The organism is Ochrobactrum sp. BTU2 (genome assembly GCF_024539785.1).
GTDB lineage: Bacteria > Pseudomonadota > Alphaproteobacteria > Rhizobiales > Rhizobiaceae > Brucella > Brucella anthropi.
The window spans coordinates 919,977-976,718 of sequence record NZ_JAHWRG010000001.1 but is presented as its reverse complement, the minus strand read 5'-3'; the positions used below and the strand labels follow the sequence as shown (position 1 = coordinate 976,718).

Here is a 56,742-nt window from a genome sequence, read left to right as displayed (position 1 = left end):
ACGAGGCGGGCCATCAGTACGTCAAGCACCGGCTGTTCGTAGACGTAGGACCAGCCGAAATCGAACTGCGCCAGCTTGGTCATGTAAATCCAGAGCTGTGTCCAGACCGGCTGGTCAAGGCCGTATTCGGTGCGCAGATTGGCGACGAATTGCGGATCTGCGCCGCCCATGTCACCGACAAGTGCGTCCACGGTATCGCCGGGCGCGAGCTTGATCAGCAGGAATGACCCGATCATGATGAGAAGAATGACGGGGATCGCCTGCAAGATGCGCCGCAGCGCAAAAGTCAGGATCGGGGGCAGGGGCATTGCGGGTTATCCTGCAAGATATTCATTTCAGCATTCATGAAATTGGGGAACCGCTGCCGGATGACCGGCAGCGGCTGGTATTGCTTATTGATCGATCCACAGATCGTACCAACTGGAAGAATCCCAGCGCGGCGTGTTGTGGTGGTTCTTCAAGACCTTGTTGGTCACGCCGACGAACGGATGTTCGATGGCGAAGATGACCGGCAGGTCTTTCATCTCAAGCTGCTGGATCTGGTGATAAAGATCGGCGCGCTTGGTCGGGTCGAGCTCGCTCGCGGCCTTGTCGATCAGGCTGTCCATTTCGTCCGATTTGTAGTCGAACTGGTTGGACCATGCGGTGCCGACCGGAGCGCCGGAGCGCAGCCAGACGGTGGTGGAAACAGCCGGATCGGAGCGGAATTGGTGCCAGCCGCTTGCCGTGTCGAAGTCATGGTCACGATAGACACCGTTCAGAAAGCCCGGCGCATCGTTGGTCAGGATCTGGACGTCGATACCGACTTCCTTCATCGCCTGAGCATAATATTCGGCCCAGAGCTGCGTATATTCACCCCATGGTGCCGGGCGATGACGCAGCTTGAAGCGGATGCCGTCGGGGCCAGCCGGATAACCGGCTTCGTCGAGCAGTTTCTTCGCCTTTTCAACATCATACGGGTAGGTTTGGACCTGATCCGTGTAATTGGCGCCGCCGGCGCTTGGGATCGGGCCACGGCCCGGCTTGGCATAGCCGCGCATGATTGTCTTGATCGCAAAGTCGATATCGAGCGCGTGATAGATCGCCTGACGAACTTTCAGATTGGCAAGGATCGGATTGCGCAGATTGAACTCGATGGTCGAGTGGGCAACGTTGTTTTCGAAACCCTTGGTGCCGGTGTCGAAGCGGCCATCCTTCTGGAGGCGCTCGGTATCCGACATGGAAATGCCGTTGAAGGCGGTTTCCATCATTTCACCGGCTTCAAGCGCTGCGGCAGCAGCGGCCTTGTCCGGCATGAAACGCCAGACGATGCGGTCGAGATAAGGATATTCCTTGCCACGCCAGTAATCGTCGTTGCGCTCGGCAATGATGTGCTGGCCACGCTCATATTCGACGAACTTGAACGGTCCCGTGCCGACCGGTGCGGCGTTGTACTTGTTCTTGAGAATATCCGTGCCTTCATAAAGATGCTTCGGCACCGGATGACCGAGATCAGGCATGGCGGCGACGAGCAGCTCCAGCGGCATCGGCTTGGAATAGCGGAACACTGCCGTGTGCGGATCGGTGCAATCGACGGCTTCGAGATTGGCCTGAAGCGTGGTCGAATAGTTGAGCAGCTTCTTCCAGAGGTTCATCGCGCTGTACGAAACGTCATCGCAGGTGAAGGGCTGGCCGTCGTGCCAGCGCACATTCTCGCGCAGCTTGAAGGTGATAGCCTTGCCGTCTTCCGAGGAAGACCAGCTTGTCGCCAGAACCGGCACATAGCCCTCGTAGGTGCGATCGATCAGCGGCTCCATGATGCGGCCGGTGATCTGATAGACACCGGTGGAGGCGCGCAGCGCAGGGTTAAGCACACCCTGCTCGGTGTTCATATGGACGATGACAGTGCCGCCGCGCTTCACTTCTTCGGCGTGCGAAGACGCCGTCGCAAGCGAAAACGCCGCTAGAAACAGGCCAAGGCCAGCTTTTCTGATATGCATTCTCTGTTCCCCTGAAGGACGTTGAGGGAGGGCTTTCCAGCCTCTTTTCCCGCACGTCCCAATATTGTTCAAGCCCCTGAAATCGCAACGAAATGCCACCTCAGAGGGTCTTTATTGTATGCAAGCATTGATATGCTAGAATCCGTGGCGATAATGTCAAGATAAACTAATATCGCGGGCAAAATTGGTAAAATTTCTCGACCAGCCTGCGTTAATAAATGTCGATTTTCTACGACGGAGTTTGTTGATGAGCCAGAATTCCCCCGAGCAGAACGCAAACTCGGGCAAAAACGAGCGCGGCGCGGTCTGGATCACCGGCGCCGGGTCGGGCATCGGCGCTGCCATGGCGCGAAGGTTCGCACGCGAGGGCTGGCGGGTGGCGCTGACGGGCCGCAAGGCGGATGCACTTGCAGCGATTGCCGAGGCGATCGTCTCCAATGGTGGCGAGGCGCAGATATTTCCGGCGGATGTTCTCGACCGGGAGGCAGTTGCCGCTACTGCCGGAGCTATCGTCGAATGGGCAGGTCGTCTTGATGTGCTCTGCAACAATGCCGGTCTCAATATTCCGCGCCGTAGCTGGGCGGATATTGATTTCGATTCATGGGACGATGTCATCGACATCAACATCAAGGGTGCAATCAATGTGATTGCCGCTGCTCTGACGCCTATGCGTGCGCAGGGTGGTGGGTTGATGATCCACACATCGTCCTGGGCAGGGCGGTTTTCATCGCCCGGCGGCGGTGTTCCTTATGGTGCGTCCAAACATGCGCTCAACGATCTGAGCGCCAGCCTGAATGCGCAGGAAGGGCCGAACGGCATCCGGTCGACCGTGCTATGCCCCGGTGAGGTGGCGACGCCGCTTCTGGCGCGTCGTCCGGGCTTCGATCTCTCTCGCATGGATGATGTCATCCAGCCCGAGGATATGGCTGAAACCGCCCTCTATGTTGCCAATATGAATCCCAAGGTTACGATCCACGAGATTGTTCTGGCTCCGACCAAGAAATAGAAAAGGAAGTTTTGTATGTCTCATCCGGTCAAAGGCGTCGATCATATTTTCCTGCTGGTCGGCGATCTGGAGAAAAGTGCCGAACAATATCGCCGTTTCGGATTTACGCTGAGCCCGCGCGGCCTCCACAGCAAGGAAAAGGGCACCGGCAACTACACCATCATGTTTCCGGAGGATTATTTCGAGCTGCTCGGCATCGTCGCCGAGACGCCGGGCAATCTGCATCAGCGCGAGAAGCTGGCAGCGCAGGGCGAAGGTCTCCATGCCATTGCCTGCCGCATCGACAATGCGCGCGATGCCAAGGCGGAACTGGGCGTGCTGGGCATCAAGACCGGCGAGGTTGGCGCGTTTCAGCGTCCGGTAGAACTGCCGGGCGGTGGCGAGGGTGTTGCGGCTTTTGAAACGGTGTCTTTCGCGGAAAGTGAAGTGCCGCAAGGTATGGTCTTCATGTGCCAGCACAAGACCCGCGAAACAGTCTGGCTGCCGGAACTGATCGAACATGCAAATGGTGCAAATGGCCTTTCCGCCATTGTTGCCATCTCATCCGATCCGGAAGCCGCCGCCAAAGGTTTTGCCCGCCTGTACGCCAATGGCAAGGCAGAGGCACAGGATGGTGGCTGGAAGGTTTCGACAGGCTCACGTTCGGCAGACATATGGGTTGTGAGTGAGGAGAAAGCCGCTGCAATCTATCCCGGTGTGGATTTTGCCCGGACACCGGGCAAGGCTTTCGCCGTTCTGCGCATCCGGGTCGCATCGCTGGATAAGGCGCGCGGCGTTCTCGATGCCAACGGAATTTCCCACGTGAAGACATCTGCGGGCATCGCCGTGCTGCCGGAAAATGCCAGCGGCACGGTTCTGGAGTTCTCGGAACAGTAAGGGTTTGAGCAAGCGGGGCTGTGAGGCCCCGCTTTGCTAATCAGCGCGGAAAGCGCTGGTTTTCTTCCAGTACGTTCAGGTCCATGTGGTTGCGCATATAGCGCTCGGACGCCTTTTGCAGCGGCTGGTAGTCCCATGGATAATAGGCGCCGTTGCGCAACGCCGGATAGACGACGTGGCGACGAGCCTGACTGGCCCGGACGTCGGCATCGTAGCGTTCCAGATTCCAGCGTTTTTCAGCTTTGGCCAGAAGGTCGTCCAGAACGGTTTTGAATTCCGGCAGTTCCGCCAGATTGCGCAGCTCGTCGGGATCGTCGGCAAGGTTGAGCAATTGTGGCGGGTCGGCGCGGCACAGGTTGAGCTTCCAGTCGCCATCCCGCAGCGAGATCATTGGCGCAATGGTGCCTTCGGCTGCATATTCGACCGGAACCGCACCGCGTTCGGCTGTACCGGAGGCAACATCTGTCAGTGAAACGCCGTCGGCCCACGGCATGATGCCCTTGAGGTCGATCCCGGCAAGGTCGGCCAGTGTCGGCAGAACGTCGAGCGTCGAGACGGGCGCATCCACGCGGCCAGCCCGCAATTGCGGGGCCGCAATCATCAACGGGACGCGAGCGGAGCCATCGAAGAAGCTCATCTTGAACCACAGGCCGCGTTCGCCAAGCATATCGCCGTGATCGGAAGTGAAGACGACAATCGTGTCATCCGCCATGCCGCAGCGTTCGACGACATCGAGCAGGACGCCGATCTTGTCATCCACATAGGAGATATTGGCGAAATAGGCCTGACGTGCCGTGCGAACCTGTTCGCGGGTCAGATCGTAGTCCTCGGCCTTGCAGGCCCGTAACAGGCGTTCGGTGTGCGGGTCGATCTCGCTTTCAGCCAGCGGTCCGATTTTCGGATCAAGTTCGGGAATGCCCGCATAGAGATCGAAGAAGTGCTTGCGCGCTACGTAAGGGTCATGCGGATGTGTGAAACTGACCGTCAGACACCATGGCCGCTCGTCGTGGCCGCGCGCCAGATCATAGAGCTTTGCTTCGGCCTGATAGGCAACTTCATCGTCATATTCGAGCTGGTTGGTGATTTCGGCGGAACCCGCTCCGGTGATCGAACCGAGATTGTGATACCACCAGTCGATACGTTCACCGGGCTTGCGATAATCTGGCGTCCAGCCGAAATCCGCCGGGTAGATGTCGGTGGTGAGCCGCTGCTCGAAACCGTGCAGCTGATCCGGACCGACGAAATGCATCTTGCCGGAAAGCGCCGTCTGGTAGCCAGCGTTGCGGAGATGATGCGCATAGGTCGGGATTTCAGACGAAAACTCCGCAGCATTGTCATAGACGCCAGTTCGAAACGGCAACTGGCCCGACATGAACGATGCACGCGCCGGGGCACAGAGGGGGCTCGCGGTGTAGCAGTTGGCAAAACGGGCGGAATGTTCGGCAAGCTTTCTCAGATTGGGAACATGCAGGAATTCGGCCGGGCCGTCCGGAAAGAACGTGCCGTTCAGCTGATCGACCATGAGGATGAGGATATTCGGCTTTTTCATTGTGCGGGACCGTTGGCAAGTGTGGGAACGCGAAACGGCGGGCGCTGAAACGCCCGCCTGCAAACTGCGTGTTGTTCTCGGTTAAAGACCGAGGTTTGCCTTGACGGCTTCCGCGCCCGGTTCGCCCTTGAATGTGGTGACACCCGCAAGCCATTTGTCGATCTGGTCCGGATGCGCCTTCAGCCATTCCTTGGCGGCTGCAGGACCTTCCGCACCTTCATCGAGAATCTTGCCCATCAGCTCATTCTCGATATCGACAGTGAAAGTGAGGCTCTTGAAGAACGTTGCGGCATTCGGGCACTGCGCGGCCCAGCCGGTGCGGCCAAGCGTGTAGACTTCCGCGCCGCCGAAATTCGGGCCGAAATAGTCATCGCCACCCGCCAGATATTCTATCTTGAGCTTGTTGTTCATCGGGTGCGGCGCCCAGGCCAGAAACACGACCCATGCCTTATCCTTGTTCTTGCGATCCACCTGCGCGAGCATGGCCTGCTCGCTCGATTCCACCAGCTTCCAGCCATCGAGCTTGAACTTCTGGTCCTCGATGATTTTCTGGATGTTCTGGTTGGCAGGCGCACCCGGCTCGATGCCGTAGATTTCCTTGCCAAATTTGTCCGCATGGGCGGCAAGATCGGCAAAGTCCTTCACGCCTTCGCTTGCCACATAATCCGGCACGGCCAGAGTGAACTTCGCCCCTTCGAGATTCTTGACGATGACTTCGGCGGCTTTCGCCTTGTCGAGATCGTCGCGGAACTTCTGCTGTGCGGGCATCCAGTTGCCGAGGAAAACGTCAAGATTACCGGTCTTGAGCGCCTCATAGCCGATCGGCACGGACATGGTCTTTACATCGGGCTTATAGCCGAGACCTTCCAGCAGCACGCTTGCGACGGAGTTGGTGGAGGTGATGTCGGTCCAGCCCGGATCGGACAGCCGGATGGTTTCGCAAGCTGCGGGATCGGCAGCAGAAGCCGCTCCTGAAAGCCCCGCCAGTGCCGTGAACGTCAGTGCCGCAATCTTCAAGTAGCGCATTTTGTGACCCCTCCTATAGATTAAGACCAGTTATGTCTTATGTTCCTACTTTAAGGAGAACATCATTTAGGCTAAGGAAAAACCCATTCATTTTTTATCGAAGCTATAGAAAGTATTTATGGTTTCTCCATCCTGGGACCTTGGCAGCCTTGGCGTTTTCGAAGCGGTGGGACGATTGGAAAATCTGACCCTTGCAGCGCGTGAACTCGGCATGACGCAACCGGCCGTCAGCTATCAGATAAAACGCATCGAGGAGCGTCTGGGCGTCGCATTGTTCGCTCGACGGGCCCGTGGTGTCGAGATATTGCCCGAGGGCCGCATTCTTTATGAAGCAGTGCGCTCCGGTCTCGATGGAATCGATGAGGCTGTGCAGCAGATCAAACGCCGTCAGCGGGCGCCGGGACTGCGGATCGCGACCGACTATGGCTTCGCGACATTCTGGCTGATGCCGCGTGTCGCGCAGTTTCGCCCGAAACATCCGGAGGTGGATGTGCGCATCACGGCATCTTCCATGCTCCAGCCGCTCGACCGGCGTGACGCGGATATTTCGGTCCTTTTCGGCGGTCGCGAGGATTTCCCCAAGGACGCTATCGCCTTCATCGGTGAAAAAGTCGTGCCGGTCTGTTCGCCAACCTATCTTGCCGAGCATGGCCCGTTTCCGGATGGGAAACGGCTGGGTACCGCTTCACTGCTGCATCTTGATACGCTGCAGGGTGATCGCTGGTTCACATGGCAGTCATGGCTCGATGCTATCGGTGAGGACATCGAGGACGGCAATTACGGGCTGGTCTTCAACACCTATAATCTGGTGATCGAGGCAGCCATTGCCGATCAGGGGGTGGCGCTTGGCTGGGCGGGGCTGATCGACGGGGCCGTGCAGCGCGGGCAGCTTGTCCATGCTTGCGAGGTGTCGCAGACGAGCGACAAAGGTTATTGGCTGGTCTTCAATCCGGACATTTCTGCGGGCGCGCGCAAGCTCGCACTGGAATTGCTGCAAGCAGCAGACGAAAGCTGATATTGTAAGAAAGCAGTCGCGATCCTACTTTTGCACATCATTCAATATCTGACGCGCTTGCCAAAAGCGCGCGGTTTTTTAAGAGGTGTCGATATGATTACCTGGAACCGGATCGATGAAACGAATTGAACTTCTGATCGAAAATATCATTCTGGCGTCACGCTGGCTGCTGGTTGTCTTCTATCTCGGTCTCGCCGTTGCGCTGGCGATCTATGCTGTATCCTTCGTGGGCAAGCTGTTCGATTTTGCAACGAAAGTTACCGCGCTGAATGATACCGACACGATCCTGAAAGTCCTCGGGCTCATCGACGCGGCGTTGATTGCGAGCCTCGTGGTGATGGTCATCATTTCGGGCTATGAGAATTTCGTCAGCCGCTTCGATCAGGCTGGCGACGAGGTGCATTGGCTTGGCACCATCGATGCGGGCTCGCTCAAGATCAAGGTTGCCTCGACCATCGTGGCGATCTCGTCGATTCATCTGCTGCAGATATTCCTCAACGCCACCACCTACACGTCAAACCAGTTGCTGTGGTTCACCATCATCCATCTGGCATTCGTGTTTTCGGCGCTGTTCCTCGCCTATATCGACAAGCTCACGGCCAAGGATAAAGGCGGGGCTAGAGGCAAGGGCAAGATCGAGCCGAATATCTGATGCTCTCGGATATAATTCATTGAAAAGACCCGGCTTTTGCCGGGCCTTTTGTTTTGAAAGACGAATGCAGTAAAGTTGGTTTCAATCAATGTGAAGAAGCTGCCGATATGCATTGCTGGCAGCGGTGTGGCTCCATTTCAACCTTGTGCTAGACTGACCTTCTTTGAGAGGAAGGGCTGACCATGACACGTCTGACGGCGAAGGATTTCCCGCAAGAACTTCTCGAACTCTACGATTTCTATGCCCATGGCCGGATAACCAAACGAGAGTTTCTGGACAAGGCTGCAAAGTTTGCGGTCGGCACTATGACGGCCACAACCATACTCGCCTCGCTCAGTCCCGATTATGCGATGGCGCAACAGGTCGAATTCACCGATCCCGATATCCATCCCGAATACATCACCTATCCGTCACCTGAAGGAAACGGCGAGGTTCGAGCCTATCTGGTGCGACCGGCCAAGCTGCAGGGCAAGCTGCCCGCCGTCGTGGTAGTGCACGAAAATCGCGGACTGAACCCGTATATCGAAGACGTCGCCCGCCGTGTCGCAAAGGCCGGTTTCATCGCACTCGCGCCCGACGGTCTCACCTCGGTTGGTGGCTATCCCGGCAATGACGATAAGGGCCGTGAATTACAGCAGCAGGTCGACCCGACCAAGCTGATGAACGACTTCTTTGCGGCGGTCGATTTCATGATGAAAAGCGATCTGACGACCGGAAAGGTCGGCATTACCGGCTTTTGCTATGGCGGTGGTGTTGCCAATGCGGCGGCGGTCGCCTTTCCGGAACTCGCAGCCGCTGTGCCTTTCTATGGCAGGCAGGCTCCGGCGGATGAAGTGTCGCGCATCAAGGCGCCTATCCTGTTGCACTATGCCGAACTGGACACCCGCATCAATGAGGGCTGGCCCGCTTATGAGGAAGCGTTGAAAAAGAACGGCAAGACCTACGAGGCTTACATCTATCCGGGCGTCAATCATGGCTTCCACAACGATTCCACACCGCGCTACGACGAAGCGGCGGCGAAGCTTGCATGGGACCGGACAATCGAATGGTTCAAGCGCTATCTGGCCTGAAGTTAGAGCATGTCTCCCGAAAGTGGCGACCGGTTTCGGGATGAAGACATGCGTGAAAACAAACAGATAGGGTGCCGATCTGATGCAATCAGATCGAAACGCGCTCTAGGCCTTCGCTTTCAGGGCCTTGAAGACGTTGACGGCTATCACGACGACAATGCCGATTAGAACCGCAAGCACAGCCTGCAGGAAGGAGGTGGCGATCCATTCGAAGGCGGCTGAAAACCGGGTGCCCTCGGTCGGCAGGTGCGAGACGATGGAATGGATGAAGGCTTCAACGCTATGGATGCCGATGGAATCCAGCCCATGTACGATGATGCTGCCGCCGACCCAAAGCATGGCGATGGTGCCGACAGTGCTCAGAACCTTCAATATGATGGGCATGCCTGCGACCAGCCCCTTGCCGAGTTGCCTGCCGAAAGCAGTGTGACTGTTGCGCACGAGCGAAACACCCATATCGTCGAGCTTCACGATGATGCCGACCACGCCATAAACGGCGAAGGTGATCAATATGCCGACTGCGGCGAGGATGGCCGCCTGCGTATAAATGTTCGACGGAGCCAGGCCCGCCAGCGTCAGCGCCATGATTTCCGCCGACAGGATGAAGTCCGTGCGGATCGCACCGCTGACGGTTGTTTCCTCAATCTCCTTGGCAGTCGTGCCCTTGGTTTCCTCATGTTCCTCTTCCTTGTGCGGGATGAAGAACTCCACCAGCTTTTCCGTTCCTTCAAAGGCCAGATAGACACCGCCGATCATCAGAAGCGGCATGATGAAGGATGGTGCGAAATAGCCGAGGATGAGCGCCAGCGGCAGCAGGACGATGAGCTTGTTGCGCAGCGATCCCTTGGTGATTTTCCAGATGACCGGCAATTCACGTTCCGGCTTTAGCCCCACAACATATTTCGGCGTAACGGCCGTATCATCAATCACGATGCCTGCAGCCTTGGCGCTGGCCTTTGCCGTCTGTCCTGCAACATCGTCGAGCGAAGCTGCCGCCATTTTCGCAATGGCTGCGACATCATCGAGAAGCGCGAACAAGCCGGACGCCATGGGGAACCTTTCTATATTGCTGTTGCAGGTAGCTAAACTTTGAATGGGCAGTACGTCTAGATGGAAATCATCATTGCCTGCAACTGTATCTGAAATCGATACAATCTGTGCATGATTGTCAATGTTTCAATGATCATACCGATGGCTATATTGGCGGTAACACAACAGGAGAGATAGCCATGCTTAATCAGATCAAGGGCCTCCACCACGTGACCTCGCTTGCCGCCGATGCGCGCTCCAATAACCGCTTTTTCACCGATACTCTGGGACTGCGCCGCGTCAAGAAGACCGTCAATTTCGACGATCCGAGTGTCTATCATCTCTATTATGGTGATGAACTAGGCACGCCCGGCACTGTCATGACCTATTTCCCGTTTCCCGGCATGCCGCGCGGTCGCGATGGTACGGGCGAGGTGGGGACGACGGTATTTGCCGTGCCGCAGGGTTCTCTTGGCTTCTGGAAGGATCGTTTCGAGCAATCCGCCGTCAAGATTGAATCCGAAGACGAAGCGTTCGGCGAAAAGCGTATCCATTTCCGTGGACCGGATGGCGACAGTTTTGCACTGGTTGAAGTGAAGGACGATCCGCGTGCGCCGTGGGCACATGAGGGGATTGATGCTGAGCACGCCATCCGTGGCTTTCATTCGGTCTCGATGCGGCTTCGCGACGAAGGCGCGACCTCGGAATTGCTGAAATATATGGGATACCAGAAGCTCGATGCGAAGGACGGTGTCACCCGGCTCATCATGCCGGAAGGCAATGGTGCGGGCGTCATCGATCTGGAAACCTTGCCAGCAGTTGGTCGCAACCAGCAGGGTGCCGGTTCCGTGCATCACGTGGCATTCGCCGTCGAAAACCGCGAGAAGCAGCTGGAGGTGCGCAAGGCGCTGATGGATACGGGCTATCACGTCACACCGGTCATCGACCGCGATTACTTCTGGGCGATCTATTTCCGCACGCCGGGCGGCGTGCTGTTCGAGGTGGCGACCAACGAGCCCGGTTTCGACCGCGACGAGGATACGGCCCATCTCGGTGAAGCGCTGAAGCTGCCGGAGCAGCACCAACATCTGCGTGGCTATCTCGAAGAGCATCTGGACAAGATCTGAAGACGTCGGGACAGGAGATTGAACATGACAATCCAAACCTATGAGCACCGGCTGAAGGCCGGTGCGAACGGAGCGCCGCTGTTCATCGTGTTTCACGGTACGGGCGGCGATGAAAACCAGTTTTTCGGTCTGGCGGAACAGCTTTTGCCGGAAGCGACCATCGTGTCGCCACGCGGTGATGTGTCGGAATATGGCGCTGCGCGCTTCTTCCGCCGCACAGGCGAGGGCGTCTACGATATGGAAGACCTCGCTCGCGCCACCGACAAGATGGCCGGTTTCATCGCTGGCCTTGTGGCGCAGCACAAGCCATCCGAAGTGATCGGGCTCGGCTATTCCAATGGCGCCAATATCATGGCGAACCTGCTGATCGAGAAAGGCAGGGTGTTCGACAAGGCGGCACTTCTGCATCCGCTGGTGCCATTCAGGCCGAAGGACAATCCGGCGCTCGAAGGCGCGAAAATTCTGATGACTGCCGGGCGGATGGACCCGATCTGTCCGCCGGATCTGACAGAAGCGCTTGCACATTATTTCGAGCGCCAGAAAGCTGATGTCGAGCTGGTCTGGCATCCGGGCGGGCACGAGTTGCGCCAGACGGAACTGGCCGCCGTTCAGTCACTGCTCCAGAATTAAGCTCAAAGCCACCGTTCAATTTTGTACGGCGGCATTATTGTTCTGGCTCTCTTGTAAAAAACAATATACATTATATTTAATTGTATATTGAAAATAGGGTGCCATGATGGATGCGATTTCGGGCCGAGCGCCAGCCCATGAAAACAAGATGACGCGCACGGAAATGGAGGGGCGGGCAACCGAGGTTGCCGAACTCCTCAAGACGCTGTCGCATCCGGCGCGGCTTATGCTGGCCTGCACGCTTGCAGAACGGGAATATTCGGTTGGAGAGCTGGAGGAAGCGCTTGGCATTCACCAGCCGACACTGTCGCAGCAGCTGGGCGTGCTGCGCGAAGCGGGCATTGTCGAAACCCGTCGCGAAGCGAAGCAGATTTTCTACCGGCTGACGGAAGCCAAGGCCGCACAACTCATCGAGGCGCTTTACGGCATTTTTTGTGCACCGGAGGAGCGGGCATGATCACAACCTATCTGCAATCATTGGCAGGCGGCATGTTGCTCGGTCTTTCCGCAGTCCTGCTGCTTGTCTTCAATGGGCGCATCGCCGGGATCAGCGGCATCGTCGGGCGGCTTCTGGGCGGCAAACAGGTTCCAGCCAATGCGGTCTTTGTCGTCGGCCTCGTTCTGGGGCCGATTATCTATGCGGCAATTTATGGTTCCTTTCCCCCGGTCACGATGGCTATGTCCTGGCCCGTCATCGTCGTGGCAGGACTTCTGGTCGGTATCGGAACGCGGATGGGATCGGGCTGCACATCCGGTCATGGCATCCTCGGCATGGCGCGGTTTTCCAGGCGTTCGATAGCCGCAACGCTCACCTTTCTTGTAACCGGCATCGTGGTGGCCAGCATTTCGGGAGCATTGCTATGAAACAGTCGGCATATGCGCGTCTGGCCATGACGCTGCTTGCGGGCGCGATCTTTGGTTTTGGCCTGTCGCTGTCGGGCATGATCGATCCGTCGCGGGTGACGGGTTTTCTGAATATTACCAGCGGTCACTGGGACCCGAGTCTTGCCTTCGTGCTGGGCGGTGCCCTCCTGGTGGCTATCCCCGGCGTGATGTTGCAGCGGCGTATGGCGCGGCCGGTGCTGGACCAGTCTTTCCATCTGCCGGAGAATACTGAGATCGACCGTCGGTTGATTACCGGTTCTGCCATTTTCGGTGCGGGTTGGGGGCTGGCAGGCTTTTGTCCAGGCCCTGTCGTGTCCGCACTGTCCATGGGGATGCCGCAGGTATGGCTCTTCGTTGCAATGATGGTTTTGGGAATGATTTTCCACGATCGTATTATGACGAAGTATTCATAGGAAAATCATTCCGGGCGGCGAAATTCCGGACAAAAGGCAGCAGAAGCATTCAAATCTTGAACTCTTTGGTCAAATTACCCTTTTAATAGGGAGATGAATGAGTTAGGCACCCTCTGAATGATCTTGAGGGAACCGTGCCATGGCTGGATTGCTGAAACGTTTTGCCGGATATTATCGTCCGCATCGTGGGCTGTTCGCGCTGGATTTTACCAGCGCCGTGGCGTCCGGCCTGCTTGAGCTTGCCTTTCCGGTTGCCGTTACGCTTTTCATCGACAAGCTGTTGCCGACCGGCCAGCTTGGCGTGATCGCCATTGCTGCGGTCGGCCTGCTGGCCATCTACGTCGTCAATGCCTTCCTGCAGGTTATCGTGACCTATTGGGGGCATATGCTCGGCATCAAGATCGAGACGGAGATGCGCCGCAAGGCCTTCGATCATCTGCAGAAACTCTCCTTCGGCTTCTTCGATAATCAGAAGACCGGCCATCTTGTGGCGCGACTGACCAAGGATCTGGAAGAGATCGGCGAAGTGGCGCATCACGGACCGGAAGATGTCTTCATCGCGATCATGACCCTGATCGGCGCCTTCATCCTGATGCTGTGGGTGCATCCGCAGCTTGCGCTGATTACCGCCGTCATCGTACCGCTGTCGGCCTATGTCACCGCCCGCTATGGCGGACGCATGACGCACACATGGCACGCGCTTTACCGGCGCGTCGGTGATTTCAACGCGCGTATCGAGGAGAATGTCGGCGGCATCCGTGTCGTTCAGGCCTTCACGAACGAAGATCATGAACGCCAGCTTTTCGCGGAGAGCAACGACAAGTATCTCGCCACCAAACTCGCCGCCTACAAGATCATGGCCGCGTCGATGTCTCTGTCCTATCTGTCGATGCGCTTTGTGCAGGTCGTGGTGATGCTGGCAGGCGCATGGTTCGTGGTGCGCGGCGAACTGACGGCTGGTGGATTTGTCGGCTTCCTGCTGCTGGTGAATGTGTTCTTCCGCCCGATTGAAAAGATCAATTCGGTCATCGAAACCTATCCGAAAGGCATTGCCGGTTTTCAGCGTTATACGGAGTTTCTCGACACGCGCCCGGATATTGCAGACCGCCCCGGTGCGCAGTCCGTTGCACGTCTGACCGGCGATATCGAATATCGCGATGTCAGTTTCGGCTATAGTACCGAGCGCCCCATTGTCGACGGTCTCGATATTTCCATTCGTGCTGGCGAAACGATTGCCTTTGTTGGTCCTTCCGGTGCAGGCAAGACGACGATCTGCTCGCTGCTGCCGCGTTTCTATGATGTGACGAAGGGCGCGATTCTTGCCGACGGCAGCGACATTCGCGATATGACCCTGAAGTCTCTGCGGTCGAATATCGGTATTGTCAGTCAGGATGTGTTCCTGTTCGCCGGAACGATCCGCGAAAACATCGCCTATGGCCGTCTTGATGCGACTGACGCGGAAATCGTCGAGGCCGCGCGCCGCGCGCGGCTTGATGGCGTGATTGCCAATCTGCCGGAAGGCTATGACACGGTTATTGGTGAGCGTGGCGTCAAGCTTTCCGGCGGGCAGAAGCAGCGCATGGCCATTGCGCGCATATTCCTGAAGAACCCGCCGATCCTGATCCTCGATGAGGCGACTTCCGCACTCGATACGGAAACCGAACGTGCCATCCAGCAATCGCTCGCCGAGCTTTCACAGGGGCGCACGACGCTGGTGATCGCACACCGCCTTGCAACCATCGTCAATGCCGACCGCATTCTGGTGGTGGAGGGCGGACGGATCGCCGAACAGGGCAGTCATGCCGAGCTTCTGGCCATGAAGGACGGACGCTACAAGCGCCTGCATATTGCGCAGGCCGGGCTGGATCAGGGGCATTATTCAGCGGCGGAATAGGCTGATCTGCACATCAGGATACGCTTAAGAAAGGCGGCCTTTGGCCGTCTTTTTTATTGTCTGACAACGAGCGGAAGAGTTTCCTTTGATATCTGATGTATCAGATATTGACATATCAGATTCGCTGTTTCAGGATCGGAGCGTGAATTCAGTGACAAACAGGTGTTGCCTTGGGTGATAACGTTTCCCCCCTTTCTCCGATCAAGGTGAAGAGCCTCAGAGACCATGTGCATGACAATCTGCGGGAGGCGATTATTTCCGGGCGGATCAAGTCCGGCGAAAAGCTGAATGAGAGGCAGCTGGCATCCGATCTGGGCATCAGCACGAGCCCTTTGAAAGAAGCGCTGCGCCAGCTGGAAGGAGAAGGGCTGGTGCGCACGGAGGCCCGTCGTGGAACGTTCGTCTCGTTCAATGCGCGGCAGGCCGAAGAGATGACGCTCGCTCGTGCCGCGCTTGAAAGCATCATTGCGCGGCAGGCGGCCAAGCATGGCGGCGAGGAGGCGTTCGGCTTTCTTCGCGCGGTGATTGAAGAAATGCGGGCGGCGGTCGAGGCAGGCAATGTCGATCAGCTGATCGAGCTGAACGAGAAGTTCCACGACGGCATCCATGAGGCATCGGGATGTGAATATCTGCGCCGGTTGCAAAATGCACAGCGCATGTACGACCACGCCGCAAGGGTGACTGTTCTGTCGCGCGAGGATGTGCGTCGGCAGTCCTTCAACGAGCATGAAGCAATCATGAAGGCAATTACGGCACGTAACGGCGATCTGGCTGAGCGTCTGATGCGCGAACACATCGTGAAAGCGGGAGACACGCATATCGAACTGGTCTTCTGACCAGTACATTGGGAGGAAATAATGGATCTAGCGGAATACCGCCGGGTGCTTCGGGGCATTTCGGGTGTGCACGCGACTGCCTATGATACAGATGGTGAAATCGATGACGCGCTGACGGCGAAAATTGTCGAGCGGATCGCCGGCGCCGGTGTGCATAATATTGTTACCGGCGGCAATACGGGCGAGTTCTACAGCATGACTGTGGATGAGGTCATCCGCTTGCAGGCTATCGCGGTGAAAGCGGCAAATGGCAAGGCTGCAGTGACAGCCGCAGCTGGCCGTTCCGTGCGTGATGCGATCAGGATTTCACAAGCAGCACAAGCCGAAGGTGCCGATGGCGTGATGATCCATCATCCGCTTGATCCCTTTGCGGCGCCGCATGCGCAGGTGGATTATTTCATTGCGATTGCCGAAGCCATAGACTTGCCAATCGTTGCCTATATCCGTTCGGATCTGATTCCGCTCGATGAAATGGTGCGCCTTGCGACCCATGCCAAGGTCGCAGGCGTCAAGTTTGCATCGCAAAACACGATGCTCTTCTTCGAATGCTGTCGGGCGACAAAAGGCATGGATGCGACCTGGATCTGCGGCTTGGCGGAAAGCTGGGCCTTGCCTTTCTATGCCCTTGGTGGCCGCGGCTTTACCTCTGGCCTCGTGAATGTTGCACCGAAGCGTTCGCTGGCGGTCTGGAATGCGCTGGAAGCGGGAGATTTCGCAAAAGCGCGGGCGGTAGTCGAAAGCATTGCCGATTTCGAGACCATGCGCACCAAGTACCGTAATGGCGCGAACGTGACTGTTGTGAAGGAAGCGTTGCAAATTCAGGGGTTTGAGGTCGGAAAAGTGCGACTACCCGGATTGCCACAGCTTGAAGCGAATGATCGCGAGGTGCTCCAGACAATCGTCTCGGGCTGGGAGACTGATGGCATTGTCTGACAAATGAAACCCGGCCGTCCTGACAGGGAGAAGAGGGGCGCACCGGAAACCAAAAAGTGGAGGAGAACATGAATAAGGGAATTTCACGTCGTACATTCATGGCGGGGGCCGGAATTGCAACTGGCATGGGTATCATGCTGCCGAAAGGCGTATGGGCACAGTCGGCGAAACTGCCGTCTTCGCCGGTGGCGCTCAACGTCATCGATGCTGCAGGCAATCTTGCTCTGACCCAGCCGATCTTCGACAATTTCGCTGCCGAGCAGAAAGCGCTGGTTTCGCGCTTTACCTTCAACAAGGCACCGGCGCCGGAACTACCGGGGAAAATCAAGGCGCAACAGCGCGCCAACCGCATCGATATCGACATGGTGATCGTCGGGCCGGATGCGCTTTCCGCCGGACTTGCCGATGACATATGGACCGACATCATCGCGTTGCCGGATAACGGCTTGCCGAATCTTCAGGATATCTATCTTGAACCCGCATGGCGTATGCAGGAAATGTCGAAGGGCAAGGGCGTTGTGGTTTCCTATTATCCATCTGGCCCCCTTCTTGAATATCACCCCGACAAGGTGAAGACACCGCCCAAGACCGCTGAAGAACTGCTGGCCTGGACGAAGGAAAACCCGAACAAGTTCATCTATGCTCGCCCGGCCAATTCCGGTCCGGGGCGCACCTTCCTGATGGGGCTTCCCTATCTTCTGGGTGATAGTGATCCGAAGGACCCGGTCAAGGGGTGGGACAAAACCTGGGCCTATCTGAAGGAGCTGCACAAGAATATTGAATACTACCCGGCAGGTACGGGCGCGCTCATGAAGGAACTGGGTGAAGGCACGCGCGATATGACGGTGACCACCACTGGCTGGGACATCAATCCGCGTGCGCTCGGTGTGGTGCCGAAGGAAATGGGCGTCAGCAAGCTGGAAGGCTTCCACTGGGTTTGCGATGCGCATTACTTCGCCATTCCCAAGGGCGTGTCCGAGGAAAAAATCGCAGTGCTGATGGAGTTCATCAAGTTCTCGCTCAAGCCCGACCAGCAGGCCTATTCCTACGATGCCGGTTATTTCTATCCGGGTCCTGCTGTGAAGGACGTCACCATCGAAATGGCGCCGAAGGAAAGCCAGAACATCATCGCGGAGTTTGGCCGTCCGGAGTATGCCGACTGGATTGCAAATAATCCGATCGAGCTGCCGCTCGAACCGGAGGCGCTGGTCGCTGCATTCCGCCGCTGGGACGAAGAGGTCGCCGCTGGTTGATTGACCGAAGGCTGGGTGGTGGGCCGTGAAGGGCTCGCCACTGGCCGCTGATAGTCGCCAATTCTAAATCATGGTGCTTGTGTCAATGTCCTTTCAAGAACTCCGGCTCGACCGGATGAGCCGATCATTCGGAACTTTCAATGCGCTGAGGGAAATCAACCTCACAATCCGGAAAGGCGAGTTCATCGCACTTCTGGGACCTTCCGGCTGCGGGAAATCGACGGCTCTCAATTGCATCGCCGGACTTCTCGGCACGACGAGCGGTGGCATCTATATCGATGAACGGCGCGTGGACCAGTTGAAGCCGGAGGATCGCGGTTTCGGCATGGTGTTCCAGAACTATGCGCTGTTTCCGCATATGAATGTCCTGCAAAATGTCGGGTTCGGTCTCAAGATGCGCGGTCTGGCAAAAAGCGAAATAGAAAAACGTGCACGCGCTGCATTGGCTTTGGTGCGCCTGCAAGGACAGGAAGAAAAACTGCCGGGACAGCTTTCCGGTGGCCAGCAGCAGCGCGTGGCAATTGCCCGCGCCATCGTCATCGAGCCGCCGGTGGTTCTCATGGATGAGCCGCTTTCCAATCTCGATGCGAAGTTGCGGCTTGAGATGCGAGCCGAAATCCGCCGCATCCATAACCAGCTCGGCTCAACGACGATCTATGTGACCCACGATCAAGACGAAGCCCTGTCGCTGGCCGACCGCATCGTGGTCTTGCGCGACGGTGAAATCCGTCAGGTCGGCAAACCGCACGAGCTTTATGAAGAGCCCCGCTATCGTGATGTCGCCGCCTTCATGGGTTTCCGCAACGCCTTGCCAGGCAAGGTCGTGCGCGTCGAGAACGGGCAGGCGATCATTTCCGTCGCGGGAAACGAACTCGTTGGCCGTGCGATGGATGGGCTTGAGCCGGGTGACGATGCCGTGCTGATGGCACGCGGCGATGATGTCGTGTCCGGTTCGGGTCATCGCAATGACCTGCAGGCGACCGTCGAGACCATCGAATATCGAGGGCGCGAATATGTCGGTACAGCCCGCACCGAAACCGGGATGGAGCTGATCTTTCATGGGCCGCAGGGCGTGGAGCCCGGCAGTGGTATCGTGTTGGGCGTCGATGCTGGTCATGCGCTGGTTTTCCCGGCGGAGGGCTGAGCGATGGTGGCTGAGACCTACGCGGATGCACCGCTTAAGCCCGGTTTGCGACAACGGCTTGCAAATCACGGCTTCGACGGCGTCACCTTTCTGATCCTGCCCGCGCTGCTCTTTGTGGTGGGTGTATTCATCTATCCGTTTCTTTACGGGCTAGTTCTGTCCTTCAATCCAATTGATGGCGGCGGTGCACTGGCCAATTACCACAAGTTCTTCTCCGATCCCTATCTTTACAAGACCATCGGCGCGACGCTTTGGCTTGCGGTTCCCGTCACCGTCATCAGTGTTCTTTTCGCGGTTCCAATTGCCATGCGCGTGCGTCTGATGCCGCGCCAGCGCCTGCTGACCACGATCCTCGTTCTGCCGGTGACGCTCGGCACGGTTCTGATTGCGGAAGGCCTTCTGAATTATCTGGGGCCGCAGGGCTGGTTCAGCCGCACGCTGATTTATATCGGCCTGATCGACAACCCGCTGAAGCTCACCAACAATTACTGGGGCGTCTTTGCATCTCTGGTCATCACGGTTTTTCCGTTCACCTTCCTGCTGACGCTTTCCTACATAACCGGCATCGACCCAGCGCTGGAGCGCGCCGCTGCCACGCATGGCGCCAATAGCTGGCAACGTTTCCGCTACGTCATGTTGCCCCTGCTGGTGCCAGGGCTGGTCGTGGCCGCCTGTCTCACCTTCGTGCAAGCCTTTGCCGTGTTTCCGTCCGCCGTCCTGCTGGGCGCGCCTTCGGGGCCTACGCGCGTGATCTCCATCGCCGCAGCCCAGGCAGCCTTCGAGCAATATGACGACTCCATGGCTTCATCCATCGCCATGATCATGGCGGCAGTGCAATTGCTCGTCGTCGGCGCGCTTCTCGGGGTGCGTTCGCTCTTCTATCGCGGTTCCACCGCAGGCGGAAAGGGATAGTCATGATCCGCGATACATCCATCCTTTCCAAGCTCTGGATCACCCTTGTCTGGCTTGTGACCGGCTTCTTCGTGCTGAATGTTCTGGCGGTTATCACGGCTGTGGTGGTTTCGAGTTTCGGCACGCGCTGGCTCGGCACATGGTTGCCCGATGCGTTTACCACACGCTGGTATGCGGCGGCCTGGGCCGAGTTCCAGCTCGATCAGGTGCTGCTGGTCACCTTTCAGGTCGTCTTTGCTGTGGTGATCCTGTCGGGCATTCTGGGCGTGACGGCGGCTTATGCCATGGCGCGCCGCGATTTTCCCGGCAAGAAGCTTGTGCTTCTGATCTTCCTGCTGCCGCTTCTGGTGCCGCCGATAACCTTCGGCATTCCGCTGGCAACCGTGCTTTACAAGTTCGGGGTGGGCGGCACGTTCTGGGGCGTCGTTCTCGCCAATCTCGTGCCGACTGTGCCCTTCGTCATTCTGGTGATGATCCCCTTCATCGAGCAGATCGACCCGAAGGTCGAGGCAGCAGCGCGCGTGTTCGGTGCGGGCACGTTCAAGCTCTTCATCCATGTGCTTCTGCCCATGCTGATGCCGGGTGTGCTCGCGGCCATGCTTCTGGTTCTGGTGCGCACGGTGGCAATGTTCGAGCTGACCTTCCTGACCGCAGGGCCGACATCGCAGACGCTCGTTGTGGCGCTCTATTATTCGGTGTTCGCTGCCGGGGTACGCTCCGTCCAGTCGATCGACGCCATGGCGGTCATTTACATGGTCACCTCTCTGGTGTGGCTGCTTCTGGCGCTGCGTTTCGTCAATCCGACGCAGATCGTTGCGCGCAACCGTCAACCGTCCGCGCATTGAGGCACAACAGGATGAAAATCACCGCTATTGAAACGGTGCAGCTTCCGCACCTCAACAACATAGTGTGGGTGCAGGTCCATACCGACGATGGCATTGTCGGCCTTGGCGAGACATTTCGCGGCGCAAATGCAGTTGCGGCTTATATCCATAGCGATATCGCGCCGCTGCTTGTCGGCCAGAACCCGCTGGAGATCGACCGCATCTCCAAACTGCTGCTGGAGTCCTATGTCGGCTTTCGCTCGTCGGGCGTGGAAATTCGGGCAGCCTCGGCAATCGACATCGCGCTCTGGGATATATTCGGCAAGGTGACTGGCCAGCCGATCCACCAGCTGCTCGGCGGCCTGTCTCGACAATCGATCCGCACCTACAATACCTGCGCGGGCTACACCTATAACAAAAGCGGCGCGCGCCGATATATCGGTGATGCCGACGAGGCGAAGGAAGGGCCCTACGAGGACCAGCTCGCATTCCATCGCGACGCAGGGGCCTTGGCTGAGAGCCTTCTGTCGGAAGGCATCACGGCCATGAAAATCTGGCCCTTCGACCCGTTCGCTGTCGCATCCGGCGGAAATTTCATCCATGCCGGCGATCTCGACAAGGCGCTGGCACCGTTTCGCCAGATACGCGATGCGGTCGGCGAGCGGATGGAAATCATGGTCGAGTTCCACTCCATGTGGGACTTGACGTCGGCTCTGGCCATTGCGCGCGAACTGAAAGCCTTCCGGCCATTCTGGTCGGAAGACCCGATCAAGATGATGAACCCGCAGGCGCTGGCCGTTTACGCACGCCAGTCCGGCATTCCGGTCTGTGCCAGCGAAACCATGGCGACGCGTGCGCAATTTCTCGATGTCCTACGCGCCGATGCCTCCGATTATGTCATGCTCGACATTTCATGGTGTGGCGGGCTTTCGGAAGCGAAGAAGATCGCCACCATGGCCGAGGCATTCCAGCGCCCCATTGCGCCGCATGACTGCACTGGTCCGGTGGTGTTCGCGGCCTCCGTCCATCTGTCGCTCAACGCGCCCAACGCGATCTTTCAGGAATCTGTGCGGGCCTATTACACCTCGTGGTATCGCGATCTGGTGACGGTGATGCCGCGCATAGAGAAGGGCATGATCTATCCGTTCGAAGGAGCGGGTCTTGGATTGGAGTTGTCTGATTTCGTATTCAGTCATCCCGATGTCATTCGGAAAAAGACGGGAGCTGAATGATGGGACCGTTTCGCTGCATAGCCGATCTGCGCGGGCAACTGATGGAAAGTCCGGTCTGGGATGACCGCAGGGGAACACTTTTTGCCTGCGATATCTATGGGCGCCGCATATATGAAATCGACATTGACGCCGATAGAGGTGTGCTTCGTGAATGGTCCTTTACAAGCGAGGTAGCAAGCTTCGGATTGACAGAAAGCGGACGTCTCGTGGTGGCGCTTTCACGTGAGGTTGTCCTGTTTGATCCTGAAACCGGCATCCGTGAACCGCTATGGGCGGGGTACGATGAGCCGGGAACATCCCGCCTCAATGACGGCAAGGTCGGTCCTGACGGTGCGTTCTGGATCGGCAGCATGGATGGCCGTCCTGAGCGGCAAGCCATCGCGCGGCTCTACCGAGTAACATGGGACGGCGAGGCTTCTGTCAAGGCCGAGGGTTTTGAGATTTCTAATGGTCTGGCGTGGACGGCGGACGGCAGAACCATGTTCCATACGGATTCCCGCGGGCCGTGGATCGACCGTTATGACTTCGACCCGGAGACCGGTGAGATTAGTGGGCGCAAGCGCATTTGTGACCTCGATGAGCAAAGCGGCAGGCCGGATGGCGGTGCCTGCGATGCTGAGGGTGCTTATTGGAGCGCGGGTGTATCCGCTGGCATTCTGAATCGCTTCGACCGCGAGGGCAATCTGCTTGAAAAGGTTCTGGTACCGGTTCCGGCTCCAACGATGCCCTGTTTTTGCGGACCAGACCTGACACTTCTGGCCATCACCTCGCATCGCCAGTTGCCGGAAGCGACCCTGGAGGCCGCACCTCGGTCGGGTGGCGTATTTCTGGCGCAGGCTTCGGTTGCAGGAGCCCCCCTGGCCCGGATGAACGGAGTGTAACGTGATCGCGCAGGCACTCCTGAATATTTGTTTTGAATATCATCTCGAAGCCGTTTTACGCCCTTCGGGATATTTTCTGATCGGGAAGGTAGGGAAATGACCAGAAAGACCTATGGAGATCTGCGTTCGGCGCGCTGGATGCTGCCCGATGATCAACGCTCGTTCGGCCATCGTTCGCGCACCATGCAGATGGGATATGATCCGGTCGACTGGGAAGGTCGTCCGATCATCGCCATCATAAACACCTGGTCCGAGGCCCAGCCTTGCCACATGCATTTCAAGGATCGGGTGGAATGGGTCAAGCGCGGCGTCCTGCAGGCCGGCGGATTCCCGATGGAGTTGCCAGCATTGTCGCTGTCGGAAAACTTCGTGAAACCGACCACCATGCTCTATCGCAATCTGCTTGCGATGGAGACCGAGGAACTTCTGCGCTCGCATCCTGTCGATGGCGCGGTGCTTTTGGGCGGTTGTGACAAGACAACGCCGGGTCTCGTCATGGGGGCCGTCAGTATGGGACTGCCGTTCATTTTCCTGCCCGCCGGACCAATGCTGCGCGGCAATTATGCCGGTAAATATCTGGGCTCCGGCACTGATGGCTTCAAATACTGGGACGAGCGCCGCGCAGGCACCATTTCCAAGGAGGAATGGCAGGGGATTGAAGGTGGCATCGCACGGTCCTACGGCCATTGCATGACCATGGGAACCGCATCTACCATGACCGCGATTGCCGAAGCCATGGGGCTGACGCTTCCCGGTGCATCATCGATCCCGGCTGCGGATGCCAATCATCAGCGCATGTCCACGCAATGCGGTCGCCGCATTGTGGAAATGGTCTGGGAAGACCTGACGCCGGAAAAGATTATGACGCCTGCTGCAATAACCAATGCGGTCACTGTTGCGATGGCAACGGGATGTTCGACAAATGCCATCATTCATCTGATCGCGATGGCGCGCCGGGCAGACGTGCCACTGGAACTGGACGATCTGGATCGCATCGGACGCACGACGCCTGTGATCGCGAATATCAGGCCTTCCGGCACGACCTATCTGATGGAAGATTTCTACTATGCGGGAGGGTTGCGAGCGCTCATGAAGCAGCTTGGCGACAAACTCGATCCTTCGGCCGTGACCGTGACCGGCAAGCCGCTGACCGACGGTCTGGATGAGGCTCACATCTGGAACGATGACGTGATCCGCCCGCTTTCCAATCCGGTCTATCATGAAGGTTCGCTTGCGGTGCTGAAAGGCAATCTCTGCCCCGATGGCGCGGTGATAAAACCTGCTGCCTGCGACCCCCGCTTTCACCGCCATAGTGGCCCGGCGCTTGTCGCGGACAGTTACCCCGACTTGAAAAAGATCATCGACGACCCCGATTATCCCATGACGCCGGATACGGTTCTGGTGCTGCGTAATGCCGGTCCGCAGGGCGGGCCGGGAATGCCGGAATGGGGCATGATCCCCATGCCGAAAGCGCTGTTGAAACTTGGGCTGCGCGATATGGTGCGGATTTCGGATGCGCGCATGTCGGGAACCAGTTTCGGTGCCTGTGTTCTGCATGTTGCGCCGGAATCCTTCATCGGGGGACCACTCGCCCTGCTGAAGACGGGCGACATCGTCGAACTCAACATTCCAGCCCGCAGCCTCAACATGCTGGTTTCGAACGAGGAACTGGCGGCACGGCGCGTAGCATGGCAGACGCCACCACCCAAATATGAGCGCGGCTATGGCTTTGTCTTTTCCAAGCATGTTGAACAGGCCGACAAGGGCTGCGATTTCGACTTCCTGAAAACCGATTTCGGCCGTTCTGTCGACGAACCGGTCATCTATTGAGAGGCAGTTTCGATGTCAGATTATGTGCTTTCCGAGGAAACGCGGGCCAAGCTGAAGACGGTTTCGACGGCTTCCGTTGCGACGGCGCTTTACAAGCGTGGCCTGCGCAACCAGTTCATTCAGGGCGTGTTGCCGGTGGCGCGCAAGCGCGAGAACATGGTCGGTCAGGCCTTCACGCTGCGCTACATCCCGGCGCGTGAGGACCGGAATCCCATCACGGTTTTTCGTAATCCGGACCACAAGCAGCGCGTTGCGATAGAGACCTGTCCGCCCGGTTACGTGCTGGTGATGGATGCGCGCAAGGATGCGCGTGCGGCGACTGCGGGGTCTATCCTCGTGACAAGGCTTGCCTTGCGCGGCGCGGCGGGCATTGTTTCTGACGGCGGATTTCGCGATGTCAGCGGGATCGGCGAGCTTGATATGCCTGCTTATTGCTCAAAGCCATCTGCGCCGACCAATCTCACGTTGCATGAGGCGGTGGATATCAATGTGCCGATAGCCTGCGGCGATGCGGCAGTGTTTCCGGGCGATGTGCTGGTTGGCGATGCTGACGGTGTCATGGTCATTCCGGCTGGTCTTGCGGATGAAATCGCAACCGAATGTATCAGCATGGAAACTTATGAGGATTTCGTGCTGGAAGAAGTGCTGAACGGCGCTACCATTGTCGGCCTCTATCCGTGCACGAAAGAAGAGACCGAGCGCAAGTTTGAGAACTGGCGCGAACAAAATGGCCGTTAGCGCATCCCGAAAAGTGTGAAACGGTTTCCGGATAAGAATCGCGACAAAACAAAAAAAGGAGGCTTTCGCCTCCCTTTTTCACGCAGCTTTGTTGCCATGTTTTAGTAGAGCACGTTCTTGGCTTCCGGCTGGTCGATATTGTCCTTGGTGACGACGACGGCGCCCGTATCGACAACCTTCTCGACCTTTTCCTTGTTCAGCACCTTTAACAGGGTTTCGATGCCCTTTTCGCCCATCTGGTAGGAACCCTGAACGACGATGGCGTTGAGCGTGCCATCCTTGACGAATTCCTGAAGGTCCTGATTGCCGTCGAAGCCGATGGCAGTCAGCTTGCCGGACTTGCCTGCCTGCTTGATCGCGCGGCCCATGCCGATGGCGGTCGGTTCATTGGCACCGAAGATGCCGACGAGGTCGCCATTGGCCGCCAGAACGTCGGTGGTCTGGTTGAGCGCCGTCGCCATCTGCGATTGCGAATAGTAAGGGCCGACGACTTCCAGCTTGGAATTGGCCTTGATGTAATCCACGAAGCCACCGACGCGACCGATTTCCGAGCCAGCGCCCGCAACATAGGACATGACGGCGATCTTGCCGGTCGTGCCTGCCTTGTCGATCAAGGCCTTGGCTGCGGCTTCGCCGGCCTTGCGGTTATCGGTGGCGAGGAACGACCGGTAGTATTTGTCGCTGCCATCGGCGAGCTGCGAGTCGATGATGACGACCGGAATTCGGGCTTCCCACGCCTTCTTCACGGCAGGCGTCAGCGCATCCGGATCGGACGGGGCAAGAAGGATTGCATCCACTTTGCGGTTCACGGCATTTTCCACCATGTTCACCTGATCGGCGATGGCCGATTCAGCCGCCGGACCCTGGAAGGTCATGGTGTGATCCTTGGAATCCTTGATCGCAGCTTCGGCACCCTTCTGAACGTTCTGCCAGAAAGTCGAATTCACGGTCTTCACGATAACGGCGATTTCGCCCGCCGAAGCGCTTGCCGCTCCCGCAAGTACAAAAGCCGAAGCCATCAATGCAGAAACCAGTCTACGCATGTTTTCCTCCTGTTATCGAGCTCTTGGCTCTACCCTTTTCCGGAATGCCTGACACATTCCGTCTCCCCTTTCATCGGCGGTTGCGCATCTGGTCGATCCATACGGTGACCAGAATGACGAGGCCGATGATGATCTGCTGTGTGAAAGCGGAAATGCCATTCATGTTGAGGCCGTTCCGCAGGATTCCGATGACGAACGAGCCGATGAACGTGCCCGAAATCGTACCCACACCGCCGATGAGCGAAGTGCCGCCGATGACCGCGCTCGCAATGGCGTCGAGCTCATAGGCGACACCTTCATTGGGCTGTGCGGTCACGAGGCGGGACATGAGAACGCAGCCCGTCAGACCCGCCAGTGTTCCCGATACGACATAGGTGAAGGCCGTTACACGGGCGACGTTGACGCCCGAAAGCCGCGCTGCTTCCGCATTCGATCCGATGGCATAGATGTGGCGGCCAAGCACGGTGCGGTTCAACACGAGTGCGGCCACGACCGCGATCACGATCATCAGCACCACCGGGTAGGGGATGCCGGGGAAGGTGACGACCGGAAAGCCCTGTTCGTCAATGCTCTCGATGCGAAATAGCGAGCCGTTGCCCAGCACGCCGAAGGATTCGCCAAGGCCGGAGACGGCACGCGCACCGGTGATCTGAAGCGCGACACCGCGTGCGATCAGCATCATGCCAAGTGTGGCGATGAAGGGCGGCAGTTTGAGCTTGGTGATGACGACGCCGTTGATGAGGCCGCAGAGCGAACCCGTCAATATGCCGAGCAGCATGGCGAGCGGGATCGGCAGCGAAAGATCCTTGACCGCAAGTGCGGCCACAACACCGGCAAGCGCCAGAACCGAGCCAACCGAAAGATCGATGCCGCCGGTTATGATGACATAGGTTGCGCCGATGCCGAGAAACGCGATTGACGTCACCTGCAAGGCGATGGTCATCGCGTTGTTGACGGTCATGAAGGCACTGCTGGTGACGGAAAAGATCGCCGCCAGAATGATAAGGCTGCCGACAGCCGCAAATTTCTGGATGATATCCTTCTGACGGTCGCTGAGCCCCTTGGATTTTACCGTCTGCTGGGGCTTGTCCGTAGTGATTTCGGCCATTACTGCGTCCTCATTTGTCCTGCCGGCCCCGACCGGAGGCATAGGTCATGATTTCTTCCTGCGATGTCGCGGCCGTGTTTAAGACGGCGGTGATGCGCCCCTCGTGAAAGACCGCCACACGGTCCGAAAGCCCCAGAATTTCCGGTAGCTCCGAGCTGATCAGCACAATGCCGATGCCCCTTGCGGCCAGTTCGTCCATGATCTGGTAGATCGCGAACTTTGCACCGACATCGATGCCTCGCGTCGGTTCATCGAAGAACATGATACGCGGTTCGCGGAACAGCCATTTGCCGATGATGATCTTCTGCTGATTGCCGCCCGAAAGCAGTCGAACGGGCTGGGCCAGCCCCGGCGTCTTGATATTGAGAAGATCGACATAACGCTGGCTCGCCTGCCGCTGTCGCTCGAAATCGATCACGCCATATGAGCTGCTGACCGCTTCCATATTGGCGAGTGTGAGATTGGCGTCGACCGGCATCTTGACCGCCAGTCCTTGCGCCTTGCGGTCTTCAGACAGATAGGCAATGCCTGCCTCGATGGCGTCGCGCGGGCTGGAGATGGAAAGCGTCTCACCTTCAAGCACAATCGTTCCGGCATCGTGCGGATCGGCGCCGAAAATCGCCCGCGCTACTTCCGTGCGCCCTGCGCCCATCAGTCCGGCAAAGCCGAGGATTTCTCCGCGCCGGAGTTCAAAGCCGATATTCTCGAAGAGGCCGCTTCGCGTCAGTCCGCTGACGGAGAAAATCACTTCCTCCGTCAGCTTTCGGGTCGGTTCCGGAAACTTTTCATCAAGCGAGCGCCCGACCATCCCGGCCACGATTTCATCGACGGTGACAGCGTCAAAGTCCTTGGTCCAGACATAGCGTCCGTCGCGCAGGATGGTGACGCGGTCGACGATCTCCGCCATTTCATCGAGACGGTGCGAAATATAGACGATGCCGGTGCCTTGCGCTTTCAGTTCGCGGATGACCTTGAACAGAAGCTGCGCTTCCTGCTCGGTCAGCGAGGAGGTCGGTTCGTCCATGATGAGGACGGAGGCATTGAGCGAGAGGGCCTTGGCGATTTCGACCATCTGGCATTGGGCGACGGACAGGTTCAGCACCTGTGCAGACGGGTCGATCTTGACGCCAAGCCGATCGAGGCAGTGCTGCGCGTCCTGCTTCAGCTTGCGGCGGTCGACGAAGAAACCGCGTTTCGGCTCGCGAGCGAGATAGATGTTTTCGGCAACGCTCAGATGCGGAACGAGGTTCAGTTCCTGATGGATGATGGCGATGCCCGCCGCTTCCGATTCAAGCGTGGAAGCAAAGCGGACAGTCTGGTCGCGATAATGGATCGTTCCGCCATCCGGCTGATAGACGCCACTGACGATCTTCATTAGGGTAGACTTGCCCGCACCATTCTCGCCGCAGACGGCATGAACCTCGCCCGCCCGCAATTCGAAGCTGACATTCGACAGGGCTTTGACGCCTGGAAATTCTTTGGAAACGGAATCCAGCTTGAGCAAGATAGGCGCGGTATCGGCGCGCGCAGTCGCTGACGGCAATCCTCCCATCGCGCTTCCTCCCTCGCGCAAAGTTTCGTCACCTATGAATGGAAGAAGTAGAAGCCTGCTGGTTTCTGGTCAAGCCAATTTTGCGCGAGCAGCAAAAAACCCGCTACATCGCGGACTGGCTCTCCAGAATTTCAATTATTAAACCTAATTGGCCTGACCAGACGATGGTTTTGCGGTTTTACCTGCATCGTGAATCATTTACTGGAAAGAAGAGAAAAGGCAGCTTCTGCTGGCGAGAAGAGAGCACATAAGTACTGCAATTCCGACAGTATCGCAGTATTTTGTGTCGCGGCCTCTGGAAAGAGGGGCGGTTCCTTTCTATCATTATATTCCGATTATCTGATCCCGAGGGGCAGTTTTGTACTTTGAAATAATTACGGTCGTGCTGTTGACGATCCTCAATGGTGTTCTCGCCATGTCGGAACTCGCAGTGGTTTCCTCCCGCCCAGCGCGACTAAGGGTAATGGCCGACAAGGGCAGCCGCGGCGCCCGCATGGCCATCGAGCTTGCCGATAATCCCGGCCGTTTCCTGTCCACCGTCCAGATCGGCATCACGCTGGTCGGCATTCTGTCGGGTGCATTTTCCGGCGCGACGCTGGGTGCCCGTTTGTCGGGCTGGCTTCTTGGGCAAGGCTTGTCGCCAGCCCTTGCCGATGCTGTTGGCGTCGGTTCGGTGGTCGTGGTCATCACCTATCTGTCGCTGATTGTCGGCGAACTCGTGCCAAAGCAGATCGCACTGCGTGAGCCGGAAGCGGTTGCAAGCCGTGTAGCGCCGACCATGACATTGCTGTCCAAGATGGCTGCACCTCTGGTCTGGCTTCTCGATACATCGGGCCGTCTGGTCTTGAGACTGCTTGGCCAGTCGGGCAAGTCGAGCGACGGCGTGACCGACGAAGAGATCAAGTCCGTTCTCGCCGAAGCGCATAGCGCGGGCGTGATCGAAACGGAGGAATCCCGCATGATTGCAGGCGTTATGCGCCTTGCGGACCGGACGGCACGCGGGCTGATGACGCCGCGCATGGATGTCGAAATGGTCGATGTGGATGATAGTTTCGATGAAATTCGCCTGCAACTGCACAATACGAGCCGTTCGCGGCTTCCTGTGCGCGGCGAAGATTCCGATGAAGTGATCGGCGTCTTACAGGTGCGCGACTTCTTCAATCAGCTGTCCTCCAGGGGCAGTGTCAATCTGCGCGAGATCGTCCGTGATGTTCCGGTCGTGTCGGACTTTTCCGATGCGCTCGACGTGGTGGAAGCCATTCGCGGCACGCCGACGCATATGGTGCTCGTCTATGACGAGTATGGTCATTTTGAAGGTGTGATTACTGCGGGCGATGTGATGGAAGCGATCATCGGCGCCATGCAGGAGGACCATATCGAGGAAAAGGCTATCGTGCGCCGGGCGGATGGTTCTTATCTCGTCTCGGGCTGGATGCCGATTGACGAGTTCTCGGAGTTTTTGCGTTTCCCGATTGACGACGATGCGGAATACAACACCGTTGCCGGGCTGGCGCTTGAGGAACTGAAGCATCTGCCGGATGTGGGTGAAACTTTCGTCAAGAACGGATGGGTGTTCGAAATCGTTGACCTTGACGGACGCCGCATCGACAAGCTGCTGCTGACGGCGGAAGAACAGTCGACAGAGTAGTTTGCGGGTGGCGCGTCCCTAACTATTGTTGAGCGCGCGCCTCAAGCGGCATGTCGATGGTATGCCTTGTCCGCCGAAGTGATCGTCTTGATTGAACTGCCGTACCATTGGCATTTTAGATTGTATGCATGTTATAGTTGTCAGTCGGGGGCAGGTTTGCTGTCATTCCTTTTTAATCAGGACACGAGGGGCGTCCCGATTGGAAAAAAGCTGAACGTGCTCTGGCCAGTGGTGGCGTTTAAATGGGGTCGAGAACTGAATATTGGCTTCAACTGGTCAGGTCGGCCTATGGCAGGCAGGACAGCCCGATAGCCGACAAGATACTTGCGGACCAGCTCAGGGAGATTTGCGACGGCGCGCGCTTCTCGATGCCCATCAGCACGATTCTGTCCGTGCTCATTTTGCTGGTCCAGATTGCTGCCGGGCATTTCTGGATGCCCATCATCTGGTTCGCGCTGGTCAATATCATCAATGCGCTGCGCCTCATCGATGCGATAGCCTATTATAGAAGCCCGGCTGCGCCAGTTGAGAATATCGCGGTTCTGCAGCGCCAGCTCGCCCGCTTTCAACTGCTTGGCGCAATGGCCGGTTTCGTCTGGGCCGGTATCGCCATTCTTTCCCATGGGTTCTCTGATCCGCAATCGTCGGTCTATCTGGTCATTCTGGCCGGTATCTGCGCGGGCGCCGTCACCTACGGCTCGTCCTATGCCGCCGTTGCAATCAATTTCATAACGCCGCCGCTTGTCGTGACGGTGGTGTGTCTGGTCCTGCAAGCCGACCTGCAATATGGCGTGATTGCCGTTGCTGTTGTTCTGTTCTGGCTCGGGCTTACGCGTGGCGCACTCTTGGGGCAGAACCGCTTCATCCAGACCAGCAGGTTGAAACACGAAGCCAAGCAGTTGGCTGACGAAATGGCGCTCAAGTCGCAGGAGGACCCGTTGACGGGGCTCTTCAACCGGCGTGGCCTTGAAACCTCCATTCGCCTCTATCCTGTGAAAGACGGCCCGTTCATCATCATGCTGATCGATCTCGACGGGTTCAAGTCCGTCAACGACACCTATGGTCACAAGGTGGGTGACGACCTCCTTGTCGCCATTGCGCAGCGTATCCGTCAGGTCTCGCCGGAGCGTTCCGTTCTGGCGCGTATTGGCGGTGATGAATTCGTGCTCGCTTATCCCGAGCCTTCAGCCAAGATCGAGGCCGGATTGGTGGCCGCACGCATCATCGGCAGTCTGACCGCCCATTATGAGGGGATTCTGTCGGTGGAGATCGGCGCCTGTGTCGGCATTTGCCGGCTGGAGCGTCTCGATCCGGTCGAAATGTTGCTGCGCGCCGACTTCGCGCTTTATGCGGCCAAGAAACGCGGACGCAACGAATATTATTTTTTCGAGAAGCGTCTGCAGCACGAGTGGGAGCGCAAGCAAAGCATCGAGCGAGACCTGCGCATTGCAATCGAAACCGGGCAGGTGCAAACCTACTTTCAGCCGGTGGTGCAACTCTCCAGTGGGCGCATGGTTGGTTTTGAGGCATTGCTGCGCTGGGATCATCCGCAGCACGGCACAATTCCCCCGCCGGAAATCATCGATGTTGCGTGCGAAGTGGGTGTGGTGCGTCAGCTGACGAATAATGTGCTCTTCAATTGCTGCGAGATGATCGACAAGCTCACCGAAGGCGGGCGCAGCGATCTGACAGTTGCCATGAATCTTTCCCCTCGCGAACTGGCGGGGGGGCGTATTCCACACGAAATCCTGTCCCAAATGGAAAAACGCGAACTTCCGATGTCCATGCTTGAAATCGAGATAACGGAGGAAGCTCCCTTCGATCAGCGCGGGATGAGTGACAGCCTCGGAGTGCTGTCGAGCGCTGGTGTCTCTATCGCACTTGACGATTTTGGCACCGGCTTTGCTACTTTCGCCTCCTTGAAGAAGGGCCTCATCACCAAGATCAAGATCGATAAGGTTTTCGTGCGTGGCATTGCCGAATCCGAAGGCGATCAGCATATCGTGCGCGCTATGGTCGAGCTGGGCGATGCTCTTGGCATCAAGGTCACTGCCGAAGGGATCGAGACCGAGGAAGATCGCGACATGCTTTGTAAACTCGGTTGCAATGCCGGGCAGGGCTTCCTGTTTTCACCGGCTCTGCCGGCGAGCATGGCTCTTGATGCCCTTGTCAAAGCGAGTGCCAGCTCACGGTTCGATCAGGCTGTCCGGTAGTTTAGGTGGATAATCCATCTCGATTTCGTCCTGACCGTAAATAGGGCTCTTCAGGTTGGGGCCGGTCAGGATGGGGCGGATCTTGTATTTTCCTGCAGTCAGCCCTTCGGGAAAGAACGGCGAATAGGCGTCGTCGTCGCCGACCGGGTGATAGATCACAAATTGCCCGCCGCGCTTCTGTACGGGATTATCGTCGAGCGTTTCGCTCTTTCCCGGCTCAAGGGTCTTGTTGAAGAGATCATAGAGCTTATGCGTGGTCTGCTGGCCGTCGGCAGATGTGAAAATCAGGTGCAATTCACCATAGCCGAGTTCCACGGCTTCGCGGCTTTCATTGGCCAGCGTCAGCGTGAACAGGTGCTTGTAATAATCCTGATCCTTGTCGACATCGCTGTAATCCGCGAGACCGAGCTGCAAGGATTGCGGTTTTTGCCCGTTTTCCGCCTGCCAGGTCGCAAGGTCATAGGCTTCTTTCAGGGATATCCAGCCCTCCAGCGGCCCGGTTTTGGCCAGATAGGCAATTTTCAGCCAGCCATCGCCGGCAAAGACAAGCTTGCGTGCCTTGTCGCCCTTGGCCAGATAGGAGCTTGTGGTGCTTTGCCGGTCAGGACTGCTGTATAGGGTCAGCTTTTCCAGCGGGACTTCCCAGCCTTGTTCGGTTTCATCCGGTGCCAAAGGCATTTCAAGAACGCTGTTTCCCTGTGCGTCATAGGTGACCATGCGCATGGGTTTCATCAGGTAGGGCCAGCCAGACATCTGCTCTTCCGGGCGCGATTGTTCCACAAGCCGCACCGTCTGGCCGCGATCAATCGACAGGATGTCGACGCGGTTATAATGCCCATCCAGACTACAGCTGCTTTTGATCAGCTTTCGTTCCGGGATGCGCTCGACATTCCACAGCTCGCCGCAATTCAGTTTTCCGCCAAGTTCGTCCTCGATAATCAGTGGGGAAAAGGCTTTGGCTTTTGGATCATAGAGATAAAGCGCGGCACCAACGTCGAGACTTCCCGCTTCGCGGGCACCCAAAGAAAAATCGGTGTAGCCATCGAAGTCATAGTCGCCGGTTTCGAAGCTGACAGGCCCGTCGAGTCCGTTGAGCCAATCGGAATCCAGCAAAACGAGTTTCGATCCATCGGGCTGGGTCAGAACATAACCCTCTTTGCGTCTTTCGATATGCGCGCTCACGCCCGGTTCTGGCAGAAGGCGAGGAAGATTTTCTTCTGCGAAAGCAAGGTTCATCAGGCCTGGCGATAGAAATGCCAGAGAAATTCCGCGTGCCGCGAGGTGGAAAAATCGTCTCATTGCCATCTGCTTGTTTGATGTGGTCAGCTTTGCTTACACGAGACATGGCTGAAACGGGAGTTGTTCTTTCCTGTCATCCAAAGCTTGGTCGCAAACCGGATGAGATGTATGGTCCCAGCAACGAAGAACCGGCGGGAGACGCGATTAGTGGAGGAAACGTAATGACCGATAAAAAACCTGACGGTCCGGTACTTTTGTCGGGCGGCAATCCCCAGATTGCAAAAGGGGAAGGGGATGCGCCGGTTCAGGCCTACATCGCTGCCATGCCGGGATGGAAAAGCGAAGCAGGTCGCCGCCTGGATGCGCTCATCGTGCGTACCGTTCCCGATGTGCATAAAGCGGTCAAATGGAATTCCCCCTTCTACGGAATGAAGGGAGAGGGGTGGTTCCTCAGCTATCATTGTTTCGACAAATATATAAAGGTTGCATTCTTTCGCGGCGCCAAGCTGAAGCCGATGCCGCCGGTTGAATCCAAGAGCCAGGATACGCGCTATTTCCACATTCATGAGCACGACGATGTGGATGAAGCCCAACTGACGGACTGGATCAGACAGGCAAGCCAACTGCCGGGTGAGAAAATGTAGGTTGGAGCGCAGATCGAAAGACGCTCTGGGAGGGGTTTCATGACAGATGATAATGACGCTTCAAAGCTTATTGACGGGCGGATTGTCGAGCTCGATGACTGGCGCGGCGAGACGCTCGCCCGAATGCGGGCGCTCATAAAGAAGGCCGATCCCGACGTGATCGAGGAATGGAAATGGCGTGGCGTGCCGGTATGGTCGCATGACGGCATCATCTGCACCGGCGAGACTTACAAGAAGGTCGTGAAGCTGACTTTTGCCAATGGCGCAGCGCTGAACGATCCCGCCCACATCTTTAATTCCAGTCTTGAAGGCAATACGCGCCGCGCGCTGGACATAAGCGAAGGTGAAGAGGTCAACGAAGATGCCTTCATCGCACTCGTTCAAGCTGCCATAGCGCATAATACAGCCAAGCGGGCGCAGCGAAAAACCAAACGCAGCTGATTGCCCCCCTAATTTGCGAGAATTTTTGTGAAATCCGTCGGTTTGCGGCGGATTTTTTTAATGCGCATTTCGATGCTCGGGTGCGTGTCTGTCGCGCAAAAGGCAGTCTCAAAGTTACGAGCACACGAAATCGCGAAGACAAAACATGTATCTATGTCTATCTTTATTTCTTATAATTGATCATCTTGTAGAGTGTTTATTTTAGTAAATACTAATGAAAGTAACAATAATATCTATTTAATAAATTGTAATATTGTATAAGTATCGTCTCGATACAAAAATAATTGCCACTTGATCTAGGGCTTTTTTGTTGTGGCGGTAAAGAGGATATTCAGATGTGTATAGCCTGTAATCCGGGTATGGTGGCGTTTCTGCGGTCCACGGCCTCAAGGCGCGATTTTCTCAAATATCTCGGCGCTGCCGCCGCGACTTCGGCCTTTGCCTGTTCTTCGCCGGGCATGGCGTTCGCGCAGCAGGCTGCAGCACCCGCGGGTGATATCGTCTTCAAGGGCGGGACAATCCTGACCATGAATGACAAGGCGCCGCGTGCCGAAGCGATTGCCATTCGCGGCAACAAGATATTGGCCGTCGGCAAGCTGGATGACGTGCAATCCGCCATCGGTTCCGGAGCGCAGGTGGTGGATCTTCAGGGCCGCACCCTGATGCCGGGCCTGATCGATCCGCATATGCATTTCGTGTTCACGGCATTCGAGGACTGGATCGATGTCAGCCCGATCACGACACCGGATTACGCGACCGTCTGGTCGAAGTTGCAGAAAGGCGTGGCGGATGCCAAGCCGGGGGAATGGGTGCGCGCACAGCAGTTCGATGCCAGCATCACCCGTGACGCCAAAATTCCGACGATTGCCGAACTGGATGCGCTTGCGCCCAACAATCCTTTCTTCATGCAGGAAAGCAACGGCCATATCGCCTATGCCAACAGTGCCGCCTTCAAGGCCGCCGGGATCACCCGCGAGACGCCTGATCCGTCCGGCGCGCGCTTTGTGAAGGATGCCAATGGCAACCTGACCGGACGTCTGGAGGAGATGGCGGCGCAACAGGAATTCCTTGGTGTCATGCCGTCTCCGACGGCGGCGGATATGATCGGTCGCGTCCAGCGTTTTCTGGATCATGCAAGCTCCGTTGGTTGCACCATGCTGCACGATTGCGGCATCGGTATCATGGCCGGTGCGCAGGATCTCAAAATCCTCGATGCGGTTCTGGGCGAAGGCAAGGCCCCAGTGCGCTATCGTGGTATGCTCGTGTCAACGATCATGGATGAATGGGAAAAGGAGGGGATCAAGCCCGGTCGCGGCAACGATCTTTTCCGCGTCGATGGCATCAAGGCGTGGGCGGATGGCTCCAATCAGGCGCAGACCGGTTATCAGCGCGAGAATTATCTGGGCACCGATGAACGTGGCGCGCTGAACTACAGCCTAGAACAGGTCACGGAAGTTATCCGCCGGGCGCATGAAGGCGGCTGGCAGGTTGGCGTTCACGCCAATGGCGACGCGGCAATCGACATGGTGCTGGATGCTTACGAGGCCGTTCTCGGAAAGTCCTCGAACAGCGATCTTCGCCATCGCATCGAACATTGCAGCGTTTTCCACCCGGAACAGATGGTACGTATGAAGGATATGGGGCTTTCGCCGTCCTTCCTGATCGGCCATGTGCGCTGGTGGGGTAAGGCGTTCCGCGACCGTCTTCTGGGGCCTGAGCGCGCCCGCTTCTATGATCCGTGTGCTTCCGCGCTGGCTGCGGGCCTCAAGATATCGCTTCATTCTGACTGGAACGTGACGCCGATCGAACCGCTGCGTTATGTCGAGGATGCCGTCACCCGCGTGATGAACGAAGGTGGCGACGTGTTCTTCCCCGAAGAACGTATTCCGGTGGATGCAGCGCTGCGCGCCGTTACCATCGATGCGGCCTGGCAGTGTCATATGGAAGACCAGATCGGTTCGCTGGAAACCGGAAAGTTCGCAGACTTCGCCATTCTGGAAGAAGACCCGACTGCGCCCGATGTGAAGATCGGCAAGATCAAGGTCAGCGAAACCTGGATGGATGGCACCAAACGTTATGCGGCCTGACCGGAAAATCCGGCGACAGTGTGAAGACTGTCGCCGGATTGGTTCGGCTTCATAGAATATCGGCGGCGCGGTGATCTTTATCGACGCCGTCGATCAGAAACACCTCTCCCTCCGATCCCTGCCGGCGCCATTCGATAATCGCCTGTTAGGCAGGCGAGGCATACCAGTTGCGTGCTGTTGCCAGATCGGGAAAAGCGATGACGATCAGATCGTCCGGTGACAAACCTTCCAGTTCGTCCTTCGGTCCGCCGTGGATGATGAAGTGTCCGTCGAACGGTGCGAGAGTTCCATCGATGGCTTTCAGATAATCGACAATTCCCTGATTGACCCGGACATTGCGAAGCTGCGCGATTGCATAAGCTGTCATTTGAGGTCTCCGTTCGATCAGAATGCGGTTTGAGGGATGCGGGCGGCACGAACTTCGAGCCAGGTAAGCACAGTCACAGCCGCGGCCTGTCCAACGAGAAAAACCCAGCCGAACAGATTGGGTGCAATCATTCCTGCAACAGGCAGGAAAAGGCTGGCAGCAACCCATGCGCCATTGCCAAGAATGACGAGGTTTACCGCCCATGCGGGAGGATTTGTGCTCCGCGACACCCAGGCCATAAAGGCCGCCACTGGCAGCAGCAGTACGCCTGCCCAGTAAAGCAACGGTGCTGGAATTCCGGTCAGTTCGCCCACCGGTGCTGAGGCAGTGACAAGCGCGGCACCCATCGCTGCGCAGGTGATGGCATCGATTGCGACGATTGGCTTGAGGGCAAATATTGGGTGTGTGGTTTTCATCCTATCGACCTTTCAATTTGGCGTCCCGTTCTTCGGGCTGGCTGCATATTTGCCCTGTTGCGTTATGGGGTCGATTACGTGAGAGGTAATTGTTGCTATGAATTTTGCGACGCATTCCAGAATGCATCTGCCAGCCATGATGGGCAGTCAAATCGTTGAAGGGATCGGACAAGCCTATGACCGAAGCACAACAGACAGTCGGCTCGCTTCTCCGGGAATGGCGGCAGCGCCGCCGCTTCAGCCAGCTATCCTTGGCGGTCGAGGCCGAGATTTCGCAGCGTCATCTGAGTTTTCTTGAATCGGGGCGCTCGGTGCCGAGCCGCGACATGGTTCTGCGTCTGGTCGAACATCTGGACGTGCCGCTGCGGGCGCGCAACCGGATACTGGTTGCCGCCGGATATGCGCCCGTTCACGGCGAGCGAGGGTTGGAAGCGCCGGAATTTGCCGCCGCGCGAAGCGTGATTGAAGCCCTGCTGCACGGACACAACCCGCATCCGGCCCTTGCAATCGACAGGCATTGGACCCTGCTTCTGGCGAACAAGGCGGTAGGTGTTCTGACCGAGGGGGTGGCGGAACATCTTCTGCAGGGGGAGGTGAATGTGCTTCGCCTCAGCCTGCACCCGGAAGGACTGGCCCCGCGCATCCAGAATTTTCGGCAGTGGCGCAGCCATATTCTTGCGCGCCTTGCCCGCGATGCGGACAATTCAGCCGATCCGCGTCTGGCAGCGCTTCTCGATGAACTGAAATCCTATCCGGTCCCCGCGCGCGCGGTGTCTTCGGGTGGGGGGACTGTCACTGATAATCCGGTGGCCATTCCGCTCAGGATCGACAGCCTTGAAGGCCCGCTGGAGTTTTTGAGCGCGACGACGGTATTCGGCACCGCCGTCGATATCACGCTGTCGGAAGTGGTCATCGAGACCTTCTTCCCCGCCAATGAAGAAACGGCAGCCGCCATGCGGCGGCTCACCGTCGAGTCGTAGTTTAAACAGCCCGCGTCAACCCGCCATCCACGCGCAGATTCTGGCCGGTGATATAAGCGGCGCCATCCGATGCGAGGAAGGCGATCGTCGCCGCGATTTCCTCGCTCTTGCCATAGCGCTGCAATGGGACGCTTGCCCGGCGCTCTTCCGTCTTCGGCAGGCTGTCGATCCAGCCCGGAAGAACATTGTTCATGCGAATATTGTCGGCAGCATAGGTGTCGGCGAAAATCTTGGTGAAAGAGGCGAGCCCTGCGCGGAACACCGCCGAGGTTGGGAACATGGCGCTCGGCTCGAATGCCCATGCGGTCGAGATATTGATGATGACACCAGACTTCTGCTTCTGCATCGTCGGCACGACGAGACGCGACGGGCGAACTGCATTCAGGAAATAAGTGTCCATTCCCTTGTGCCAGTCTTCATCGGTAATTTCGAGGATCGGCGCACGCGGGCCATGACCTGCGCTGTTTACCAGCACGTCGATACGGCCCCATTTTTCCAGAACAAGGTCTACGAGGCGCTTCAGATCATCATTCGACTGGTTTGACCCGGTGACGCCGAGGCCACCCAGCTCCTGTGCCAGCGCTTCGCCCTTGCCGGAGGATGAGAGGATTGCAACCTTGAAACCGTCCTGCGCAAGCCTGCGCGCGGCGGCTGCACCCATGCCGCTTCCGCCAGCCGTTACAATCGCTACTTTTTCTACTGTCATGATGCGTTCCTTTTTCCGAAATGTTGCACGAGGTCGCAACTGTCGATAAGTATTCTTTGACGTTATAGCGGAGAGCCGTTATCGTGACGAACGAAAACGCGTAACGTCAATCAATAGAAAATCTATCGAGTTCAACTCATGAAAAGGCTTCCCTCGCTCAATGGTCTGCGTGTGTTTGAAGTCGTCACGCGACATCTGAATTTCCGGCTGGCAGCGGAAGAACTTGGCGTGACACAGGCAGCAGTGGCCCAGCAGATACGCGGGCTTGAGGCAGAGCTTGGACTGAAACTCTTTGAACGCCAACCCCGCACGCTGGTCATGACCGAACCGGCCCGTGCATACATTGCCAATGTGCGACGGGCTTTCGACCTGCTTTCGGAGGCGACCGAAATGCTGCGACCCGAGCCGCAGCACCTGACCATCAGCGTGACGCCGACCTTCGCATCGAAGTGGCTGATCCCGCGATTGGCGGAATTTACGCACGCACATCCCGATATAGAATTGCGCATTGTCGCCAGCGACAAGGTCGCCAATTTCCAGACCGATGCCGTCGATCTGGCGGTACGCTACGGCGAGCCGCCTTTCGGTCCGGGACTGAACGCGGAGCTGCTTTTCGAGCACGTGATTGTCGCCGTGGCAAGCCCGGTGCTGGTCGAAAGGCTTGGTGATCCGGGGCTGCCGGAAAACCTGGAACGCTATCCGCTGCTGCACGACGCACATAATTTCTGGCCGCAATATCTGGAAAAGGCTTTTCCGGGCGGCGTGTCGACATCGCCGAAGAATATCCGCTTTAACCAGACGTCACTTGCCATCGATGCGGCGATTGCCGGGCAGGGGCTGGCGCTGGCAAGCCGTTTCTTCGTGGAGAAGGAAGTTGCAGCGGGCAGCCTCGTCCAGCCAATGGCCACCGAGCTGCGGGTGGGCGCGGATTTCTATGCGGTTTCCCTGCGAAAGCCGCGTCATCCGGAATCGGTCGACGCAGTCAAAGCCTGGTTAAAAAGCGCATCCCGAAAAGTGTGAAGCGGTTTTCGGACTAAGATGCGCGTTGAAACAAACTGCATCCCGAAAAGTGTGAAACGGTTTTCGGATGAGATGCGCGTTGAAACAAACTGCATCCCGAAAAGTGTGAAACGGTTTTCAGGATGAGATGCGCGTCAGGTTGATGGCTCGGGCACTTCCAGCGGGGCTTTCTGGCTGCGGGTCGGTATGGTGATGCAGACAAGGCAGATGACAACCAGAAGAACACCAAACCAGCCGAGGGCGGAAAGGCGTTCGCCGACAATCACCACTGCGAAGAACGCGGCGACAACCGGTTCAAAAAGTGTGATCGTCGTCGCTACGCTGGTTTCAACGCGGCTCAACCCGTAGCCGAAGCAGACATAGCCGAGGAACATCGGCACGAAGGCCATGTATAGGCCGACAGCTGCATTGTTCCACGAGGCTAGGAACGGTCCGCCGGTTGCGAGCAGAACCGGCATCAACAAAAGACCGCCTATACCGAAAGTCGCGCCCATGGCGGTTGTCGATGATATGCCGCCCTGCATCAGCTGGCGCGCGCATGAGGAATAAAGCGCATAGGTGAAGCCCGCCACCAATCCGACCAAGGCTCCCATGAGTGTGGAGCCTTCTGCAGACGAGGCATGGCCGCCGCTGTCCTCCGACATGCTGAGCAGGACCATGCCGACAATGCCGATGATCGCACCTGCCAGCCAGCGCAGCGAAGGGCGAAAGCCGCTTTGCCGATACTCAATCCCTGCCGAAAGAAGCGGGGCGGAACCGAGCGAAATGACCGTTCCGATGGTCACGCCAGCCATCCGCATGGAGCCATAGAAAGCGAGGGGATAGATCGCGACGCAGACGGCTCCCACCAACAGGACGCGCCATTGATCGGCCAGCGCCTTTCGTGAAGCGATCAGCCCGCGCCAGGCGATTGCCGCCTGTGCCAGTCCGCCAAGTCCCATGGCAGCGGCGCCGATCGCCGCCGCGCCAACCTCGGGCGCAAAGGTTGCTGCGGTGCCTGTCGTGCCCCAGATGGTGGAAGCGACGATGATGGCGGTCACTCCCAGAAGATAGTTTTTTGATGATTGCATTTTACACTGGTTTCAAAATTGTCGTGACCATGGCCTTGGCCTCGCCAAGACGCGCACTATTGCCTTCAAGGCCAGCCCGCATGATTGCTCCTTCGAGAATGAAGGAGAGCTGCACGGCAAGCTGGCGGACCCGAGGCGGGTCGTCGGGGATCAAGCCGGTGAGATGTGTCACAAGCAGGCCCTCGACTTCTTCCTTGTGTTTTCTCACCGCCTTGCGGCCCGGATCGCCAGCGGGCAGTTCTGCTGCCGCATTCAGCAGCCCGCAGCCGCGAAACCCGTGTTCGTAGGCAAATTCCGCATGGTCGCGATAAGCGTCGAATATGGCCAGTATCCCATCCATCGGGCTTGCTGCCTTTTCCAGGCGCTTGTCATAGAGGCCCAACCATTCGGCATGGCGATGCTCCAGATAGGTGGCCACCAGCTCCGCCTTGGACGTGAAGTTGTTGTAGAGGCTCTGCTTTGCCACGCCCGCACGCTGGATGATTGCGTCGATCCCGGTCGCCGAAATGCCCGCATCGTAAAACAATTCCGCTGCCGCTTGCAGAAGCCGCTCGCGTGCCGGTTTTGAACTAGGTGTCGCGGGATCGCTTATCATATTTCATCCGAATGATTAGGTAGACCAGTCTACCTAATTGCAAGGTGGAGTCAATCGGGGGAGAAAAACCGTTTGGAAGTCTCACTGGAGGAGAAGTTCTGCACCGGTTTTGGTTTTAACCCCTTGTCCCTTGGGAGAGATTCACGTATCCGCTCTATTAGGCAGATGGAACGGGAGGTCGTCCGGTGCCGCAGAGAATTTCCCCCCTGGCGCCTTTCCAATACAAAACATTTCGGGCGCTCTGGTCAGCTACATTGGTTTCCAACCTCGGCGGTCTGGTGCAGACGGTCGGTGCTGGCTGGATGATGGCAACCATCGCCCATTCGGACGATATGGTTGCACTGGTGCAGGCTTCGACAACTCTGCCCGTGATGATCTTTTCAGTTGCTGCAGGCGCCTTGGCCGACAATTTCGACCGCCGCCGCATCATGCTCACCGCGCAGGTTTTACTACTGATTGTTTCGGTTGCGCTGGCGGTTTTTGCCTACCTTGGCATTCTCACACCATGGATGCTGCTCAGCTTCACATTCCTGATCGGCTGCGGCGGGGCCTTGCACAACCCGTCATGGCAGGCGTCGATGGGGGACATCGTGCCCCGCACCAATCTGCCCGCAGCTGTAGCGCTCAACAGCATGAGCTTCAATCTCATGCGAAGCATTGGTCCTGCCATCGGCGGTATCATCGTTGCGGCGGCGGGTGCGGCTTTTGCCTTCATTTTCAATGCGTTCAGCTATTGTGCGCTTATTCTGGCGCTATGGCAGTGGAAGCCGGAAACGGTCAAATCCACCCTGCCGCGCGAAACGCTGGGACCGGCCATGGTGGCGGGACTGCGTTATGTCGCCATGTCGCCGAACCTGCTCAAAGTGATGTTCCGGGGGTTTCTGTTCGGCCTGTCCGCGATTGTCATTCTGGCGCTTTTGCCGCTCGTCGCGCGCGATCTCGTCCACGGAACAGCGCTCACCTACGGTATCATGCTGGGCTTTTTCGGGCTTGGCGCCATTGGCGGCGCCTTGCTCAGTGCCCGGCTTCGCGAACTTCTCGGCAATGAATGGTTGGTGCGCGGTGCTTTCGTGGCCTTTGCGATCAGTTGTGCCTTGCTGTCGATCAGCCGGAATATGTGGCTGAGCTGCATTTTCCTGCTGCCTGCCGGTGTTTCGTGGGTTCTGGCGCTGTCGCTGTTCAACGTCACCGTGCAGCTTTCCACGCCGCGCTGGGTGGTGGGGCGTGCTCTGGCGCTCTATCAGACGGCGACTTTCGGCGGGATGGCGGCAGGCAGTTGGCTCTGGGGCTCTGTCGCAGATGAATACGGCGTGCCAGGCGCGCTTCTGGCTGCTGCCGTGGTACTGATGTTCGGCGCGCTGATCGGTCTGCTCCTGCCGCAGCCTGAATTTGAAGACCTCAATCTCGATCCGCTCAACCGTTTCAGCGAGCCGCAGCTTCGGCTGGATCTGCGTTCACGCAGCGGTCCGATCATGATCATGGTCGACTACAAGATTGCGCAGGGAGATGTTCCGGCGTTCCTTTCCGCCATGGCCTTGCGCCGCCGTATGCGCATCCGCGATGGTGCCCGGCAGTGGGTGCTGCTGCGTGATCTGGAGAACCCGGAAACCTGGACGGAAAGCTATCACGTGCCAACCTGGGTCGAATATGTCCGCCATAACCAGCGTCGCACCCAGGCCGATGCCGAAGTGTCGGAACGGCTCCTTTCTTTGCACAAGGGGGACAAGCCGCCGCTCGTCCATCGCATGATCGAAAGGCAGACTGTTCCGGTTCATGACGACATGCCACTCAAGGCACATCTGGACCTGTCTTAGAGCACCGATCTGATTCAATCAGATCGGTGCTCTAAACTTTTCTTCCCAAAGCATAATCTTACCGATCCTCGTTTTGCTCCGGTCGGATTATGCTCCAAGCGCCGATTTCAAATTAAGGCAAGTTCGGGATTTGTGTCCGTTCGGCGCTGAAGCGGCATTTCTTGGAGCAAAACCTGCTTATTTCGCATCAAATTTTGTGGCGACGAACGGGTGAAAATAAGGCGAAACAAAGGCTAGAAGCCCAGGCGCTCCCGCAACGCTTTTCGATAGGATCGTGAGACCGGCCATGACTGATCGATGCCGCGCATCCTGACCAGCCATTTGTCGATGGTACTTCTGTCCAAGTCCGATACATGCAGCACGTTTATGAACGTCGTGCGGTGAATGCGAAAAAAGACGCTAGCGGGGAGAATGCCTGCCCATATGCCAAGCGGTCTGGAATCAAGAACGGAGGAACCATCGCCAAGCCATATCTCGCTGTAATTGCCAGCCGAGCGCACCCCGATGATTTCCTCCGGGGACACTCCGCGCATTACCCCGCGTTTGCTGACATAGATTACTGATGTCGGGTCGGGCTCTTCGTCTGACACCGCTTCCTCATCGGAGGTCGAATATTTCGCCTGTGCGATCAGGCACGCACATTGGAACATGGCTTTGATTTCTGCGCGCGACCAGTGTCTGGCTTCCACGGTCGTATCGAAACCGACGATCCCTCGCAGCCGACACTGATGAAAAACCGGTATGCTGAGTATGCTTTGATTGCCCTGACGCAGGAATTCAGCCTGGATGGCGCGCGCGGTGCGCGGCAGCCCCCTGACATCGTGGACGGCGACGGCCTGTCCCTCGGTCAGATAGCGGTGCAGCCAGCCAATCAGCGTGGTTGGGGTTTCCTGAAGTTCGGAAATATAGGCGGTTGTATCGCCTTTGCACCATTCATGCGTATTACAAAACCGCAGCAGATCAGGCGAATATTCAATCATCCAGGCGCGATCAGCCCGCGATGCATTGCCCACGAAGGCGAGAAACTCCGAAATCGCGTTCTCGAAAGGCTCTCGGAGCAGGTGCAGTGCGCAAACATAGGGCCAGTCGAGTGCAGGTGCGTCCGAGCACTCCTTTTCAGAATAAATTCGGTAGGCCCCAACTGCGCTGTCCAAGCTGCCTCCCAAAATGTTGCGTTATCGAAATCGATCGTCCTTTAATAGTAAGACAGTATATTGAATATAGTTTTTCGCTATTTGCAATGGAAATCATGCCGTGGCTGCAACCATTGTACCGGTTGATTTACCTATCAGAGCGAAGAATTATCTGGAATGGGGCGGCGTAGTGGACATGAAACGGCCAAAAGCCCCGGAAAGCCTCGGTATGTGTGGTGATAGCATAATCATACCGAGGCTGCGCATTTGCCTGATTCCGCCGAAGCGGTGCGCTGGATCAGATTAGTGATCATTGCGACAGAAAGAAGTCTTACTTCATGGCTCGATGTAATGCCTGTGGATCAATTAATTTGTATGCAAATTATTTCCATATCGCGGGCATTTTATTTCAAATACTTCGCGCGGCCATGCCCTCGATTTCGACCTTCAACTCAGGCCGTGCCAGTCCGGCGACATAAACGAGCGTGGTCGGTGGAAGGCTGTCACCCAGCAACTCAGCGCGGATGTTTTTGGCGCGCTCCGGGTTGAGCCGGTCCACGAGGAAGATGTTCAGCTTCACCAGACTGGCCGGTGTGAGGCCCTGACCGTCGAGGATGCCGACAATGTTGCGCAGAGCCAGCTCGTATTGCTTTTCCGGCTCTTCGGGAATTGTACGGTTCAAGTCCAAGCCGATCTGGCCTGCAATAACCAGAAGTTCCGTGCCGGACGGAATGACTGCCAGATGTGAATAGGCCGCTATAGGCGGCGGGACATTTTCAGGGTTTAAAATCCGAACGGAATTCTTTGTTTCGTCTGGCAAGGTCGCCTCTATCTTTGGAGAGCATTCAGGCCCGAAACGGGTCCGGGCCTGACATAGAAATCAACCGATATCTTCGACCTGATCGAGATACTGACCATATCCCTCCGCTTCCATCCGGTCTTTTGGAACGAAACGGAGTGAGGCCGAATTGATGCAATAGCGAAGGCCGCCGCGATCAACCGGCCCATCCGGGAAGACATGGCCCAGATGACTGTCGCCATGTGCCGAGCGCACTTCGGTCCGTACCATGCCATGCGAGATGTCGTTCAGTTCGGCAACGTTGGCGGGTTCGATCGGCTTGGTGAAACTGGGCCATCCGCAATGGGACTCATATTTGTCGGCCGAGGCGAAGAGCGGCTCGCCCGAAACGATATCGACGTAAATTCCCGGCTCTTTGTTGTAGAGATATTCACCGGTCCCGGGGCGCTCGGTGCCGCTTTCCTGCGTGACGCGATATTGCTCGGGCGTGAGCTTTGCAATCGCTTCGGGGTTCTTGCTGTAGGTCATGATATGCGCTCCCTTGATATGTGCCCTGAATCTAGGACGAAGGGAGCAACTATTCCAGCCCGTCGCAAGTGACGAACTGTTGAAGAAGGAAGGTTGCGTGCGAAGAAGATTTTCTTCGCACGCAACAAACGCGTCAATTGCAGAGTTCAGTCAACTGCGATCATCACGTCGGATGCCTTCACCACGGCATAAGCGGCGCCGCCGGCCTTCAGGCCAAGCTCGTCGACAGCCTCATTGGTGATGGACGAGGTAACGATCACACCATTGCCGATATCGATCCGGACATGGGATGTGGTTGCCCCTTTGGTGACTTCGACGATTGTTCCCTTTAGTCGATTGCGGGCGCTTATCCTCATTGTGCAGTCCTTTCGAAGGTTGATTTCGATCGCTGAATATAGAGTGACTTCACATATTTGGAACAGAAAAACCCCCGCCGGAGCGAGGGTTCTGTTTCAATAATTTCGCGAAGATGAACCTTATTTGGCGGTGACCACTCGCTCTGCAGGAGCGGCCTTGCGGGCACCTGCGAGAAGCAGAACAGCGATGCCGCAAAGGGTCGCAAGCGTATAGAAACCAGCATCATGATTGCCCACTGCGACATCGGCCCAATTCTTGATTTGCGGCGCGAAGAATGCACCGAGATTACCGATGGAAACAATGAAAGCGATGCCGCTGGCCGCGCCGATCCCGCCCAGATAACGGGTAGGCAGGCTCCAGAATACAGGTTGCGAAGCTGTGAGGCCCGGCACGGCAATGCAGGCCGCAAGAAGCATCAGCCATGGGTTGCCGGTAAGCCCGATGACGGCGAGCGCCACTGTTCCAGCGATGACCATGCCCATGCAGACAAGCCGATGCTGGTTGGTCTGGTCGGCCAGAACCGTGAAATAACGGGTTGCGATGACCGAACACAGCCAGGGAAGGGCGAGAAGCGAGCCGATAAGAAGATTCATCTGCCCATTCGATGCTGCCTGTGCGAAGCGCGATGGGAAATAGAAGGTCAAAGGCGCGGTACCGATCTGCAGGAAGAAGTAGATGCCAATGAAAGCCCAGACGCGGCGGTCTTTCAGTACCGACATGGCTGAATGCTGGGCCTGTGTTTCTTTTGCGGCTTCTTCCGCGGCGATAACCCGTGTGAGGGCATCGCGCTCCTCGACCGAGAGCCAACGCGCTTTTTCGGGACGATCCGTCAGGTAGAAAAGGGCAATGATCCCGACCAGTGATGCGCCAAGCCCTTCGACCACGAACATCCATTGCCAGTTGGTGAGGCCAAAAATACCGTGATGGGTCAGCAACCAGCCGGAAAGCGGGCTTCCCAGGACGAGCGCCAGCGGAACGCCAAGATAGAAGATACCGGTGGCGCGTGCGCGCTGCTTCGCGGGGAACCAATAGGTCAGATAAAGCAGGACGCCCGGATAGAAACCGGCCTCGCAAACGCCGAGCAGAAAACGCAGCGTGTAGAAGACGCCTTCCGTATGAGCGAACATCATGGCGGCGGAGACGATACCCCACGAAATCATGATCCGGCTCAGCCAGAGGCGTGCGCCGACCTTGTGCATGATGATGTTGCTGGGAACTTCAAAAAGTGCATATCCGATAAAGAATATGCCAGCTCCGAATGCATAGGCAGCATCACTTAAGCCCGTGTCAGCCTGAAACTCGGACTTGGCGAAACCGATATTGGCGCGGTCCAGAAAGGCCAGGATCAGCATGATTGCGAGAAATGGCAGAAGTCGCTTAGTCGCCTTGCCAACGGCGGAATCGACGAGATTGTCTTGCATCGTTGAGCCTCCTCCTCAATGCTGCCCCTCCGGGCACGATGGTGAAGCGGAAACTAGTCACAATTCTCTGATAAATATATAGCGCATATATGAATATATAGCGACGTATTTGAGGCTTTGCCGATATATCCGGTGCGATGACAGCTGCTTTAATCTTTGGTTCTATGTGTAAGTTGAGGTATAATTTATATATAAATAATATTTTTAGTATGCGAGTTTTGATGACTTATCAACGATAGTTTCCTGCTGGAATAATCCGTGATTTTGCGTGCCGCTCACCGGCTGATCCGTACGCGCGGGAAAATTTCCATGGTCAGATAGTGCTCATCGAAGCTTGAAATATGGACGAGAGCTGACCGGTTCAGAAATTCGACCTCATTGTTGCGGAAGACAAGAAGATCGTCCTCACGAAGTTCACGCAGCATCCGGTTGATATGGATCGGCGTAAGCCCCAGCGCATCGGCCAGCTCGCTTTGTGTCAGCGGGCAGAAAAAGCTGTTTTCATCGCCCGTTCCGTTGATCCGCGCCCTGTGCCCCAGTTCGAGCAGGAGATGCGCGATACGCACAAGTGCACTTCGGCGGCCTATGCTGATGAGATGCTCAATCAGAATGGCACGCTGACGCGCCATCAGTTCCATGAATGTCATGGCAAGACGAGGGGAGTTGAGAAGGCTTTCGGTGAGATGATCCAGGGAGATTTCGAGGACAGAAAGCTCGGTAACCGAAATCAGGGTATAATAGTTGAAGCCGAGCCCGGTTCGGAAACCCAGAAAATCACCTTTCATGGGAAAGTCCAGAATCTGGCGATCGCCATCGGGAAGATCGCGATAGATGCAGCCCCAACCACTCTTTATTATGTGAACCGAATTGGCCCAGTCTCCCTGGCTGCTCACCACGGTGTGCGGGGCATAGTTTTTTGAGGATATGGGCAGGGCGCTAAGAACGCTCAGGTCGCTTTCATTGAAAACCGCACTGATAGGCGCGCTTTCCAGAAAATGGCGCAGCGTTTTTGCTTCGTCGGCATTTACCACCATAGAGCCTACCTGCCGTTTCGCCCAGCATGAGTGCATATAAGTTTTAAGTCGAGCGCCCCCCACGATTCGTTTCCCCCGGCTCTTCCAAGGAGGCCAGGTATCTAAAGAGTTTCAGCGAGGCCATTTGTTTTGGCAAGGTAGTAATTTCTACCACTAATTGGGTATATATCCGCGCTTTGTCTAAACCATATTTTGCCGAAACCCTTAATCTAGGTTAATGACACTCAAAGAATTTTCAGGCAGTCTTTTCATCAAAATAAGAACAAAAACAAGAATTGCTTCCGGGGTTTTGTCTAGATCTCAAGAAGAAAAATAAAACAGGTAACCGATGCGCTTCCGTGATTGTGATGTGCAAGCAATGGGGTCGTGCGCATAAGTCGGATTAGAGGGCGAACAGATGAACATTTCTCCACAATTCAGTAGCAGGACGAGTGAATTAAAGAATAATGGCTTTGGGGCGTCAAAAGATAGTTCTTTTAAACCTGAACAGCCTAACGACAGCATGTTGCCGCTACTGGTCATCATAGACAACCGTGCGTTGGATCGCGAATGCCTCGCACATGGACTGACAAACCACAGCATCGAAATGTCGATCGCCACATTCAGCTCGTTCGAGCAGTGGCAACATCAGCGCAAGGGCCGCACCGCAGGTGCAGTGCTCTTCAACATCGGTGGCCAGAAGGTTTCGGACCCGGCTGTCGGAAATTATCTCAATCGCATTGTTACTGACTGCGCTCCGGCACCGGTCATTCTTCTGGCCGACAAGGAAGAAATCTCGCAGGTTCTCAAAGCGCTCGACCATGGCGTGAAGGGGTATATTCCAACATCGGTGAATGTGAATGTCTGCGTTGAAGCATTGCGGCTTGCCATGGCGGGCGGAACCTTCGTTCCAGCCAGCAGTGTGCTCGCTCTGCGTCACGCCACCGATCCGAACTCTCAGCGGCTGCAACCTCTCGGCGGAATGTTTACCCAGCGTCAGGCCGAAGTGGTCAATGCGCTGCGCCGGGGCAAGGCGAACAAGATCATCGCCTATGAGCTGAAGCTGCGGGAAAGCACGGTCAAGGTTCATATCCGCAACATCATGAAGAAGCTGAAGGCGTCCAACCGTACCGAAGTGGCTTGCATCATCAACGAGCTGTTCCCGTCGGAAACATCGTTTTCCGACTTGCAGTAGGGCGCAACTGGCGGCAGCGAAGCCGCCCGGCCGACGGATAGAATTGTTCCGTGAAGGAGACTTTTGGTGATTATCTCCGACGTTTCAGCAGGAAACGGGCGGCAGCCGGTGGCTGACCTGCTCGACACTATAAAACGTAGAAGGATGATGCTGATCGTACCGGTGCTTGCAGGCATCGGTGTCGGCTTCGCAGGGTATCTTACAGCACCAGTCAGTTATGTGTCGGAGTCTGTGCTGGTGCTGGATATGCGGCGATTGCAGGCGCTTCCCAATGAAAGCGCGATCACCCCATTGCCGCAGGACAGTCCGGTTCTGCGTTCCGAACTCGATATCATCAATTCGCGTATGATGGCGCGCAAGGTCATCGACATTCTGCAAGCGGAGAACATTGTCGTGCCGACGGAATTCCGTTCGCGCACGGTGTTGTCGTCTGCTTCGAATACAGGATCGCAGGCGAAGAGCGCACGCGATGTCGATCCGGCCATGCGGGAACGCCAGCAGATCGACCTTCTTCTTTCGCGGTTGCGGGTCACAAATGATGGCCGTTCCTATACGATCTTCATTTCTTATCGCGCTTCCGATCGGGTTTATGCAGCCCAGGTCGCCAATGCCTTTGCCACGGCCTATCTCAATCATCAGATCGACGTGCAACAATCGGCCACGCGGCGTATCAGCGAATGGCTGGGCGAAAAGCTTGGTACCTTGCGCAGCGATCTTGAAAGTGCCGAAAGTGCTGCGGAAGAGTTCCGCCAGAAGTCGCGGCTTGCGGGCGATCAGGGACAGATCAGCTTTCAGGCCCAGCGCGTCGCGGCGCTGAACAATGAAATTGTCGCCGCAACGGGAGCAGTCTCGCTCGCCGAAGCACGATTGCGCACGGCATCAGAGCTGAAGAACAACAATGAAGCGCCTGCACTGGCCGAGGTGCTGGCTTCGCCTGCGATCCAGACCTTGCGCAATGAGGCAGCACGCGTCGAACGCCAGCTTGGCGAATTGCAGTCGAACGGTGCGTTGAAGAGCGCTGAAATTCCTGTGCTGAAGGCCGAACAGGAAGCGTTGAAGCAGCAGATTTCGAGCCAGGTCGGCGAAATCATCAAGAGCCTTGGCAATGAAATCCAGATTGCGCGTCAGCGGCGCAGCGGACTGGAAGGCGCATTGAAAGATGCGGAAGCCGATCTTGCCGAAGCCAATCAGGCACAAGTCAGGGCCGGGCAGCTGGACCGCGAGGCCAATGCCAGCCGCACGGTCTATGAAAGCTATCTCACGCGTTACAAGCAGCTGATCGAACAGGACGGCATTGCTGCGCCCGAAGCACAGATGATCTCGCCTGCGGAGCCGGCGATGGCCAAGGCCAGCCCGAACCTCGCCAACTGGCTGCTGCTGGGGCTGGGGTTGGGCGGACTGGTTTCACTTGCAGGCACCATGCTGAAGGAAACATTCGACAAGATCAGGCCCGCGCAGACGGCATCTCTGATGCTGCCCGGCATTCCGGCTGCGACGTTGCTGCCGGTTTCGCCGCAGCTGACTGTGCCGCTTCTCGTCAATCGCGGTCTCGATCCGGCAAGCCCGTTCGGTCGTGCAATCAAATCCGTGCACGATCGTCTGCGGGCACTGACACGCGGCCGGGATTCCTTGGCGCTGTCCGTCGTATCCCTGTCCGATGGCGAGGGAAAGACCCTGTTGATCACCGCGCTCGCGCAACAGATCGCCGCGACCGGCTTAACGGTTGCAGTCATCGATGCGACAAACAAGCGGTCGGGCCTGTCGGAGGCCTTTGGGCTTCCGCATGGCGATTACGGCGCTGTTTCTACAGGGCGTCCGCTTTCCGGTGCAACGCTCGTGCATGATCACGGTTCGGGGATTGATATCATCAAGCCGAACAGGCAGATGCGTGACGGAGACTGGCTGGCCGAGCTGATTGCCCAGTTGCGCGCGGATCACAAGATCATCCTCGTCGATCTGCCGGCGGTCATGGAAGACAAGCGCTCGGTTCTCCTGTCGCGGGCGACGGATACGGCGCTTCTTGTGGTTCCGTCTGACCGACAGGACCAGCTTGCGACCAATGCATTGATACAGACGATGGCGTCGTTCGGGCGCAAGCCCGCGCTGGCGGTCGTGAACCATAATTCTTCGTCTTATCGCAGCTGGATAGTGCTCCCCGTGGTGCTTTGCGGACTGGGCTTGCAGAAAGCACGGCGGAGCATAAGCGCGATATTCGCGCGGCGCCGGAAACCAGATGCGGATGGCGCACAGGAACAGGCGTGAGGGCAAACCATGTCATACAGGATCATCAAGAATCGCATTGGTACCCATCTTCGGGCCACTATGCTTTCGGGCCTCATTCTGGTCGGCGGGACTTTTGGAGCGCTTGCGGACGGACAAGCCTATCGGGTCGGCGCAAATGACGTGCTGCAGGTAACCGTTTATGGGCAACCGTCACTCACCGGGCTTTACCCGGTCGATGTGGACGGCAATATCGGTTATCCGGTCGTGGGCAATATTTCCGTCACCGGGCTGACTACCAATGAGATCAGCGAGAAGATCGCGGGATCGCTATCCCAGCATATTCCGGGACTGACGGTCACAGCCACGATCAATCAGTATGCACCGGTATTTGTCGTTGGTGATGTGAAGGCGCCGGGAAAATATCAGTTCCGGCCCGGAATGGTGGTGCTTGAACTTATGGCGCTGGGTGGCGGAGCCGGAAAAGCGGAATCTCCAGCCCTGACTGCCGGGATGCAGCTTATTTCCGCGCAGCAGGAATATGTCGACCTGCAGATGCAGATCACTGCCATGGCAATCCGGCGGGCCCGTTTCGAGGCGGAACTGAACGGCACGGATTTCACTTATACTCTGCCGGATCAGGCAGCTGCGAACAAGGAAACCGTGGCCCTGACGCAGAAGATGCTGGACGGTGAAAAGACAGTGTTCAACGTCCGCCGCAACAATCTTGCAGCCGAGCGTCGGGCGCTTGAAGCGCAAGCAGCGAGCTATGGCGATGAAATCCAGACCCTGCAGCAGAGTATCAAGCTGCACGACACCGAAATCGGGCTGTTGCAGGAGAATGTGGATTCCAGCAAGTCGCTGGTGGATCGCGGCCTGGCCGCAAAATCCAACCTGCGCGACATGGAGCGTGATCTGTCGGCCACACGGCGTGCTGCGCTGGAGCTTGCTTCGTTTCTTGCACGGGCAAGACAGAACCAGCTTGCCATGGAACAGCGCATCGCCAATCTGGAAGAAATTCGCAAAAGCGAAGCGGCTACCAATTTGCAGGATATTGACCTCAACATTGCCCGCATGGAGCGCCGCAGCAATACACAACTCCAGGCTATGGCCGAGATCGCCAAGTCTTCCGGTAATATTTCCGCGGCCACGCTGCGTCAGAAACTGGTGTTCTCGATCAGTCGTATCGTGAATGGCAGCTTTCAGGATATCGTCGCCAACGAAAGCACGGAAATCAAACCGGGTGACATCCTGCGCGTCGAGCTGGATATGAGCAGGGTCGGCGGCTCGCCGTCATAGGTTGAGAGTTTCACTTCAATGGAAACTTAGGAAGGCGGGGCGTCTCTTCGTGCTTCGGGACGACGCTGCGCGTCTCCCCGGCATGAGGGATGCCGAGGAGACTTGTCCAGGATCGACAATGTCGAAGAAAACGTCGCGCTTGATCGGAAAAGCGGGTCCCGCTTTTCCGGGGGCTTCAAGCGGCGACAGGATCGGCGGCTTCCTCCAACCAATCGCGATAGACTTCACGCAGGCCGTCCTCCAGACGAATTTGCGGCTTCCAGCCCAGCGCCCGCATCCGCGACGTGTCAAGGAGTTTGCGCGGTGTACCGTCCGGTTTGCTGAGGTCGTGTTCAAAGCGACCTTCGTAACCGACGACGCAGGCAACGGTCAGCGCCAGATCCTTGATTGAAATCTCTTCACCCGTCCCGATGTTCATCGGCTCAATGCCGTCGTAGAAACGCAGCATGTGCAGGCAGGCATCGGCAAGATCGTCCACATGCAGGAACTCCCGCAAGGGCTTGCCGGTGCCCCAGAGCGTCACATGGTCGGTCCCTCGCACCTTGGCCTCGTGAATCCGGCGTATCAATGCCGGCAGGACATGCGAGGTGTTGGGATCAAAATTGTCGTTTGGACCGTAAAGATTGGTCGGCATCGCCGTCATGAAGTGATTGCCATATTGCCGTGCGCAAGCCCGCGCATATTCAAGCCCTGCGATCTTGGCGACGGCATAGGCTTCGTTGGTCGCTTCCAGCGGGCCTGTCATCAGGGCATCCTCGGTGAGAGGCTGCGCTGCGTCGCGGGGATAGATGCAGCTTGATCCGAGCCACAACAGACGTTCGACACCGTTCTGATGGGCGGCGCGGATGAGGTTCATGCCGATGGCGAGATTGTCATAGAGAAAATCTGCCGGATATTGCGAATTGGCAAGGATGCCCCCAACGCGGGCGGCAGCGATGATGATGACATCCGGCTTGCGACCGCTGATGAAATTCTCCGTCGGTCCCTGCCGGGTCAGATCGAGTGCGCTGTGCGCTGCAGTGATGATGTCGCAATCCGTGCCTTGCAGGCGGCGCAGAATGGCCGAACCGACCATGCCTGTATGCCCGGCAACGAACACCTTCTTGCCTTCGAGTGAATAAAACGGAGCGGGGGTGATGTCAGCCGTAGAAGTCATTGCGTCCAACCTCCCGCATGATGTTGCGCAAATCCCAGTCGACCATTTCGGTGACAAGATTGTCGAAGCCCGTTGTATGCTGCCAGCCGAGGCGATTTTTCGCCTTGGATGCATCGCCGAGCAGGAAGTCGACCTCGTTCGGACGGAAATAGCGGGGATCGATCTCTATCAGGCAATTGCCGGATTTTCGGTCACGGCCGATTTCTTCCACGCCGTTACCGTGCCACTCGATCTCCTTGTCGACGGCCTTGAAGGCGTGTTCGACAAACTCGCGCACCGTGTGCGTTTCGCCGGTCGCCAGCACGTAGTCGTCGGCGGTGTCTTCCTGCAGGATACGCCACATGCCCTCGACATAATCACGCGCATGACCCCAGTCGCGACGGGCATCGAGATTGCCGAGCCGAAGCCTGTCTTGCAGGCCGCGTTCAATGGCCGCGACAGCACGGGTGATCTTGCGGGTAACGAAGGTTTCGCCGCGAAGCGGGCTTTCGTGATTGAACAAAATGCCGTTGGAGGCATGGAAGCCATAGGCGTCGCGGTAGTTTACCGTCGTCCAGTAGGCATAGAGCTTTGCCGTCGCATAAGGACTGCGCGGGGCGAAAGGCGTCTGTTCGTTCTGTGCCTGGGGCGAGCTGTTACCGAAGAGTTCCGACGTGGAAGCCTGATAGAAACGGCATGTCTTGCCGAGACCCAGAATACGCATGGATTCGAGTAGGCGCAGCGTGCCGAGCGCATCGGCATTGGCCGTATATTCAGGCGTTTCAAAGCTTACCTGAACATGGCTTTGCGCGCCGAGATTATAAATCTCGTCGGGCCGTACTTCCTGAATGACACGGCACAGATTGGTTGCATCGGTCAGGTCACCGAAATGCAGGCGGAAGCGAATGTCCTCCTCATGCGGGTCCTGATAGAGATGATCGATACGCGCGGTGTTGAACGAGGAA

General features: G+C 57.1%; 55 protein-coding genes and 1 pseudogene (2 of these 56 running past the window's edge). 33 read left to right on the top strand and 23 right to left on the bottom strand.

Annotated features, from left to right (window positions below; genetic code table 11):
• Together KWJ32_RS04510 and KWJ32_RS04505 are read right to left on the bottom strand one after the other, a co-directional pair.
• On the bottom strand, positions 1-308 hold the beginning of the coding sequence (locus KWJ32_RS04510; protein WP_012092754.1) for an ABC transporter permease. 676 nt of this gene lie to the left of the window's left edge; 308 of the gene's 984 nt are visible here — the first part of the coding sequence; it begins with the start codon at positions 306-308; the stop codon falls past the left edge of the window.
• Between the two features lie 84 nt (positions 309-392).
• Complete coding sequence (locus KWJ32_RS04505) at positions 393-1,979, bottom strand: ABC transporter substrate-binding protein (RefSeq protein WP_012092755.1); 1,587 nt, start codon at positions 1,977-1,979, stop codon at positions 393-395.
• Between the two features lie 247 nt (positions 1,980-2,226).
• On the opposite strand from KWJ32_RS04505, the gene KWJ32_RS04500 reads away from it, so the two are divergent.
• Both KWJ32_RS04500 and KWJ32_RS04495 read left to right on the top strand, forming a co-directional pair.
• Entirely contained in the window at positions 2,227-2,985 is a 759-nt protein-coding gene (locus KWJ32_RS04500) for an SDR family oxidoreductase (protein WP_012092756.1), read from the top strand.
• A 15-nt stretch (positions 2,986-3,000) separates the two neighbouring features.
• Positions 3,001-3,861: a VOC family protein gene (locus KWJ32_RS04495; protein WP_012092757.1), complete on the top strand. Its 861-nt coding sequence runs from the start codon at positions 3,001-3,003 to the stop codon at positions 3,859-3,861.
• A gap of 40 nt (positions 3,862-3,901) precedes the next feature.
• Here the strand turns inward: KWJ32_RS04495 and betC are convergent, their stop codons facing one another.
• Complete coding sequence (gene betC, locus KWJ32_RS04490; RefSeq protein ID WP_012092758.1) at positions 3,902-5,410, bottom strand: choline-sulfatase; 1,509 nt, start codon at positions 5,408-5,410, stop codon at positions 3,902-3,904.
• A gap of 81 nt (positions 5,411-5,491) precedes the next feature.
• On the bottom strand, positions 5,492-6,436 hold the full coding sequence (gene choX, locus KWJ32_RS04485) for a choline ABC transporter substrate-binding protein (RefSeq protein ID WP_012092759.1): 945 nt from the start codon (positions 6,434-6,436) through the stop codon (positions 5,492-5,494).
• Positions 6,437-6,554: 118 nt separating this feature from the next.
• Between choX and KWJ32_RS04480 the strand changes: the two genes are divergently transcribed.
• The 3 genes from KWJ32_RS04480 (at position 6,555) to yghX (ending at position 9,173) form a co-directional block, all read left to right on the top strand.
• Positions 6,555-7,451 carry a LysR substrate-binding domain-containing protein gene (locus KWJ32_RS04480; RefSeq protein WP_151609566.1) on the top strand — a complete coding sequence of 299 codons (897 nt, stop codon included), beginning with the start codon at positions 6,555-6,557 and terminating at the stop codon, positions 7,449-7,451.
• Between the two features lie 115 nt (positions 7,452-7,566).
• Positions 7,567-8,103, top strand: coding sequence for a TIGR00645 family protein (locus KWJ32_RS04475; protein ID WP_125302333.1), 537 nt, complete (start codon positions 7,567-7,569; stop codon positions 8,101-8,103).
• Positions 8,104-8,285: 182 nt separating this feature from the next.
• Entirely contained in the window at positions 8,286-9,173 is an 888-nt protein-coding gene (gene yghX, locus KWJ32_RS04470) for a YghX family hydrolase (RefSeq protein ID WP_125334145.1), read from the top strand.
• 105 nt (positions 9,174-9,278) lie between these two features.
• Here yghX and KWJ32_RS04465 read toward each other — a convergent pair whose 3' ends face one another.
• On the bottom strand, positions 9,279-10,223 hold the full coding sequence (locus KWJ32_RS04465) for a DUF808 domain-containing protein (protein ID WP_151609565.1): 945 nt from the start codon (positions 10,221-10,223) through the stop codon (positions 9,279-9,281).
• 179 nt (positions 10,224-10,402) lie between these two features.
• Between KWJ32_RS04465 and KWJ32_RS04460 the strand changes: the two genes are divergently transcribed.
• The 16 genes from KWJ32_RS04460 to KWJ32_RS04385 all read left to right on the top strand — a co-directional run bounded on the left by KWJ32_RS04460 (position 10,403) and on the right by KWJ32_RS04385 (position 25,734).
• Complete coding sequence (locus KWJ32_RS04460) at positions 10,403-11,329, top strand: VOC family protein (RefSeq protein ID WP_151609563.1); 927 nt, start codon at positions 10,403-10,405, stop codon at positions 11,327-11,329.
• Positions 11,330-11,353: 24 nt separating this feature from the next.
• Entirely contained in the window at positions 11,354-11,959 is a 606-nt protein-coding gene (locus KWJ32_RS04455; RefSeq protein WP_012092763.1) for an alpha/beta hydrolase, read from the top strand.
• Positions 11,960-12,107: 148 nt separating this feature from the next.
• Positions 12,108-12,416: a sulfite-sensing transcriptional repressor BigR gene (gene bigR / locus KWJ32_RS04450; protein ID WP_029927764.1), complete on the top strand. Its 309-nt coding sequence runs from the start codon at positions 12,108-12,110 to the stop codon at positions 12,414-12,416.
• On the top strand, positions 12,413-12,823 hold the full coding sequence (locus KWJ32_RS04445; RefSeq protein WP_012092765.1) for a YeeE/YedE thiosulfate transporter family protein: 411 nt from the start codon (positions 12,413-12,415) through the stop codon (positions 12,821-12,823). Before bigR ends, KWJ32_RS04445 begins: the two co-directional genes overlap by 4 nt.
• Positions 12,820-13,257 carry a YeeE/YedE family protein gene (locus tag KWJ32_RS04440; RefSeq protein WP_012092766.1) on the top strand — a complete coding sequence of 146 codons (438 nt, stop codon included), beginning with the start codon at positions 12,820-12,822 and terminating at the stop codon, positions 13,255-13,257. The genes KWJ32_RS04445 and KWJ32_RS04440 overlap by 4 nt, the downstream gene beginning before the upstream one ends.
• A gap of 139 nt (positions 13,258-13,396) precedes the next feature.
• Positions 13,397-15,151 carry an ABC transporter ATP-binding protein gene (locus tag KWJ32_RS04435; RefSeq protein ID WP_151609561.1) on the top strand — a complete coding sequence of 585 codons (1,755 nt, stop codon included), beginning with the start codon at positions 13,397-13,399 and terminating at the stop codon, positions 15,149-15,151.
• Between the two features lie 227 nt (positions 15,152-15,378).
• The gene (locus tag KWJ32_RS04430) at positions 15,379-15,987 is read left to right on the top strand and encodes a GntR family transcriptional regulator (protein ID WP_010658533.1); all 609 of its coding nucleotides are present in this window, start codon (positions 15,379-15,381) and stop codon (positions 15,985-15,987) included.
• A 21-nt stretch (positions 15,988-16,008) separates the two neighbouring features.
• Positions 16,009-16,920: a dihydrodipicolinate synthase family protein gene (locus tag KWJ32_RS04425; RefSeq protein WP_010658534.1), complete on the top strand. Its 912-nt coding sequence runs from the start codon at positions 16,009-16,011 to the stop codon at positions 16,918-16,920.
• Positions 16,921-17,018: 98 nt separating this feature from the next.
• Positions 17,019-18,173 carry an extracellular solute-binding protein gene (locus KWJ32_RS04420; protein WP_231771617.1) on the top strand — a complete coding sequence of 385 codons (1,155 nt, stop codon included), beginning with the start codon at positions 17,019-17,021 and terminating at the stop codon, positions 18,171-18,173.
• 70 nt (positions 18,174-18,243) lie between these two features.
• Positions 18,244-19,317, top strand: coding sequence for an ABC transporter ATP-binding protein (locus KWJ32_RS04415; RefSeq protein WP_172488812.1), 1,074 nt, complete (start codon positions 18,244-18,246; stop codon positions 19,315-19,317).
• Positions 19,318-19,320: 3 nt separating this feature from the next.
• Positions 19,321-20,229, top strand: coding sequence for a sugar ABC transporter permease (locus KWJ32_RS04410; RefSeq protein ID WP_012092771.1), 909 nt, complete (start codon positions 19,321-19,323; stop codon positions 20,227-20,229).
• 2 nt (positions 20,230-20,231) lie between these two features.
• Positions 20,232-21,074: an ABC transporter permease subunit gene (locus KWJ32_RS04405; protein WP_012092772.1), complete on the top strand. Its 843-nt coding sequence runs from the start codon at positions 20,232-20,234 to the stop codon at positions 21,072-21,074.
• Positions 21,075-21,085: 11 nt separating this feature from the next.
• A complete protein-coding gene (locus tag KWJ32_RS04400) occupies positions 21,086-22,285 on the top strand; it encodes a mandelate racemase/muconate lactonizing enzyme family protein (protein ID WP_012092773.1) in 1,200 nt (399 codons plus the stop codon).
• The gene (locus tag KWJ32_RS04395) at positions 22,282-23,166 is read left to right on the top strand and encodes an SMP-30/gluconolactonase/LRE family protein (RefSeq protein WP_012092774.1); all 885 of its coding nucleotides are present in this window, start codon (positions 22,282-22,284) and stop codon (positions 23,164-23,166) included. Before KWJ32_RS04400 ends, KWJ32_RS04395 begins: the two co-directional genes overlap by 4 nt.
• Positions 23,167-23,262: 96 nt before the next feature.
• Positions 23,263-24,996, top strand: a complete 1,734-nt coding sequence (araD, locus tag KWJ32_RS04390) for an L-arabinonate dehydratase (RefSeq protein WP_012092775.1) — start codon at positions 23,263-23,265, stop codon at positions 24,994-24,996.
• Between the two features lie 12 nt (positions 24,997-25,008).
• Positions 25,009-25,734, top strand: a complete 726-nt coding sequence (locus tag KWJ32_RS04385) for a ribonuclease activity regulator RraA (protein WP_012092776.1) — start codon at positions 25,009-25,011, stop codon at positions 25,732-25,734.
• A 101-nt stretch (positions 25,735-25,835) separates the two neighbouring features.
• Here the strand turns inward: KWJ32_RS04385 and KWJ32_RS04380 are convergent, their stop codons facing one another.
• The 3 genes from KWJ32_RS04380 to KWJ32_RS04370 all read right to left on the bottom strand — a co-directional run bounded on the left by KWJ32_RS04380 (position 25,836) and on the right by KWJ32_RS04370 (position 29,437).
• Entirely contained in the window at positions 25,836-26,777 is a 942-nt protein-coding gene (locus KWJ32_RS04380; protein WP_012092777.1) for an ABC transporter substrate-binding protein, read from the bottom strand.
• Between the two features lie 70 nt (positions 26,778-26,847).
• Positions 26,848-27,885 (bottom strand): ABC transporter permease, encoded by a 1,038-nt coding sequence (locus KWJ32_RS04375; RefSeq protein ID WP_012092778.1) that lies wholly within the window; start codon positions 27,883-27,885, stop codon positions 26,848-26,850.
• Between the two features lie 10 nt (positions 27,886-27,895).
• Positions 27,896-29,437 carry a sugar ABC transporter ATP-binding protein gene (locus KWJ32_RS04370; protein ID WP_012092779.1) on the bottom strand — a complete coding sequence of 514 codons (1,542 nt, stop codon included), beginning with the start codon at positions 29,435-29,437 and terminating at the stop codon, positions 27,896-27,898.
• A gap of 38 nt (positions 29,438-29,475) precedes the next feature.
• Here KWJ32_RS04370 and KWJ32_RS04365 point away from each other — a divergent pair, with 38 nt between their 5' ends.
• The 3 genes from KWJ32_RS04365 to KWJ32_RS04355 all read left to right on the top strand — a co-directional run bounded on the left by KWJ32_RS04365 (position 29,476) and on the right by KWJ32_RS04355 (position 33,298).
• On the top strand, positions 29,476-29,688 hold the full coding sequence (locus KWJ32_RS04365) for a hypothetical protein (protein ID WP_151609560.1): 213 nt from the start codon (positions 29,476-29,478) through the stop codon (positions 29,686-29,688).
• A 107-nt stretch (positions 29,689-29,795) separates the two neighbouring features.
• Positions 29,796-31,085, top strand: a complete 1,290-nt coding sequence (locus KWJ32_RS04360; protein ID WP_012092780.1) for a hemolysin family protein — start codon at positions 29,796-29,798, stop codon at positions 31,083-31,085.
• Positions 31,086-31,327: 242 nt separating this feature from the next.
• Positions 31,328-33,298, top strand: a complete 1,971-nt coding sequence (locus tag KWJ32_RS04355; protein ID WP_151609558.1) for an EAL domain-containing protein — start codon at positions 31,328-31,330, stop codon at positions 33,296-33,298.
• On the opposite strand, the gene KWJ32_RS04350 is transcribed toward KWJ32_RS04355, so the two are convergent.
• Positions 33,272-34,534 (bottom strand): hypothetical protein, encoded by a 1,263-nt coding sequence (locus KWJ32_RS04350; protein WP_231771502.1) that lies wholly within the window; start codon positions 34,532-34,534, stop codon positions 33,272-33,274. The two genes, KWJ32_RS04355 and KWJ32_RS04350, sit on opposite strands and share 27 nt — an antisense overlap.
• A gap of 224 nt (positions 34,535-34,758) precedes the next feature.
• Between KWJ32_RS04350 and KWJ32_RS04345 the strand changes: the two genes are divergently transcribed.
• The 3 genes from KWJ32_RS04345 (at position 34,759) to KWJ32_RS04335 (ending at position 37,709) form a co-directional block, all read left to right on the top strand.
• Positions 34,759-35,181 (top strand): DUF1801 domain-containing protein, encoded by a 423-nt coding sequence (locus tag KWJ32_RS04345; protein ID WP_012092783.1) that lies wholly within the window; start codon positions 34,759-34,761, stop codon positions 35,179-35,181.
• Positions 35,182-35,220: 39 nt separating this feature from the next.
• Positions 35,221-35,622 (top strand): DUF1801 domain-containing protein, encoded by a 402-nt coding sequence (locus tag KWJ32_RS04340; RefSeq protein WP_151609555.1) that lies wholly within the window; start codon positions 35,221-35,223, stop codon positions 35,620-35,622.
• Between the two features lie 335 nt (positions 35,623-35,957).
• Positions 35,958-37,709, top strand: a complete 1,752-nt coding sequence (locus tag KWJ32_RS04335) for an amidohydrolase (RefSeq protein ID WP_012092785.1) — start codon at positions 35,958-35,960, stop codon at positions 37,707-37,709.
• Positions 37,710-37,854: 145 nt separating this feature from the next.
• Here the strand turns inward: KWJ32_RS04335 and KWJ32_RS04330 are convergent, their stop codons facing one another.
• A complete protein-coding gene (locus KWJ32_RS04330) occupies positions 37,855-38,076 on the bottom strand; it encodes a DUF1330 domain-containing protein (RefSeq protein WP_012092786.1) in 222 nt (73 codons plus the stop codon).
• 17 nt (positions 38,077-38,093) lie between these two features.
• Entirely contained in the window at positions 38,094-38,492 is a 399-nt protein-coding gene (locus tag KWJ32_RS04325; protein ID WP_012092787.1) for a hypothetical protein, read from the bottom strand.
• A 176-nt stretch (positions 38,493-38,668) separates the two neighbouring features.
• Between KWJ32_RS04325 and KWJ32_RS04320 the strand changes: the two genes are divergently transcribed.
• A complete protein-coding gene (locus KWJ32_RS04320) occupies positions 38,669-39,472 on the top strand; it encodes a helix-turn-helix transcriptional regulator (RefSeq protein ID WP_012092788.1) in 804 nt (267 codons plus the stop codon).
• 1 nt (position 39,473) lies between these two features.
• Here KWJ32_RS04320 and KWJ32_RS04315 read toward each other — a convergent pair whose 3' ends face one another.
• Positions 39,474-40,178 (bottom strand): SDR family oxidoreductase, encoded by a 705-nt coding sequence (locus tag KWJ32_RS04315; RefSeq protein WP_012092789.1) that lies wholly within the window; start codon positions 40,176-40,178, stop codon positions 39,474-39,476.
• A 138-nt stretch (positions 40,179-40,316) separates the two neighbouring features.
• Here KWJ32_RS04315 and KWJ32_RS04310 point away from each other — a divergent pair, with 138 nt between their 5' ends.
• Positions 40,317-41,198: a LysR substrate-binding domain-containing protein gene (locus KWJ32_RS04310; protein ID WP_012092790.1), complete on the top strand. Its 882-nt coding sequence runs from the start codon at positions 40,317-40,319 to the stop codon at positions 41,196-41,198.
• A 134-nt stretch (positions 41,199-41,332) separates the two neighbouring features.
• Here the strand turns inward: KWJ32_RS04310 and KWJ32_RS04305 are convergent, their stop codons facing one another.
• Positions 41,333-42,268: an EamA family transporter gene (locus KWJ32_RS04305; protein ID WP_012092791.1), complete on the bottom strand. Its 936-nt coding sequence runs from the start codon at positions 42,266-42,268 to the stop codon at positions 41,333-41,335.
• A 1-nt stretch (position 42,269) separates the two neighbouring features.
• Complete coding sequence (locus KWJ32_RS04300) at positions 42,270-42,860, bottom strand: TetR/AcrR family transcriptional regulator (protein WP_080514366.1); 591 nt, start codon at positions 42,858-42,860, stop codon at positions 42,270-42,272.
• A gap of 188 nt (positions 42,861-43,048) precedes the next feature.
• Between KWJ32_RS04300 and KWJ32_RS04295 the strand changes: the two genes are divergently transcribed.
• On the top strand, positions 43,049-44,677 hold the full coding sequence (locus KWJ32_RS04295; protein ID WP_012092793.1) for an MFS transporter: 1,629 nt from the start codon (positions 43,049-43,051) through the stop codon (positions 44,675-44,677).
• Positions 44,678-44,694: 17 nt separating this feature from the next.
• Here KWJ32_RS04295 and KWJ32_RS04290 read toward each other — a convergent pair.
• The 7 genes and pseudogenes from KWJ32_RS04290 to KWJ32_RS04260 form a co-directional block, all read right to left on the bottom strand.
• A pseudogene (locus KWJ32_RS04290) lies at positions 44,695-44,775 on the bottom strand (invasion associated locus B family protein); the annotation flags it as partial.
• Between the two features lie 135 nt (positions 44,776-44,910).
• The gene (locus KWJ32_RS04285) at positions 44,911-45,831 is read right to left on the bottom strand and encodes a LytTR family transcriptional regulator DNA-binding domain-containing protein (RefSeq protein ID WP_012092794.1); all 921 of its coding nucleotides are present in this window, start codon (positions 45,829-45,831) and stop codon (positions 44,911-44,913) included.
• 388 nt (positions 45,832-46,219) lie between these two features.
• A complete protein-coding gene (locus KWJ32_RS04280; protein WP_151609553.1) occupies positions 46,220-46,630 on the bottom strand; it encodes a RidA family protein in 411 nt (136 codons plus the stop codon).
• 60 nt (positions 46,631-46,690) lie between these two features.
• Positions 46,691-47,137, bottom strand: a complete 447-nt coding sequence (gene msrB / locus KWJ32_RS04275) for a peptide-methionine (R)-S-oxide reductase MsrB (RefSeq protein WP_010658562.1) — start codon at positions 47,135-47,137, stop codon at positions 46,691-46,693.
• 146 nt (positions 47,138-47,283) lie between these two features.
• Entirely contained in the window at positions 47,284-47,493 is a 210-nt protein-coding gene (locus KWJ32_RS04270; RefSeq protein ID WP_012092797.1) for a molybdopterin-binding protein, read from the bottom strand.
• 120 nt (positions 47,494-47,613) lie between these two features.
• Entirely contained in the window at positions 47,614-48,915 is a 1,302-nt protein-coding gene (locus KWJ32_RS04265; protein WP_151609551.1) for an MFS transporter, read from the bottom strand.
• A 275-nt stretch (positions 48,916-49,190) separates the two neighbouring features.
• Entirely contained in the window at positions 49,191-49,949 is a 759-nt protein-coding gene (locus KWJ32_RS04260) for a Crp/Fnr family transcriptional regulator (RefSeq protein WP_010658565.1), read from the bottom strand.
• A 397-nt stretch (positions 49,950-50,346) separates the two neighbouring features.
• On the opposite strand from KWJ32_RS04260, the gene KWJ32_RS04255 reads away from it, so the two are divergent.
• From KWJ32_RS04255 to KWJ32_RS04245, 3 genes are all read left to right on the top strand, one after another.
• On the top strand, positions 50,347-51,123 hold the full coding sequence (locus KWJ32_RS04255; protein ID WP_012092799.1) for a response regulator transcription factor: 777 nt from the start codon (positions 50,347-50,349) through the stop codon (positions 51,121-51,123).
• A gap of 66 nt (positions 51,124-51,189) precedes the next feature.
• A complete protein-coding gene (locus KWJ32_RS04250) occupies positions 51,190-53,385 on the top strand; it encodes an exopolysaccharide transport family protein (RefSeq protein WP_010658567.1) in 2,196 nt (731 codons plus the stop codon).
• A gap of 9 nt (positions 53,386-53,394) precedes the next feature.
• Entirely contained in the window at positions 53,395-54,642 is a 1,248-nt protein-coding gene (locus KWJ32_RS04245; protein ID WP_012092800.1) for a polysaccharide biosynthesis/export family protein, read from the top strand.
• A 175-nt stretch (positions 54,643-54,817) separates the two neighbouring features.
• On the opposite strand, the gene KWJ32_RS04240 is transcribed toward KWJ32_RS04245, so the two are convergent.
• Entirely contained in the window at positions 54,818-55,798 is a 981-nt protein-coding gene (locus KWJ32_RS04240) for a GDP-L-fucose synthase (protein WP_012092801.1), read from the bottom strand.
• Positions 55,782-56,742, bottom strand: partial view of a GDP-mannose 4,6-dehydratase gene (gene gmd / locus KWJ32_RS04235; protein ID WP_010658570.1) — the 3' portion only. The gene runs 110 nt beyond the window's last position; 961 of the gene's 1,071 nt are visible here — the last part of the coding sequence; its start codon lies off the right edge, out of view; it ends in the stop codon at positions 55,782-55,784. The genes KWJ32_RS04240 and gmd overlap by 17 nt, the downstream gene beginning before the upstream one ends.

What these genes read in the sequence shown, in the direction of transcription:
- KWJ32_RS04505 (WP_012092755.1), bottom strand. Translation starts at nt 1,979, where the DNA reads ATGCATATCAGAAAAGCTGGCCTTGGCCTGTTTCTAGCGGCGTTTTCG.
- KWJ32_RS04260 (WP_010658565.1), bottom strand. Translation starts at nt 49,949, where the DNA reads ATGGTGGTAAATGCCGACGAAGCAAAAACGCTGCGCCATTTTCTGGAA.
- KWJ32_RS04480 (WP_151609566.1), top strand. Translation starts at nt 6,555, where the DNA reads ATGGTTTCTCCATCCTGGGACCTTGGCAGCCTTGGCGTTTTCGAAGCG.
- choX (WP_012092759.1), bottom strand. Translation starts at nt 6,436, where the DNA reads ATGCGCTACTTGAAGATTGCGGCACTGACGTTCACGGCACTGGCGGGG.
- KWJ32_RS04420 (WP_231771617.1), top strand. Translation starts at nt 17,019, where the DNA reads ATGGCGGGGGCCGGAATTGCAACTGGCATGGGTATCATGCTGCCGAAA.
- KWJ32_RS04435 (WP_151609561.1), top strand. Translation starts at nt 13,397, where the DNA reads ATGGCTGGATTGCTGAAACGTTTTGCCGGATATTATCGTCCGCATCGT.
- KWJ32_RS04415 (WP_172488812.1), top strand. Translation starts at nt 18,244, where the DNA reads ATGGTGCTTGTGTCAATGTCCTTTCAAGAACTCCGGCTCGACCGGATG.
- KWJ32_RS04270 (WP_012092797.1), bottom strand. Translation starts at nt 47,493, where the DNA reads ATGAGGATAAGCGCCCGCAATCGACTAAAGGGAACAATCGTCGAAGTC.
- KWJ32_RS04465 (WP_151609565.1), bottom strand. Translation starts at nt 10,223, where the DNA reads ATGGCGTCCGGCTTGTTCGCGCTTCTCGATGATGTCGCAGCCATTGCG.
- KWJ32_RS04365 (WP_151609560.1), top strand. Translation starts at nt 29,476, where the DNA reads ATGGAAGAAGTAGAAGCCTGCTGGTTTCTGGTCAAGCCAATTTTGCGC.
- KWJ32_RS04495 (WP_012092757.1), top strand. Translation starts at nt 3,001, where the DNA reads ATGTCTCATCCGGTCAAAGGCGTCGATCATATTTTCCTGCTGGTCGGC.
- KWJ32_RS04455 (WP_012092763.1), top strand. Translation starts at nt 11,354, where the DNA reads ATGACAATCCAAACCTATGAGCACCGGCTGAAGGCCGGTGCGAACGGA.
- KWJ32_RS04500 (WP_012092756.1), top strand. Translation starts at nt 2,227, where the DNA reads ATGAGCCAGAATTCCCCCGAGCAGAACGCAAACTCGGGCAAAAACGAG.
- araD (WP_012092775.1), top strand. Translation starts at nt 23,263, where the DNA reads ATGACCAGAAAGACCTATGGAGATCTGCGTTCGGCGCGCTGGATGCTG.
- KWJ32_RS04375 (WP_012092778.1), bottom strand. Translation starts at nt 27,885, where the DNA reads ATGGCCGAAATCACTACGGACAAGCCCCAGCAGACGGTAAAATCCAAG.
- KWJ32_RS04425 (WP_010658534.1), top strand. Translation starts at nt 16,009, where the DNA reads ATGGATCTAGCGGAATACCGCCGGGTGCTTCGGGGCATTTCGGGTGTG.
- msrB (WP_010658562.1), bottom strand. Translation starts at nt 47,137, where the DNA reads ATGACCTACAGCAAGAACCCCGAAGCGATTGCAAAGCTCACGCCCGAG.
- KWJ32_RS04315 (WP_012092789.1), bottom strand. Translation starts at nt 40,178, where the DNA reads ATGACAGTAGAAAAAGTAGCGATTGTAACGGCTGGCGGAAGCGGCATG.
- KWJ32_RS04395 (WP_012092774.1), top strand. Translation starts at nt 22,282, where the DNA reads ATGATGGGACCGTTTCGCTGCATAGCCGATCTGCGCGGGCAACTGATG.
- KWJ32_RS04355 (WP_151609558.1), top strand. Translation starts at nt 31,328, where the DNA reads ATGGGGTCGAGAACTGAATATTGGCTTCAACTGGTCAGGTCGGCCTAT.
- yghX (WP_125334145.1), top strand. Translation starts at nt 8,286, where the DNA reads ATGACACGTCTGACGGCGAAGGATTTCCCGCAAGAACTTCTCGAACTC.
- KWJ32_RS04305 (WP_012092791.1), bottom strand. Translation starts at nt 42,268, where the DNA reads ATGCAATCATCAAAAAACTATCTTCTGGGAGTGACCGCCATCATCGTC.
- KWJ32_RS04440 (WP_012092766.1), top strand. Translation starts at nt 12,820, where the DNA reads ATGAAACAGTCGGCATATGCGCGTCTGGCCATGACGCTGCTTGCGGGC.
- KWJ32_RS04320 (WP_012092788.1), top strand. Translation starts at nt 38,669, where the DNA reads ATGACCGAAGCACAACAGACAGTCGGCTCGCTTCTCCGGGAATGGCGG.
- KWJ32_RS04325 (WP_012092787.1), bottom strand. Translation starts at nt 38,492, where the DNA reads ATGAAAACCACACACCCAATATTTGCCCTCAAGCCAATCGTCGCAATC.
- betC (WP_012092758.1), bottom strand. Translation starts at nt 5,410, where the DNA reads ATGAAAAAGCCGAATATCCTCATCCTCATGGTCGATCAGCTGAACGGC.
- KWJ32_RS04385 (WP_012092776.1), top strand. Translation starts at nt 25,009, where the DNA reads ATGTCAGATTATGTGCTTTCCGAGGAAACGCGGGCCAAGCTGAAGACG.
- KWJ32_RS04240 (WP_012092801.1), bottom strand. Translation starts at nt 55,798, where the DNA reads ATGACTTCTACGGCTGACATCACCCCCGCTCCGTTTTATTCACTCGAA.
- KWJ32_RS04340 (WP_151609555.1), top strand. Translation starts at nt 35,221, where the DNA reads ATGACAGATGATAATGACGCTTCAAAGCTTATTGACGGGCGGATTGTC.
- bigR (WP_029927764.1), top strand. Translation starts at nt 12,108, where the DNA reads ATGACGCGCACGGAAATGGAGGGGCGGGCAACCGAGGTTGCCGAACTC.
- KWJ32_RS04380 (WP_012092777.1), bottom strand. Translation starts at nt 26,777, where the DNA reads ATGCGTAGACTGGTTTCTGCATTGATGGCTTCGGCTTTTGTACTTGCG.
- KWJ32_RS04265 (WP_151609551.1), bottom strand. Translation starts at nt 48,915, where the DNA reads ATGCAAGACAATCTCGTCGATTCCGCCGTTGGCAAGGCGACTAAGCGA.
- KWJ32_RS04255 (WP_012092799.1), top strand. Translation starts at nt 50,347, where the DNA reads ATGAACATTTCTCCACAATTCAGTAGCAGGACGAGTGAATTAAAGAAT.
- KWJ32_RS04370 (WP_012092779.1), bottom strand. Translation starts at nt 29,437, where the DNA reads ATGGGAGGATTGCCGTCAGCGACTGCGCGCGCCGATACCGCGCCTATC.
- KWJ32_RS04475 (WP_125302333.1), top strand. Translation starts at nt 7,567, where the DNA reads ATGAAACGAATTGAACTTCTGATCGAAAATATCATTCTGGCGTCACGC.
- KWJ32_RS04330 (WP_012092786.1), bottom strand. Translation starts at nt 38,076, where the DNA reads ATGACAGCTTATGCAATCGCGCAGCTTCGCAATGTCCGGGTCAATCAG.
- KWJ32_RS04245 (WP_012092800.1), top strand. Translation starts at nt 53,395, where the DNA reads ATGTCATACAGGATCATCAAGAATCGCATTGGTACCCATCTTCGGGCC.
- KWJ32_RS04400 (WP_012092773.1), top strand. Translation starts at nt 21,086, where the DNA reads ATGAAAATCACCGCTATTGAAACGGTGCAGCTTCCGCACCTCAACAAC.
- KWJ32_RS04410 (WP_012092771.1), top strand. Translation starts at nt 19,321, where the DNA reads ATGGTGGCTGAGACCTACGCGGATGCACCGCTTAAGCCCGGTTTGCGA.
- KWJ32_RS04345 (WP_012092783.1), top strand. Translation starts at nt 34,759, where the DNA reads ATGACCGATAAAAAACCTGACGGTCCGGTACTTTTGTCGGGCGGCAAT.
- KWJ32_RS04460 (WP_151609563.1), top strand. Translation starts at nt 10,403, where the DNA reads ATGCTTAATCAGATCAAGGGCCTCCACCACGTGACCTCGCTTGCCGCC.
- KWJ32_RS04335 (WP_012092785.1), top strand. Translation starts at nt 35,958, where the DNA reads ATGTGTATAGCCTGTAATCCGGGTATGGTGGCGTTTCTGCGGTCCACG.
- KWJ32_RS04445 (WP_012092765.1), top strand. Translation starts at nt 12,413, where the DNA reads ATGATCACAACCTATCTGCAATCATTGGCAGGCGGCATGTTGCTCGGT.
- KWJ32_RS04405 (WP_012092772.1), top strand. Translation starts at nt 20,232, where the DNA reads ATGATCCGCGATACATCCATCCTTTCCAAGCTCTGGATCACCCTTGTC.
- KWJ32_RS04310 (WP_012092790.1), top strand. Translation starts at nt 40,317, where the DNA reads ATGAAAAGGCTTCCCTCGCTCAATGGTCTGCGTGTGTTTGAAGTCGTC.
- KWJ32_RS04350 (WP_231771502.1), bottom strand. Translation starts at nt 34,534, where the DNA reads ATGAACCTTGCTTTCGCAGAAGAAAATCTTCCTCGCCTTCTGCCAGAA.